The following is a 57,319-nucleotide window of genomic DNA, read 5'->3' on the forward strand; positions in this document are numbered from 1 at the left end:
CTCACCCGTCCGCCGCTAACTTGAACTGGAGCAAGCTCCAGTCAAGTCCGCTCGACTTGCATGTATTAGGCACGCCGCCAGCGTTCGTCCTGAGCCAGGATCAAACTCTCCAAAAAGATGTTTGCATAGCTCATGTTTTAAAAATTAGAATTAACTTACTGGCATGTATTTTGTTCAGTTTTCAAAGATCAATTTCTCTTCGTCGCTCTATTGGCGACTTTCTTAATTTACCACAACTCGATTTGCTTGTCAAATATTTTTGGATTTTTTCAAGCTGTTGTTCGCCGTCATTAGCGACATTTATTACTATACCAACATTCTATAAAAAGGTCAACACTTTTTCGAAATTAATTCAATTCTTTTTTCGGCTTGTTTTCCTAAGCCTTCTTTCCCTCAAACAAACATCAAAAAAAGCTGCCTTCTACACTATAGAAGAAACAGCCTTTTGTTTAATATCAATTTTATTCTTTAAGCTAAGAATACAAAATAAAGCACGAAAATAATAAACAACAAATACATGATCGGGTGAATCTCTCTTCCTCTCCCTTTTACAATCATCGTAATTGGATAGAAGATAAAGCCAACGGCAATTCCTGTCGCAATACTGTAAGTAAGCGGCATCGCGATAATTGTTAAGAAAGCAGGAACGGCTACTTCAAACTTCGACCAGTCAATTTGACCGAGAGAAGAAACCATCAGAACACCGACGATGATTAGAGCAGGTGCTGTCACTGGCGCTGTAATGACTTCCAACAGCGGGAAAAAAAATATTGATAACAGGAAAAATCCTGCCGTAACGACGGAAGCAAATCCTGTTCTTGCACCGGCGGCCACTCCCGCAGATGATTCAATGTAAGAAGTAGTCGTTGAAGTTCCAAGCAGTGCACCAACAACAGTCGCACAAGAATCTGCGAAAAGCGCTTTGCCAGCACGCGGCAGTTTATTTCCTTTCATTAATCCAGCTTGGTTAGCAACTGCTACGAGCGTTCCTGCTGTATCAAAGAAGTCAACAAACAGAAATGTTAAGACAATAACAAGCATTTGAATCGTAAATATCTCAGATGGCGATTGGAAGATCGTTTCAAACGCCACTCCAAAAGTCGGTTCCAGACTTGGCACTGCTCCGACTACGCTTTTCGGCAAGTCAATCAATCCGGCAGCCATTCCGACTATAGCTGTAATAAGCATTCCGATAAATATGCCGCCGTTTACACCCTTCGTCATTAAAATGACAGTGATGAAAAGACCAAAGATGGCGAGCAGTGTATTGCCAGCTGTTAAATCACCCAGACCAACAAGGACAGCATCATTATTAATAATAACCCCTGCGTTTTGGAAGCCGATAAATGTTATAAACAATCCAATCCCGGCTCCGACTGCAAATTTCAACTCCGAAGGTATGGAATTGATTATTTTCTCTCTTAAGCCCGATAACGTCAATAAAATAAAAATAAGACCCGAAAACAAAACACCCGACAAAGCAGTCTGCCAAGGAACCCCGTAAGTTAAAACGACTGTATAGGCGAAAAAGGCATTCAGCCCCATCCCCGGCGCTAATGCTACCGGATACTTTGCCAGCAGACCCATTATTAATGATCCAACGGCAGCGGCGATGGCTGTAGCCACAAATACAGCGCCGTAATCCATACGCATAGCGTCGGGCAAATCAGGCACGCTCGTTAAAGACAATGTAATCGGATTAACAACAAGAATATATGCCATCGACAAAAATGTCGTTAGCCCCCCTATAAACTCGCGGCGGTAATTCGTGCCGAGTTCTTCAAACTGGAAAAACTTTTTCATGATAAACTCCTTCCTATTTTGGCAGCCAAAATAAAAACGCTTCGAACGAGAGTGTCCGAAGCGTGACAAAGGTGACAAAAAGATAAAAAGAGATCTATCTGTTCTGTCACCTCGTAGTCAAGCTATTTACGGCAGCTCGGTAGAAACTTTCGGGCCATATTCCCGATATTATACGAAGAAAACATTAAGATTTAATTCTTTTTCATTTTATCTAGGTTCGTGTTATCCGTCAAGCTAAACACGAACATTTTTTATTTATTTTATTCTTTTGTTCGTCTTTATTCCCATTCAATGGTAGCAGGCGGCTTGCTTGTAATATCATATACTACACGGTTGACATGAGGCACTTCGTTGACGATGCGTGTCGAGATCTTCTCAAGTACATCCCAAGGAATACGCGCCCAGTCAGATGTCATTCCATCAATCGATGTGACCGCGCGGATCCCAATCGTATAATCATACGTACGGGCATCCCCCATCACACCGACACTGCGAATGTCCGGCAGCACAGTGAAGTATTGCCAAATCTCACGTTCTAAACCGTTCAATCGTACTTCTTCCCGCAAAATAGCATCGGACTCGCGCACGATTTCTAGCTTGTCTTCGCTGATTTCTCCAAGAACACGAATGCCAAGCCCCGGTCCCGGGAATGGCTGGCGCCAAACAATATGATCTGGAATACCAAGCTCTGTTCCGAGCGCCCGGACTTCATCTTTAAACAATGTATTTAACGGTTCAATCAATTTAAACTGCATATCTTCCGGCAGCCCACCTACGTTATGATGAGATTTAATTGTTTGGGCTGTCGCCGTTCCACTTTCAATAATATCTGTGTAAAGTGTGCCTTGTGCTAAAAACTCGATACCTTCCAGCTTTGTAGCCTCATCATCAAAAACATAAATGAATTCATTACCGATGATTTTTCGTTTCTGTTCCGGGTCAGATACGCCTTTTAATTTATTTAAGAAACGGTCTTGCGCATCTACTTTGATAACGTTCATATGAAAACCTTGTGCAAATGTTTCCATTACATCATCCGCTTCGCCTTTGCGCAGCAGACCGTGATCAACAAAGATACATGTCAGCTGATCACCGATCGCTTTATGAATCAATACCGCTACAACAGAAGAGTCCACGCCTCCGCTCAGTGCGCAAAGTACTTTTTTGTCACCAACAATTTGGCGGATTTTTTCCATTTCCACTTCAACGAAATTCCCCATGGACCAGTCGCCGCTGCAGCCGCAAGCTTCGAAAACAAAGTTTTTTAACAGCTCAATGCCATAGACGGAATGCTTGACTTCAGGATGGAATTGCACCGCATAAAGCTTCTTTTCTTCGTTGCTGATGGAAGCGATCGGACAAGATGGATTAACTGCATCGACAGAAAAACCTTCCGGAGCGGCTGTTACTAAATCACCATGGCTCATCCAAACAACTTGATCATTCGGCAGACCTTTAAAAAGTGCCGTTTCGTTTTGGACTTGAATAGCCGCTTTTCCGTATTCACGGTGTGAAGCGGCTTCCACTTTCCCGCCAAAATGTTTTGTCATCAACTGCATACCGTAGCAAATGCCAAGAATCGGAATATTCAATTCAAAAATCTCTTCGTCGCAATGAAAAGCACCTTCTGAATATACGCTGTTCGGTCCACCAGAGAAAATGATCCCTGTTGGATTGATTTCTTTTATCTCTTCCGCCGTAATCGTATGCGGATGAAGCTCACTGTACACACCAAACTCACGAATCCGGCGAGTAATTAACTGATTATATTGACTGCCAAAATCCAGAACAAGAATCATTTCCTGGTTATGTAATTCTGCTTTTCCTGCCACTCTTTCCACTCCTCTGTTGTGCATTAAGATAGCGCTCGACGCGTATAAAAAAACAAAAACTAGAATCCCTTCGATGCTGAAAGCAGAATTCTAGTTGTTTTCAAAAAGAATCTGCCTTCATAGTCCAATCATTTACGGTGACTTGGTAGAAACTTTCGACCCATATTATCGAAAATATATGAAGGGCCGACTGATTATTCGAGCTAATTTGACCTCATTTTATATCTATCCTAAAGAGCGGTCAAGGTGTTACTCTGTTAATTAAATTTTCAGTCAAAAAGGTAATCTATTGAGATGCCAGCTTCTTTCAGCGCCCTTCTATATAGATTTGCACGAAAAAGGATTGATTATACAAAGAGAGATGCTGGCTCTTCCTCGTTTGATTGGAGCAACTTGGATATATAAAAGTATCGCCATATAACAAATTAAATTTAAAAATGGTATAATTCACCAGACCTCAACCCCTAAGTTACCGGACTACACTTTGGAACAATCTGTAATTTTCCCCGCAACACGATGAGACCGCGGGTGATAAACCCGCGGCCTCATCACTAGCTTATTTTACCATCAAACAGTTCAACAGGCTGATCGTTACTTCCCTGATTAATCCGGGCAGCACACCAAATGAGTACGGTTTGTAGACGCGTTCTGTCCATTTGTGGCCATCTTTCCCGTACACACCTATGTTGATCGATGGAATATTCAGTCGGCGTATTTCTTCTATTGGCAACGTATACAGGCGGCCAAGATCCGGCAAATTATTCAACAGACTCTGCAGTTCTTCATTCGTTTCATGAATAGATAAATAGCTGCCGTCTGCCAAGTATGGGAAGAACTTTTTTACTGCAAACTTTTCGCCGGATTGTTTTTCCGCTTTCTGAAGCACCAATTGGATCGTCGATAAAATGGCCTGATCTGCTTCATTATCTTCTCTGAGAAAGTTATGCGGCAAATACGGAGGGGCGAAAAATAAAACAATACGCGGCTTCTTAAATGGATCCAGTTCGTTGAGCACTTCCACAATTTTAAAAGAAATCATCCGCAGATCAAGCATGCTGTATTCTTCCGCCACTTGCGCGCAAACAGCAGCGACGTTAATCCCTCTTTCCACCAGTTTTTTGCTGTACTCTTCAAAGGAAACCACCTCAATGTCCCAATTCAGCTGTTTGCGCGGCTGGCCGGAGCGCTGCACGAATTTCTTATATTGTCCCTCCAAGTACCCTGAAACCTCTTCGCACGCTGCCCTTGCAATGCCGAGCAGTTTATTCATGACGTCAGCCGCTAAGTTGCGGTAAAGAAAATAGTTAAAATATAAATAACTGCTTGCCGCTGTCTGGACGTTGTACGTAAATTTGTTATCGCGCTGCAACAGGCATGCCGGCGGCAGCACTAGCTCACCTTCAATATTTTCGCACAAATCCACATTATTATGAATTCGTTTTGTCAACTCCGCGGCGATAAAGTTCGGATCCACCCCTTGGAGCGTATCACCAACGTGGGCTTCTCTTCCGTGAATATAAAAGCTCGGCAAGATTTTGCCAACGGCTCCCGTATAAATGTACCTTGTGTGATCCCCGTCATATTGCGGAGTAATAAAGTCATTATTAATCGCTGCCACATACTCTAAATCCCATTCTTTTTTTAACCGCTCCAATTCAAACAGCGCGCTTTTTATGCCGGCATGTTGGCTTTCTTCGTCAGGGTTAAACATAACGAGCAAATTGCCGGACAGTTTTTCGGGGTGATCGGAAAAATAAAGAAGATTGGCAAGGTGTATTGCAGCCCCGCTTTGCATATCCACCGAACCGCGGCCGAACATCCACTCTCCGGACTGCGCATCTGCTTGAACGTCTGCATCATAGCTGTATTCAAGAAAATAGTTTAGTAAAAAGTCGGGATCGAACGCATATTTACGCAAGACACCGAAATCTTCTATTCCCACCGTATCAATATGAGCGTGATAAATAATCGTCTGCTTCGCTTGAACGCCTCCTTTTACAAAAGCAAATATATTTTTGCGATTTAAGGCATCATCCACAATGGTCTGTTCCCACACAAGAGTCGGCTTTTTTTGAAAGTAAGGAAAAGACCTTAAAATAGCTGTAATCGCATCAGCGACAACGACTTCTCCTTTTTCCGATCCGTTAATGCTCGGAATAGCAACCAATTCTCTCGTCAACTTTTCTACTTGTTCGTAAAGGGCTAGTTGTTTTAACTCCCTGTACATGTCTCCCGTTCCTCTCTGTTTATTAAATCCCATTCTTTACTTGCCATCAGCAAACTGGCTTATCTTTATACTATGAAAGCATTCAAATATTTGTAATCGCCTACAGTAAAAGTGAAACGAAGGCTGATTTCGTTTCACTTGCAACATCGGAAAACGGACCCGCCAAACGCCTTTATAGATGAATACCATATGAAATAAATGCACAAAAGGGCTGCCCTAAAAGTCTGTTATTCACTGACTTTTAGGGCAGCCCCTTCTGCTTATTTCCAAAAATCATCAAAGATTGTGACTGGCAAGTGCCGCTTATGTCTGGAAGTTAAATAAAGGTGCTCAATTCGTTCTCTGGCAGCTTCTGGCACTTCTTTCCCTTCCAAGTAGTCGTCTATATACTCATAAGAAACACCTAGAGCTGTTTCATCAGGGAGCATCGGGCGGTTGTCTTCTAAATCAGCTGTTGGCACTTTATTGTATAGATGTTCCGGACAGTTCAGCTCCTTTAACAGCTGGCGGCCCTGCCGCTTATTCAAGCGAAACAATGGAACGATGTCGGCCCCGCCATCTCCATACTTTGTGAAAAAGCCAGTGATCGCTTCAGCCGCTTGATCGGTACCGAGAACAATGCTATTTTTCATTGCAGCAATGCTGTACTGGGCTTTCATCCGCTCGCGTGCTTTCTCATTTCCTTTCGCAAAATCCGTCAGCTCAATGCCAACCGCTTTTAGTGCCTGTTCGCTTGCATCCACAGCGGCTTTAATATTGATCGTGTATATTTCATCCGGCTGGATAAAGTTAAGTGCATCCTGGCAGTCATCTTCATCTTTTTGAACGCCGCTCGGAAGCCGAACAGCGTGGAATTTATATTCATCTGAGCCTGTTTCTTCTTTCAGTTCATTTGCTGCCATTTGCGCCAGCTTTCCGGCCAGCGTGGAATCTTGCCCTCCGGAAATACCGAGGACAAACCCTTTTAAAAAGGAATGCTTTCGTACGTACTCTTTCATAAAGTCAATGCTTTTGCGTATTTCTTCCTGCGGGTCAATTTCCGGCTTTACTTTTAATTCTTCGATAATTTGCTTTTGCAAGTCTGTCATTCTTTGTTCTCCTCCTTAAGATGATGCCCACCCAGCCTCTTCTCCGTTTTTTCTTTTATTTCTTGAATAAGTTCCATTTTATTATTCCAGCATTTTTCACTTAAGTCGACCGGATAAGCTTCCGGATTCAAAATTCGCTTATATTCATCCCACAAAAGATCAAGACTTCCCCTCAGCTGACGGCGCATTTCAGAAAGTTCCGGAAGCTGATAAACGAGTTCTCCATTTACAAAAATATCCTCGTGCAAATCCCTTGCTTCAAAATTAGTAACGAACTTAGAGATGTACGTATGCACAGGATGAAACATTTTAATTTTCTTCTGCGCATACGGCTTTTCACCTTCAAGTACAATATAATCTCCTTCTGATTTGCCGCTCGTTCGGTTAACAATCCGGTACACTCTCTTTTTCCCAGGCGTGGATACTTTTTCAGGATTACCGGAAATCTTTATTGTGTCTTCCATTTCCCCGCGTTCATTTTCAATTGACACTAATTTGTAAACGGCTCCGAGTGCTGGTTGATCAAAGGCGGTGATGACTTTTGTGCCGACTCCCCACATGTCGATTTGTGCTCCTTGTGCTTTCAGATTTAAAATCGTATATTCATCAAGGTCGTTGGAAGCGATAATCTTTGTTTCGTGGAATCCAGCTTTGTCCAGCTGCTTTCTCGCTTCCTTCGATAAATAAGCAAGGTCGCCGCTGTCGAGCCTTATGCCTGCGAACCGAATGCGGCTGCCCATTTCCTTTGCTACTTGAATAGCGATAGGCACGCCTGACTTTAACGTATCGTACGTATCAACTAAAAACACACAGTTTTTATGGGCTTCAGCATATTTCCGAAAAGCGGTATATTCATCTTTATAAGCTTGAACCATGGAATGAGCGTGCGTGCCTGCCGTCGGGATGCCGAATAGTTTGCCGGCGCGCGCGTTGCTTGTTGCGTCAAAGCCGGCAATGTACGCAGCGCGTGTCCCCCAAATCGCAGCATCCAATTCCTGCGCCCGGCGCGTGCCAAATTCCATGACGACATTGTCGCCGCTCACGGTTTTAATTCGGGCTGCTTTCGTGGCAATAAGCGTTTGAAAGTTAATCATATTCAGCAAAGCCGTTTCAAGCAGCTGGGCTTCAATGAGCGGCGCTTCTACCCGGACGAGTGGTTCATTCGCAAAGACGCATTCTCCTTCTTTCATGGAACGAAGACTTCCTGAGAACTTCAAGCTTTTTAAATACTGCAAAAAGCCCTCGTCATACTCGCCGATTGTATGTAAATAATCAGTATCACTATCTGTAAATTGAAGGCTTTTAATATAATCAATTACCCGTTCTAAACCGGCAAAAACGGCATATCCATTTTCAAACGGCATTTTTCTAAAATACAAATCGAACACTGCATTCCTTTCATGAATGCCATCTTTCCAATACGTGTAGGCCATATTAATTTGATATAAATCCGTGTGTAAAGATAAGCTGTCGTCTTCAACTTGATAATTCATCCATATCGCCCCTTTATCGATTATGTTACCACGTTTCCCGTTCCTTCAATCCTTATGCGGCTGTTTTCGCTTTTCCATTGTCAGCTTTACGAAACATTGTTATTCTTTAAAGCAGAACTTCATACTTTTTTATTCAAAATAAAGTGGATAAGTCTCTCCCAAGTGAAAAGTGGGTATAAGACTAGTACAAAAATAGAGGGAGAAGAGATTCAACATGAATGAAAAGCTATTGATATGCTGGGATAGCCTGAATAAAGGATCTGGAGAAGAAATGAACATCGAGCAGTTAAAACAGTTGTTTCAAGACAAGAAAATAAAACAGTTAATCAAACACGCCAGAAGCCTCTATAAAATGGACATACCTGGACAGCAGTCGCCAGCTTATTCTTTTTCCGTCATGCATGATGTGCCGATGGATGAAGAAACTGAAATAAACCCTGTTACCGAAAGTAGCACAGTCATATACGAAGGGAAAGGCAATGACTATAAAGAATTTTTGATCGCTTTAAATGTTATGCTGTCCCTCATCCAGTCATCAGCCGAAAAGTGTATTTTTATTATTAAAATTGCAGCGGAGCTTAAATATGTAAATAGAGAAGTAGGAACAAGGTTTATCGATGACCTCGCCAAAGAAGTGTTTATATATGCGAAGAAAAAGAAATAGTTAATATAACAATAACAATGAAAAAAGCTGTTGAGAAGGATTTTTTCTCAACAGCTTTTTATATTACATAATACTTATGAATCTTTTCTATCTGACTTCGTTCTATCTGGATGATGGGTATAATCATAGTCAGAAGGATTTACTTTTTCAAAGCCTTTCGGTGTATAAAAACGTAATAAGTCTTCGTTTACTACTTTGTCTGAAAGTCGGAGTTTCTTTTGGACGATTTCGGCATCTCGTTTGATCTGCTCTGTTTCCTCTATTTGTTCTCCGGTCGTCGTATTATAATACTTATCGTTGATTGCTGTTACTTCCTTGCTGATAAAGTCCCCATTTCGGAATGGAACAACGGGGTTATGATCAGGAGAAAGTAAATCTGTCCCCATGTGCACATACTCTTTCGTATCTTTGCCTAATAGGTGAAGAACTGTTGGCAGCAAGTCAATCTGACCGCCATATTGATGCTGCACTCCACCTTTGACACCTGGAACATGAATAAATAAAGGTACCCGCTGCAACTGAGCATTTTCAAACTTGCCTACTTCTTTTCCCGTAACAACGGACATCGCTTTATTATGGTTATCTGAAATTCCGTAATGATCTCCATACATAATAATCATCGAGTTATCATATAACCCGGATTTCTTCAAATGACCGAAGAATTCCTGCACCGATTCATCCAAGTATCTGGCCGTTTGGAAATAACCATCAACAGACTTGTCCCCTGTATGATGCTGTTCAATGGTTGCTTCTTCCGGATTCAGCGGAAATGGGAAATGGTTCGTTAGCGTGATAAATTTCGCATAAAACGGCTGCTTCACGGTTTTGAGTAATGGCATTGACTCTCTAAAGAACGGCTTATCTTTCAATCCATAATTTAAGACGTCCTCTTTATTCATATCGTAATAGCTGGAATCGAAAAACTGATCAAAACCTAATGATTTATAGATTTCATCCCTGTTCCAAAACGACTTCTTGTTGCCATGGAATACAGCGGATGTATATCCTTGCTGCCCTAAAATAGCTGGAGCTGCCTGGTACGTGTTATGTCCTTTCATTGAAAAAGCAGATCCTTGCGGTAATCCGAACAATGAATTTTCAAGCATGAATTCCGCATCGGCCGTTTTCCCTTGCCCTGTTTGATGGAAGAAGTTATCAAAGTAAAACGTATTTGGGTCATGAGATAACGAATTTAAAAACGGTGTCACTTCTTTTCCATTTAGCTTATAATCAATAATGAAATTTTGCAGAGATTCTAAATGAACATAAATAACATTCATTCCTTTTGCCTTTCCAAAATATTGCGGGTTAGGCTCTGCATACATAGACTTCGTAAAGTTAGTAACTTCTGTAATATCATTGCTGTCTGCCAAAGCACGCTGCGTAGAAGCCTTCGAGCTTTGGATCGCATCATAAATAGTGTAATTGTACATACCTAAATACTTCACAAGATAGTTCCGATCAAACGTTCTTGTTAATAACTGAGGACGGTCTATTTCTGCCAGTCCTAGATTGGCTGAGAAAAAAATCGCTGCTGTTATAAAGACCGCCGTTACTTTACGGCGCTTTAATTTAGCCGGTTCAGGTTTAATGTATTTGGAAAATAAAAGAACTGTTAAAATCATAGTATCAAGAAAATATAAGAAATCATATGGATGCAGCAAAGCACCAATACTTTTACCTAAATCGCCAGCGTTATCTGTTTGAGTAAGCGTTGGCAAAGTAATAAAGTCGGTAAAAAAACGATAGTATACGATATTCGCATATAACAAGACTGATAAAAGGAAATCAATCACAATGATCCATACAAAAGATCTTCTTCCCCTTGCAAAAAGAGCAAAACCCATAAAGAAAATAGCAGAGCTAATTGGATTGATAAACAGTAAAAACTGCTGCATTAAATTATCTATGCCTAAATCAAATTCTACCCGATAAGCTGTATACGTTTTGATCCAAAGAAGAACCACTGCCAGCGAAAAAAAGATAATAGGTTTGCTAAGAGAAAACGAACTCCTATTTGCTGTGTTCTTCATTACATTTTCACCTCTACTCATATAAATACAATTGTATACTCCATTGTATACAACTTTATTTGGTTAAAACTTCAAGAACTTCGGGGCACGAAACAAAAAACTAACATACTAAATGATAAGTACTGTAGATAAAAAAGTCAACACCATTGCTCTTGGTAACATCCCCCTTACTTTCCTCCTTCATTACGCATACGCACATCAGCACATCACTTAAACATAGAAATTATTATTTGTTTCACCGCTTACATTGTAACGAAGGGGATTTTTTCGCAGACAAAAAAGGCCGTCCGAAAATCAGTTATTCACTGACTTATAGGACAGCCCTTCTTACGATTAGTCAATACCTTTTTCTCTTTAATCTAACTCAAAATAACTGCAGACGACCTGGCCAACTGATTTGGCGGCAACAAGAAGCGCCTCTTCATCAATATCGAATTTTGGGTGATGATTAAAATAAGCTTTTTCCACGCCTTTCGGTTTACAGCCAATGTAGAAGAAACAGCCTGGGATTTTTTTTGCGTAGTACGAAAAGTCTTCGGATCCAGAAAACATTGGGAATTCAACGATTTTCTTAACATCTGGATCATTCATACTTTCAAGGCTTGCGACCACATCTGTCGTTATTTTCGGATCATTATATAACGGCGGATAATCAGGTGCATATGTCAGCTCGCATTTGACGCCGAATTCTGCTTCAACTCCGCCGACGATGCGGTGAATTTCTTTTTCGATCAACTGCTGTGTTTCACCTGTCATATAACGTACATCACCTTCAAGCTCCACACTGTCTTTAATGACATTGAATGCACCTTTCCCGTCAAAAGAACCGATGGTTACCACGCCGACATCGAACGGATTCAACCGGCGGCTGATAATCGTTTGAACAGCTGTCACAAAGTGAGAACCGGCGACAATCGCGTCGTTTGCTAAATGCGGGGAAGAACCGTGGCCGCCGGTGCCTTGGATCACGAGTTTAAAATACGTTCTTCCCGCCATCGCATAACCGCTGCGGTAGCCTACGTCACCTGTCGGATTTGTTGGGAACAAGTGGATGCCGAAGACCGCATCTAAGTCATCAAGCACACCTGATTCCACAATGCTTTTCGCTCCGCCAGGCGGGGTTTCCTCCGCGTGCTGGTGAATAATTTTAATCGTTCCAGCAATGAACGATTTTAATTGAATAAGGCAATCCGCCAGAATTAATAAGTAGGCGGTATGCCCGTCATGCCCGCATGCATGCATGACACCCTCATTTTTTGATTTAAATGGCACGTCTGTTTCTTCCAAAATCGGCAGCGCATCAAAGTCTGCCCGGAGGCCGATCGTTTTCCCTGGTTTCTCTCCCTTGATTGTAACAATGATTCCATAACCATTCCCTACATTTGTTTCTACTTCTACATCTTTCCCTTTATAAAAGTTTGCAATGTATTGAGCTGTTTTTTCTTCTTTAAAGGACAACTCAGGATTTTCGTGTAAATAACGACGGATTTGAATCATTTCATCTTTACGCGCTTCCAACATTTCCATCAATTTGCTTCTCATGTTCATTGCCTCCCTTTATTTATTATAAGTGAATGGTCGGAAAGCCCTTCTCTCAGTGACGGTTTACTCGATTTTCCCCCGGTGCTTTTTGGAATGGTAAACATAATGGACAGTAGAGCGAGTACCGCAAACAGCACATTCGTGACCAGTCCTGCAGATGCCGCTGCTTCAACATTCCCAGCTGCGGCAATTGTACTATAAACAGTAGCGGATATTGCCACACCAAATGACCCGCCAAGTGAACTCGCCATTTTGTAAATCCCTGACGCCTCACCGATTTTTTCCGCGGGCGCATTGGAAACGGCTGTGTCTGTAGATGGAGTAGCATACATTCCGAGTCCGATACCAAATAACATAAAGCCGATAAAGACTACTACTGTATAAATTGTACCCGGAAAGAATGTAAGAGCCATCACGCCAACACCGACCGCTGTAATAATTGGACCCAGGATCATCGGTTTTCGAGCGCCGGCCCGCTGCAATATTTTTTCGCCGACACGGATCATCAATAATACAGCCACTAAGTAACCGAGTGATAACATGCCGGATTGAAAAGCAGTGAATCCTCTGCCAACTTGGACATATGTATTCGCAACAACGAGCGTTCCGGCCACAGCATTCAGCAAAAAGTTTGAAATAACCGCGCCTGTGTAAGGCTTGTTTTTAAACAATGAAAAATCAATAAATCCATTTTGTTTTCCTTTTACAAACTTAAAGAAAATAAATACCCCAATGACTGTGACCGCAATTAAACTTAATGTGAGTACGCTTGTCCAGCCAAAATCAGCCCCGCGTGTAATCACTAAATTTAAAGCAATCATAACGATAACGAATACAAACAACCCGGCAAAGTCAAATTTAGAAGCAGTTGTTTGTTCCACTTTACTTTCCGGTGTATCTTTAATTAGAATCATCGCAAGCAGGGCAAAAACAATGGAGAAGATGAAAATCCATTTCCACCCCATATAAGTGGCAATGGCTCCCCCCGCAAAAGAACAAACCCCTGAACCTCCCCACGATCCAATGGACCAGTAGCTTATAGCACGCTGCCGATCGGCTCCTTCATAATAATCTTTAATTAAAGCAATTGTCGCAGGCATGATACAGGCAGCTGACAATCCTTGAATCACACGCCCGATAATCAGCAGCACGGCACCTTGTGCAAAAATGAGGCAAAGCGAACCGATAATACTCAATGTTAAACCGATATATGTCATTTTCTTTCGGCCAACTTTATCAGCCAGCCCGCCGGCAGCAACAACAAATATACCCGAAAACAAAGCTGTTAAACTAATGGCTACATTCAATATACCAAGCGAAATGCCCAAGTCCGACTGAACAGCTGGAACAACATTAACCATCGCCTGGGCAAAAAGCCAAAACGTAATAACACCAAACACAATTCCTGTAATCATTTTATTTGTTCCTTTATAACCCGCTTCCATAGTGTCCCCCTTGATGTTCTCTGTCAGTTTCTTTTCCTTTTCCACTTTTAGCAAGACAGCAGCCTTCATGTGAAATTGCTGGAGAATTCCCTTTTAATGTGTACTCATACGATCGTAATCATCCTGTAAAAAAGAGTTAAGTACAACTAAACCGCTCATTTTTGACTTTTTTGAGGATAGGTTATTTGACTTCGAGAGGCTAGGCGCTGAAGCTGGACATCGATCTAGCCCTCTCAAAGTTATCCTCTGTAAATTTATCATTTCCTAGACAATGAAAAAAGAGGCTTCTCATAAGTTCGATGAACTTATGAGAAGCCTCTTTAAACTTGTCCTACCTATTAACAACCTTCTCAGGAAGTTTGATCGAAGCAACAACAAGTGCCCCGACGAGGAACAAACCAAGATATCCGATGAGCGGATAGAAGAAAGCAACAAGCTTTGTAAAGCCTGCGAAACTTGCAACGAATGCAACAATTCCTGTAATGATGACAAATACGTTGAACTTCTTCGTATTCGATTCAATAAAACGGGCCCCAAATGCATAGAACATGCTGACTGCTGTGTTGAAGATCATACCGAATAAGATGATTGACATGAAAACCGCAAGAACCGGCGAAATATCATCGACTATTTTTAGCATTGGCATGTCGAAATTTGCTACTTTATCAATTTTCGCGAAGATCGCAAGATGGCTAAGAACGATAAGAATACCTAGACCAAGTCCACCAACGAGACCGCCGAGCGCTGCCGTTTTCTCATCTTCCTCAGCTCCACCCATGACGAGCGTCATTGCGGCACCGACCGCGATGTTAAACGACACATAGTTGACTGCTGAGATGAACCAGTGCGGCAGGGCTGATTTCTGTGCTTCTGCAATCGGATTCAGTTCTGCAAATGACAAATCCATTGTGAGCAGACTATATATACTAATAAGGATGACCGCGAGCACAAGGAATGGCGTTATACTGCCGATAACTGCGATAACCTTTTGAACGTTCAACATAACTGTCACTATGACAAGAACTGTCATAAGAACGCTTCCAACAAACGGCGCTAATCCGAACTGCTGATTAAGAATTGAACCAGATCCAGCAATCATTACGACTCCAACGCCGAACAGTGTGAAGATAATTATATAATCAACGACGACTCCAAGATAACGGCCGCTGATTTTGTAGACCACATCTTTATGAGATGTTGTCCGCATACGGCTTCCAATTCTTGTAAGTGTCATGCCAAGGTATGCGAACAGCGCTGTCGCAACGATAGCTGCCGCAGTTCCAAGGTGGCCAAAGCTCGTGAAGTATTGTAAAACTTCCTGTCCTGAAGCGAATCCTGCACCGACGATAATTCCAATGAAGGCGCTTCCCATTTTTAATATTTTTCCCATAATGCCTCCCGAGTACTCTTGTTGTTTTTAAATACTAACTTTACGAAATAGTTAAAAAAATCAGTGTAAGCGTTTTTAATCCTTTCTTAATTTATCACTATTGTCATTGTTTTTCAATAAAAAAAAGCACGATCATTGATTTGCGAAAAAACTCCACAAAAAGAAGCGTTCCCTGATGTATCTTTCAACATTGGAGGAGAACTGATCGCTAAGGGAGATTATGTAATGTGGGACGCTGGGAACATGGGGATACAATATACAGAGCTTGTTTTCAGTAACCTGCCTGTTGGTTCTCTTCCTGCGGCAAATGCGGGGTTTTCACTGCCTTAGGCATCGGCCGCTCCTCCGCTTTGAGTTTCTAATTGAAGCAGATATTGCTTCATCTCCATGCCTCCCCGGTAACCTGTTATCGCCCCACTCTTTCCAATGACACGGTGACACGGCACTGTAATCAACACCGGGTTGGCCCCGATAGCTGTTCCAACAGCGCGAACCGCCTTAGGTCTTTGAATGAGCTCGGCAATATCGGAATAAGAATACGTTTTTCCATAAGGAATCTGCTTTAACGCTTCCCAAATTTCTTCTTGAAACGGCGTTCCTTTTACGTCTACAGGCAATGAGAAAGATTGCCGTGTCCCCTCAAAATATTCATGCAGTTCATTTATATATGGCTTTAAAACTTCTTCATTTTTTACAAGAGACGCTTTCGGAAATTGTTTTTGTATCCAAGCTTCAAGCTCCTCATACGACTGCCCGGGTGAGCCTACATAGCAAAGCCCCTTTTCCGTCTTCGCTGCATATAATTGCCACTGATCGTATTCCAGAATCGCCCAGTCAATCATTTGTTCTTTATCATTAATCATGATTCTCCCGCTCCTTATTCAAGTTGTGGTGATAGTCTTTTCGATAGCTTGATGATGTGCACCCTAACTTCTGACAGAAGAAAAACCTACTAAAGAAGAGATTCTTAAATTATCTGCAGCGTGGACCAATTGGGAATCCTATGCGACTTTTTATTTATGGAGATTAATTTATTAATAGTAGTTCCAGTTTCATACATAAGAGTAACTGAACAGCGGAGTCTACTCTTCAGTTACTCTTTAAAAAACACAATTTTCAACATAAACTATTATTTAATCATCATTGTCCGTACTGTTTTCGTCGTCATCATTGAGATCATCCTCGTCGTCGTCGTCTTCAACATCATCATCCCCGCTTGGTTTTGGATCAGATTGTGGTTTTGGCTGTGGCTTTGGCTGTGCTTTTGCGTACCAGGAAATGGATGATACTTTGCCTGTATTGGCTTGAACGTACACGTGAGCACCTTCTGACGGGCCATCAACTGTCACTTTGTAATGTTTCCCATTTTGTGTGATTACTTCTGATAAGTTTGTCACTTTCCCATTAATTTGCTGTAACGCGATATTTCTTGCTTGCTGTTTTGAAATGAGCGATGTGTTTGTATTGCTCTTTTGTTCTATTCCTTTAGATAAGTGATCTTTCATTTGAGTATTTGAGGCCATTTTCTTTTCTGTATTGGCCACAATCTTTTTCTTTTTTAAATCATATTCAACGCTATAATGCTTATCGTCTTTTTTAACGGTTGCTTCTGCAAATGCTCCCTCTTTTTTATTGACTTGTTTAATTTGATCTATTCGTCCGTTTAATTCTTTCTCTATATTTTTTTTCGCTTCGTCAATAGTCAGCAGACTTTCTTTTCTCTTAATGAGCCGAACATTACTAACTTTCTTCGTGTTTCCATCGACATACATATTATAAATCCCTTTATGATTGTCGATTGATATTTGATAGTTGTTATTCTCTTTATTTACGGTTGTATTAAGGACTTTGCCTCCGTATAACTTTACAGCGATTGCTTCAGCTTCTTTTTGAGAAATATTTACAGGGTGCTCTTTTTTAAAAATTTGAAATAAAGTAAAGGACAAACCGAAAATAATAAATACAATTAGTAAAACTTTCACTTTCATGAGACTACACCTCTTATTTTGGCAATGTAACAGTAAAAGTGGACCCTTTTCCTTCAGCACTTTCCAAAGTTATATTACCATCATGCTGTTCGGCAATCCGCTTAGCGATTGATAGCCCCAACCCTGATCCCCCTGTTTTCCGGCTTCTCGTTTTATCTACACGATATAATCTGTCAAAAACATGTGGTTGAGTGTCAAGCGGTATTCCAACCCCATTGTCCTTTACACTAAGGCTCATACTGTTATTCGTTTCTTTCACTTCTACTAGAATATCATCGTCACTATATTTCTTTGCATTATCTAACAAAATAACTAGTAACTGAACAAAGCTTTGTTCATGTATTTTCATATGTATTTCGCGCTGTTCATTTTTCAAATAAATAGTATGTTTAAAGGCTTGCTGCAGCCGCTGAATCGTCGTCTCGACAATCGATATAATGTTTACCACTTCTTTTTCACTTTCAATCACTTCTTCAGATTTTGCCAATTGCAATAACTGCTCTGTTAAATATTTCATGCGGCTTGATTCAGACGCAATTGCATCAATGGCTTCTTCCAATATATCAGGACGCTCTTTCCCCCAACGTTTTAATAGTTTCACATAACTATCAATTACCGTTAAGGGCGTCTTTAATTCGTGAGAGGCATCGGCTACGAATTGTTCTTGCTTAGAATAACTTTTTTCCAGTTTTTCCATCATTCGATTAAACGTACTCGCCATTTCATTTAATTCGTCTTTCGTATGGTTTGTTATGGCAATTTGCTCATACGATTCGTTTTCTTCTATCGTTTTCATTGTTTGAGTGAGCCGCTGTATTGGCCGCGATATCACTCGGCCTAAAAAGCCGCTGGCTGCAAATAAAATAATAATAACAACCATCGTTGCGAACATTAACACCCATTTTAAATCATCGACGCTGCTAAAAAGTAAATCAACATTTTCAATCACTTGTAAATTCACAACTGCTCCATTTTCATTAATAGCAGGAATGGAGACGATCACAAACATAGAGTCCTTATATTGCACTACTCCCTCAAATTGATCATCGTCATACTTACTTCGAATATTTCGATAATCGTTATTTGTTGTCACTTCAATTACAGGATTGTTATTGCTGTCAACGATACGAATCATGCCGTCGCTTATTAAATATGCCTGCAATACTTGCACCATTGATATATTTGCATTCGTATTCATCTCTTCTGCGATATTATTCGACGTATTCGTTAAGCGATTTTGTTCAGATGTTGTAGTTGTATTTTTGAATACAAAATAAATCGATGTATTTGCTATTATGAGCAGGACGATTAACACAACGGTTGTTGATAGTTGTATACGTGTTCGTAACCTCATACGCTTAATCCTTTATCATATACCCGACTCCGCGAACGGTTTGAATAAAAGGATCTTCCTTCGAGTCAGTTAATTTTTTTCTTAAATATCGAATATACACATCTACCACATTCGTATCCCCGTAATAGTCAAATCCCCATACTTCATTTAGAATTTGCTCACGCTCAAGTGCCCTATTTTTGTTCTTTACTAAATACAGCAGGAGTTCATATTCTCGCGGAGTCAATTCTACCATTGTTTCATTTTTATAAACTTCCCTTGTATTCGTATGAATAGTAATTGAGTGAATAACGTGAACATTGGATGCCAATTCAGAGGTATCCTTAAGCTTAAAACGTAAATTTGTTCGTATTCGGGCTAGTAACTCTTCGATTTCAAACGGCTTTGTCATATAATCATTTGCCCCTAGATCTAATCCGCTCACTTTATCGTATACTGAACTGCGGGCTGTCAGCATAATGATCACAATTTCGTTGCTTATGTGACGAACCCGCCTTAAAACTTCCATTCCATTTAATTCAGGTATCATTACATCTAAAATAACTAAATCAATTTCTTTATCTTCTATCATCGATAACCCATCTCTGCCTGTATGGGCAACACTTACTTCATAACCTTCGTATTCTAATTCCAGCTGAATCACTCGTGCAATTTTCTCGTCATCTTCAACAATTAATATAGAATGACTCATCATTTCACCTCTTTTATAAGGACATTCCCGTCCACTGCCAATAAGAATAATAGAATATTATCATGGTTAGTATATAAAGAGGCATAAGGATTACACTAATTTTCACTAGATGTTTTGCATCATATGAGATTTCTCCTTCTTCATAAAAGAGAAGCAATGCCTTCGAACTAACAGGAACCGTAATGCAATAATTCATGCCTATTAAACTTAAAAAAACAACAGTTGAAGGATTAATGCCTATAGTTTCACTAAATAATAATAAACTTGGAATAAAGACGACTGCACGCGTAGTGTGAGAAGTAATGTATAAATGACTAGTAACCGCCACAATCAAGATGATGAGCACGAGCAACCACTCTGGTGCGTTCACAAATAAATGCAGGACACTAAACATTTCTTTTTCCATCCAACTTACCACACCTGTATCGACTAACACTTTTCCAAGTGCAGTTGCTGCAGCAACAAATAAAATCAAATTCCAAGATACTGACTTAACTCCCTGTTTCCAGGTAATCACTCCGTAATTCGGCAGCATAAATAGGAGAGCACCCAGTATCGTTATAAACGCCAAATCATAGCCATGTATGCTTTCCGTCACCCAGCCAATAATCATAATCGAAATTAACGCCACCGTCTTTACTTCTTTTCCATTCATCGGCTGATTTGATACAACAGTTTCATTCGCCCGTACGTTTTCTATCCCCTTTGATACATCTTTCGGCCACAACATCCATTTTATAATAATACAAGCAAGAAGTGTAACAACTAAAGTAAAAGGTACTCCCCATATTAACCATTGAAAATAGGAAATAGATTGACCGGCCGTGCTTTCAAGCAAACCAATTCCAATTAAATGAGATCCAGCACCAATTAAAGTCGCTGATGTGCTCATTAAGATAACAACTGGCGCTATAATCGCTAGTACACTTTGTTCATTGGCAGAAAATGTTTTATTTAGCTGTTTAATAATTGGCATTGATAGTGCAGCTCGCCCTGAAGTAGATGGGATGAAAAATGCCGATACGAGTAAACCTGAAGCAATTCCAAAAAGCACACTGTTTTTATTAGTTGACCTGCTCAGTATGAAACGACTGAACCGTTCGGCTAATCCCGATTGTTTAACTGCTTCTCCAATGACAAAAGAGCCAATCATTAACCACACTACTTCTTCAGAGAGTGAATGGTATAGCAGCTCTGCCTCTTCCGCTTTCATCAAGACGATGAATACAAGGAGTCCAATTGCCACAAATCCAGCAGGAATTTTCGTAGTGATCCACAATATCATCGCCGATAAAAAAGCAAACAAAGCTATTTTGGCACGATTGTCTAGATCGTCCATCAATACAATGAACACTGAGAATAAGACGTGTACACTTACAATTACTAATGACTTTGTGGAAAGTGCATTAATCAAATGAGAGATTTGATTATGTCTATGTCTTTGTCTATGTCTTTGTCTATATTTAACCATTCTCGTTATCATTTTCAAGAAATCCTTTCTTTTAAGAAGCTCCTCTTAGCAATTTGCAAGCCGATTGTCACTTGTCTTAACACAGACTCCGTGCTTTCTTCAATCCATTGTGGTGCTTTTATCATTGCCCTTTCTAAAGTTGTAGGTTTTTGAATGATACTCAAATAGGCATCTATACCTGAACCGTAGTTTAAGTCTGCTCCTTTTCCAATTGTGCCAGTGATTGCAATCACTGGAATGTGATATGATTTTGCAATTCGCGCTACTTCGGACGGGATCTTCCCATTCGGCGTTTGAAAATCTAAACTGCCCTCGGCTGTAAGCACAACATCTGCAGCTGCGATTTTTTCTTCTATATTGATGTAGTTTAAAATAATGTCAAAACGCGGATGTAATGTGGCACCTGTAAATGCAATAAGGCCAGCGCCTAATCCGCCTGATGCACCGCTGCCCGGTAAAGACCGAACATCTATCGACATCGCTTCTTGAATGATAGCAGCATAATGTTCTAAAGCGGATGATAATTGTTCAACTTGTTCTGGTGTCGCTCCTTTTTGAGGACCAAAGACACGCGCCACTCCATTTTCCCCACATAAAACGTTCTTCCAGTTACATGCCACATCAATCGTCACATTAACCAATCGTTTATCTAGATTGGCCGTGTCTATAGAGACCACCTTAAGCAAATCTTCTCCACCATTGATTCCTACAATTTGCCCGTTCTTGTCCAAAAATTGGACCCCCAATGCTTGAGCCATTCCTGCCCCTCCATCAGATGTACCGGAATCTCCACACCCAATCAAGATATTGTCAACACCTAAATCAAGTGCAGAAAGAATCAGCTCACCCACACCATACGTAGATGTCTTTAACGGATTTCTTTGATCACGCGGCACCAGCTTTAAACCTGCTACTGCTGCCATTTCGATAACAGCTGTTCGTTTATCATTCTCAACAAAAATTCCAAAATAACTTGAAATTTTCTCTCCTACTGGACCAGTCACTTCCTTATAGATTAATTCCCCGCCTTTTATATTAACGATAGTCTTCGCAAACCCTTCCCCACCGTCAATCATTGGTACCACTTCAACATCAAGGGACTGATCGAAACGTCTCGCCCCCCGTTCCATCGCTAAAGCCACTTCCTCTGCATCAAGACATTCTTTAAATCCAGACGGCACCATTACAACTTTCATTTCATATTCCTCCTCAAAATCTTTTATTAATTAGTAGTCTACCGACTAAAGACTAAGAGTTTTTTAGAGAAACATTAAAAATTGATTAGAAGGTGATAATTAACGCTCATAATCACTTCTTGTAATTTGACACTTGCTATAACTAGACTTTTAAAACAGAATTACAGCGCAAAAAATCGCCGGAATGATGAAGTGGGATTTAAAAAAGCCCAGCAGCGATTAGGATACTTAGATATTCAAACAACGATAAGCGTCTATGCATATATGACTGACAACACGAAAAAAAGGCCTCTCAACAGTTTAGTAAACTGATGAGAGGCCTTTAACTTTAATTGTGATATCTTTTATCAGTTTCACTAATCGAATTTAAAACAAGTTCAACAAAAGCCTCTACTGCTGGAGACAGCCATTTTTTCTTTTTTATCAGCATATGGGAATAAATTGGGTCGAATTTTTCAAAATGACTTAGGATTTTTAGCTTGCCGCTATCTACTTCTTCTTTCACTGTAATATAAGGCAAAACAGAAAATCCAAGTCCACTCATAACAATCTGTTTGATTGCTTCTATACTCCATAACTCCATTGTTTGAAAGTTGCAAATGTCATGCTTTAAAAGATATCTTTCAAACATTGTCCGATAACTACAGCCTTCTTCATTTGTTATAAAAAAGTGGCTGGTGTTATTTTTTTTATATTCATCAAAATGATCCGGACCGTCATTACTACTTACAAGGACGATCTTTTCCTCAACTAAAGAATAATGAATGCATTTTTCTAGATTTATTTCTGGATAGACCATTAAAGCAACGTCTACCCTTCCACTCATTAAATCAATTTGGTTTTGCCCACATGTACCATTGGTTAATATTATGTGGACATGAGGGTATTTTAAGGAATATTCCCTTATTATTGGACCTAATCTAGAGATTGTTAAAGACTCTGGTGCAGCCTATCTGCTCTATTTGGCTTGGCAAGTGGGTTTTCACCAAAGTTCAGGGAAGAACTCTAAAGATGTGCACTCCTCTTTTTTATCAGGTTTTATCTTTCAGATCATAAATGTCAAAAGCATTTTGTTCTTTTTAACAGTAATGAGTGCTTTTATTTTGCCGTTTAATCATTCTCTTAAATCCATCGTTTTTTATTTAACTTTAGCCATTTTTCTAGGATGGTTAGCGTTACTTTTGTGGTCAGGGTTCGGCTCGATTTTTAAAAAGTTTTTTGCTAAACATGACAAGTCATTTCGATTAATTATGTGTTTGTTGTTAGTCTACTCTGCAATAACTATTTTTCTTTAAAACTAAGAAGGAATAATTTTGTTTTGTCTGAAGGGGTACTCCTTTTGTCAACAGGGCTTACATTTATGTAAACGAGATAGAAATCACCAAAGAACTTCTTTTGGAAAATGGTTCATTATGGATTTCAATTGATGTGGCACTCATTATGTGACAAATTTATATGATGGAATTGCTATTTTTTGACTTCATACTCATTTTGAGATACTCTATTTCTGTAAATACAGAAATAGAGTATAGCATTTGAGAGGATGTTGTGTACAGTGACTGAGGGTTTCAAAGTCAAGCTTTACAAAGCGCTCGGTGAAACAACACGACTACAAATTGTAGAAATTCTTGCGAAACATCCAGAGTTGTCTTGTCAAGAAATTGCCGATCAATTAAATATCGCCGCCAACTCTACATTGACATATCATTTAAAACCACTACTTGATTGTGGATTGCTTTCCGTTCGCAAAGAAGGAACTTTCCGGTACTATAGTTTGGAGCGTCCAATCCTCGAGCAGTACGCCCCCGCTTTACTTTAAAAATAAAGCGGAATACTTATCTTCTCTATTTCGGGATTTACTGAAATATATAAACGCAACAAGACCTTGGAGTAGTATTTTCTAGATACATTAATAAAAATAGTTACTCAATGCCCACGTTGCTCACAAGGGGAACTTCCAATGCTATGCGTCTCTATACTTGTGTCACAAGAAAAATAAAGTGACGATTTTTATTCTCTATTTCGGTATTTAGAGAAATACTGAAATAAAAGAAAGTAAGATTACTATAAAAAGTAATGAAGGAAGAATGAGAGGTACAAAAGCGATTCTGATAAGAACAAGGCCAAGCGGTTCTTTCTATAAAGGTGAGTAATGCCCGGGTGGGGGAAAAATAGATACGGTCAGCCGAAATGGCAAACAGCTTAGATATGCATGGTAAAAGAAATTCCTACTTTTAATATACATCTTTAAATAAATTTTGATTATTGGAAGGAAAGGCTAGAAATTATATGAGTAAATTTGAAAATCATAATGGATATTCGAGAACATTTCAAGAAAATAAACTGACTTTAGGTTTGACTTTTCCCCTTGAAGCCTATCAGGGCAATGTTCCAAAAATGGACTTGGATCAGCAAATAAACCTGGCTAAAGTTGCCGAAAAGGGGAATTTTGCTTCTCTATTTGCGCGGGATGTTCCATTAAATGATCCTTCATTCGGAGATGCAGGACAAATGTATGATCCATGGATATTCCTTAGTTATATCGCAGCGCATACAAAGGAGATTGCCTTAGGAACAGCAAGCGCAATCACATCATTTCAACATCCGTTAAACCTTGCTAAATCAGCGGCTTCCATGGATAAAATTTCAGATGAAAGGCTTTTGTTTGGCCTTGCAACTGGAGATCGCCCGATTGAATTCAGCGCTTTTGATGTGAATCGGGAAAAAAGATCCGAATTTTTTCAGGAAGCTTTGTATGTAATGAGGGAAGCCTGGGCAAAATCATTTCCGGCGATTCATACAGACAGAGTAAATCTGACAGGAGTAACAGATATTCTACCCAAACCGGTTTTAGGTGATATTCCCACATTTGTAACAGGTTTTTCCGGACAATCGCTGGAATGGATTGCGGAAAATAGCGATGGATGGCTTAGTTATCCACGTAACCCAGCGCAACAGCAGAATCTCATTAGAGAGTTTCGGTCATTAACTGATCGATTTAAACCATTTGCCCAATCTCTATATGTTGATTTATCTGAAGATCCGGATGAGGGGCCAACACCTATTCACTTAGGATTCAGGAGTGGTCATAAATTCTTAATTGAATTTCTAAATGCATTACAAGAAGTCGGAGTGAACCACGTGATAATCAATACCAAATTTGTTCGTCGCCCTGTAGAAGAGGTCATACAAGAATTAGCGGAAGAAGTCGTCCCTTATTTTCCGGCACTGTAACAGTTGTAACGTCTAAAAGGTTCGTCCAAGAAAAAAACAATTATTTTACATTCTTTATTGGGAGTGATTGTTGAATTAAAAGCTCTCAACGATATAGTTTGAAAACACTCAAATTCAGGAAAATTTTTAAAAAGTGGAAAATGCAATTGAGGTTAATTTGAAGCAGATTGCTTGTCTGCTTCTCCATTTGAAAGAATTTTATATTTTAATAGGAGGATGAATGATGAAAGCTGTTGGATTACATCATAAAGACTATTTTCAAGATTTAACTATAGAGAAGCCGGTACCTCAAGGCAGGGATTTGCTTGTAGAAATTAAGGCGGTTTCTGTGAATCCGGTGGACACGAAAGTCCGGGCTTCAACAGACCCCGCCGATGGACCAAAAGTTTTTGGATATGATGCGAGTGGTATTGTTGTTGAAACCGGCGAGGAATGTAAACTGTTTAAACCGGGTGATGAGGTTTACTATGCTGGAGATATAACACGTTCAGGAACGAATAGCCAGTATCACCTTATAGATGAACGTATTGTTGGCCATAAGCCCAAAAAGTTGAGTTTCGCGGAAGCAGCGGCTATGCCGTTGACGGGCCTAACTGCTTGGGAAGGACTTTTTGAGCGACTCATGATTGACATGGGGGATCAAGGAAATACGGAGCGTTCGATTTTAATTATCGGTGGTGCAGGCGGAGTCGGATCAATTGCCATTCAGCTTGCAAAATTAGCGGGCCTTAACGTCATCGCAACTGCCTCACGAGAAAAAACGGAGCGTTGGTGTCGAGATCTGGGGGCAGACATGATTCTAAATCACCGTCACCCATTAAAACCGCAACTCGAAGAGCAAGGATTGAATGACGTTGACTATATTTTTAATTTAAGCAGTACTGAAGAACATTGGGATAATATGGTGGAATGCATTACGCCTCAAGGTAAAATCTGTGCAATTGTAGAGATGAAGGGTTCACTCCCTCTTGACGATTTACAAGCAAAAAGTGCAACCTTTGTATGGGAATTTATGTTTACCAGATCAAGTTTCCAGACAAAAGATATGGTCAGACAACATCAACTGCTAAACCGAATGGCGGATATGTTAGACGGCGGTCAACTAAGAACCACGTTAACGGAAACTTACGAGCCGATTAATGCCCAGACTATCCAGCAAGCACATGAAAAACTTGAAAGCGGCACAATGATTGGTAAACTCGTGGTAGAAAATTTTAAGTGAAGTATGCTGCAAGATCTAAATGCCAACACTTTACACTTTTCCTTGGTGACAGCTTTGCTGTTACTACCGCGATGAATACATTGTTCAGCAATCGGGCGCGATTGTTGAACATCAGCCTAATTTCTCTTGCGTAAAAGAGAAATTAGGCTTTATATATTTATTTCAAGTGCAAAATAGCACTTAAAACTAGTGCAAAATATCTCCCAAAGTGACATAGTGAACAAGAAAAGGCATTCTTTATTTACAAAAAATTATTGACGGTCCCCTAGCCATATTTCCTTGACGTAAATTTCTGAAAACTATATATTGAATATAACTTAACTATATGCACTAGGGGTGTTATTTAACTGAGATGAGTATTACCTCAAACCCTTTGAACCTGAACTAGCTGAAACTAGCGTAGGAAAGTGTAAACTCTAATACATACTTAAAGAGCGATTATGCCCTATTCTTAATATGTAGTTATTTGTTTTTACGCAACTTTCCTATGGGAAGGTTGCGTATTTTTTATTTTATCTATCATTTTATTATTTAAGTTTCATCAAAATTAAAAATATAGGAGTTGTTATGATGACTAGAACAGTATTAGTAACAGGGAGTAGTAGAGGTTTAGGAGCAACTATTGTAAAGACATTGGCACAACAAGGATTTCAAAATGTAGTTTCAGGTGGATTATTAAAAACGACTAACGCCAGTGCTGCTACAACACCAGAAGTATTCGATTTAATTGCTCAATCAACGCCATTGAAGAAGGTGACCACACCTAGCTAATATGGTCGCTTATTTATCTTCGGAAAACGCGAACGGTATTACAGGTCAAAATTTCACAGTAGATGGCGGTTTGACAATGAACTAATAGCTTAAATTACAATAGATAATCCTTCAAAAACGGAGTATATAAGACAGTTAATAATGATGTATTTTGAGGTGTAAAAAAATGACAAAAACTAAAGAAAAACAACTACACTTAGGTGTTTTGCTGTATGGTTGTGGACACCATCAAGCTGCTTGGTTAATGCCTGACTCAAGCGTTGAACGTATTGGAGACATTTCCTATTACCAATCTTTAGCGCAGTTAGCGGAAAAAGGTTACCTTGACGCAGTATTCTTTGCTGATAATCAATCATTTCAAGCTAAAGATTCTAGTGATATGCCAGCATTTTGGTTTGATCCAGTAGTCAATTTAACAGCTATTTCTCAAGTGACAAATCATGTGGGATTAGTTTCAACAATTTCAAGTACTTTTTCTAATCCTTTCACAGCTTCACGACAACTATTAAGTTTAGACCATATTACAAAAGGACGTGTTGGTTGGAATCTCGTTACGTCAATGACTGATTTAGAGGCGTTAAATCATAGTATGGAAGAACTACCTTCTCATGACAAGCGCTATGGGAAGGCGGATGAATTCGCTGCTTTAATGAATAAGTTATTTCTTTCATGGGACAGTAATGAGTTTTTACATCATCGAGAAGAAAGAAAATTGATAAATCCTTCAAACATTCAGCCTTTTAATCACGATGGTATCTATTTTAAAGTGTATGGCCCATCCACCACACCAAAAAGCCCGCAGGGCAAACCAGTATCAATGCAAGCAGGGGCATCTAAACAAGGCATTGCATTAGCCGCAAAATATGCCGATGCAGTCTATTCAGTGTCGTGGAACTTAAAGCAAGCAAAAAATTTTCGTAAAAAATTAGATGAACAAGTTAAACAAAGCGAAGACAGCAATAGACATATTAAAGTATTTCCAGGCTTAGTAACCTATGTAGGTCATACTCATGAAGAAGCTTTAGCCAAAAAAGCAGCATTAGATGAGCAATTACCTATTGAAACAGCTTTAAAACAGTTGAGTTTCTTTATTCAACAAGACTGTTCTAATTGGGAAATTGATAAAGAAGTACCTCAATTATCCCCGGTAGAAGAATTTACTGGTCCAGTTGGACGTTACGAAACGATACTGGAAATTATTAATGATACACAACCTACAGTAAGAGAATTATTAGGATATCTTAATGCAGGCGGTGGACATCACACGCTGATAGGTACACCCGACGAAATTGTGGATCAGATGGAAGTCTGGTTTGAAGCTGGTGTGGCTGACGGATTTAATCTTATGCCTCCTACATTACCGGGTAGTTTAGAAGACTTTGTTGAACTAATTGTTCCTGAAATGCAAAAAAGAGGTATTTTCAGAAAGAAATATGAAGGTCATACCTTCCGTGAACATTTAGGATTAACGTAATAAATTATTATAAAATGACTGTACTAGTTGAAGAGGTAAGATGTTGGCATTAGTATAAAAACTTGGGAACCTTCTCGTAAGAGTAATTATAATTGGACTTACATTATTATTTTGTATTTTCACCACTTATGATGGTATAAGTTAATTAACAAAGAGGATTTCATAGATACACCAAACCCCTCACTATTTCCGTTAGTGAGGGGTTTTTTGGTGCAGCTATGTCGCCTTATTATTTGTTACGATTGTTTAGCCAGAACGTGAAAATCGCAACAACGCACCCAGATATCACAGGTGCAATTATGCTAACAAAGAGAATTGTCATAGGTAATATATAAAGGCACTTGAAGAAACAAAACATAGCAAAAATAAAAGTTTAATGTAAGTCCGAAATATAAAAAAACACACCTTGCTGGTACGCTTACCTTTCTGTGAAAATTCGCTGTATGCAGTTTGGATTTTCACAAAAGAATTTTCTTGAACGGATGTGAAGATAGACGGGAAGCGAAAGAACAAGAGTATCCTTCAAAGTACGTCAATAACGGCTGTGAATTCTATGGGCAGTTTTCTGACAGGAAGGACAGTTATTGTACGGATCGTCAGACTGGGCGTAAAGATGAATATCTATGGCGGAAGAGACACAATACAAGAAAGTCCAACCTCTATAGAGGATTTGTAAATCCATGATTAAAACCTCCCGAGAGAATGATTTATTAGCATAACTACCCTCGGGAGCGATCACCAAAATTGCGGGAGAACCATTTTAGCACCGGTTCTGACAGTTTATATAGTCTTATTCTTGATTCCTCTTTCATACTCCCTAACAAGTTTATAAAATGTCGTCTTTTTTAGCCCCACTTCCTGCATGGTCTTAACAGCTGTTAACTCCCCAGATTTCCATCGATGATACACTTCTTCGAACTCTTCTGTTATCTGTACCTTTGGCCGGCCAAAAGCTACACCATTTTTCAAAGCAACATCAATTCCTTCACGCTGCCGCTTTCGAATCCGCTCCCTTTCTTCTTCTGCCATCCAAGAAAGAATCTGTAAAACAAGATCAGCGATAAACGTTCCAAGGCTATCCTTATATTGAGTCGTATCGAGTAATGGCATATCCATCACCACGATGTCCGCCTCAATATTTTTCGTAAGATCGTTCCATTCATGAAGAATCTCTTCCTTGTTCCTTCCAAAACGATCAAGTGAATGAATGTAAAGGACATCCCCTTTGCGAATAATGCGTTTTAACAATTGATACTGAACGCGGTCAAAGTTTAATATACAGATTCAAAGTAAATGCTATTTAGTTAATTTCTTTCCTCTATCCATCATTTACTTTTATTAATACAAGTGATTAGCCCACCCCTAATTAGGTTCACCATCATCTTTTCCCCCACATAAATTAATATAAAAATACTTTCTTATAGAGAATTTATCTATTGAAAAATATTGATTATACAATTACAATCCCCGGTATGACTATATGATTTAAAGGTGTTGAGAAAGGGGAGTAAGGGATGAATTTTTTAAAACGCCTTTTTATTGATAAATGTCCTACTTGCAATAAAGTTTTAAATACAAACAAGTCTAGTTTTTTGAAGGCAAAGGTAATTAAAACCTGTCCAGAAAATCATTATCAAAAAGAATTTCATCCCGCTTTAGAAACGTATATTGAAAGTGATAAGGTTTCTTAAATTTTTAGTAAAAATAGAAGGCAGCTAGGAAATGCTACCTTCAATAACTTATCCGTTAAGCCGCCTACTAATATAAGCAGCTTGCTTTAAATGATGAGTCAACCGCTTATCATCTAAAGCTTATAAAATTTCAATCCATGTTTTCACTGCTGTAGCTAAAATTAATAAAGCTAAAATAACCTGTAACATTTTTGTGTTGACCTTTTTCCCAGCCGCGGCCCCTAATGGTGATGCGATCAGACTTGCCACGATCATGATAAACGCCGGGCCATATTCAACTTGCCCTGTTGAGATTTTCCCAATAGTTGAACCAATAGATGAAATAAATGTAATCGCTAGTGAAGAGGCAATGGTCATTCGGGTTGGGATTTTTAACACGACCAACATGATGGGCACCAGTAAGAAGGCACCCGCCGCGCCAACGATCCCCGCCCCAATCCCAACGATAAAGGATAGTAAAGCCGCAAGCCATTTATTAAATTTCACTTGATCCAGTGGAATGTCATCGATTCCTTTTTTCGGGATAAACATCATGATCGCCGCTATCAATGCCAGAATTCCGTAAACTAAATTAATTCCATTCTCTGGCATCAAATTTGAACCGTATCCGCCAATGAAACTCCCAATTAAAATACTTACCCCCATATATCCAATCAGTGTCTTGTTTAAGTACCCGCCTTTACGGTAAGCCCAGACACCTCCGATAGTTGCGAAGAATACCTGGACTGCACTGATTCCGGACACTTCATGGGCGCTGAATGCCGCCACGCCAAGCAAAGGCGGGATATATAACAGCATCGGGTATTTGATAATAGAGCCTCCAATGCCCACCATTCCTGAAATAAAAGATCCTATAAAACCAATTAAGAAAATAGTGATAATAAAGGCAAAGTCCATCCTGTTTCCTCCTTTAGAGAAAAGGGAACCAAGTATCGGTTCCCTTGATATTAGCCTTTTTTAATCCAGAATTTGAACACATCATTCTCTTCTTCGTGTTTGATCAATTCATGGCCGCCTGACTTCGCCCAGGCAGTTAAATCGTTCTTTGCCCCTTTGTCGGTGGCATGAACTTCTAACACTTGACCTGATTCCAATTCATTCATCGCTTTCTTTGTTTTCACAATCGGCATCGGGCACGCTAAGCCTTTTGCGTCTAATACTTTGTTTGCTTCCATTTTTGCAGCCTCCTAAATTTCCAAATTTATTTTAATTAGCGGACCGCACAGCGGTTTGGTCCAATTTCCATTTCTCGCTGCTTTTCTGTGTCCGGGTTGATTTTACCCATATTGGTTTCACGAATTTCTTGATAAGCATTTGGCTGCGGCGGAAGGTTTTCCGTCACAAGCTTTCTAAATTCGTTTTCATCCTCAATATTTAACCCGTGGTTTTTCTCAAATAATGTGCCCAATTTTTCAGCTACGCTTCCGTCATCGTTCAACTCGTCGATGATCATGAAGTGAGCCGGAAGAACGACTAGCTCTTCAGATAATTCTCTGTATCGTGTATAAAGGCTTTCCCTTAAGTCTCCTACCCAGTCTTCCGCCTTGCCTGCCAAGTCCGGTCTTCCGATTGAATCAATGAACAGGATATCACCTGAAAGCAGGAACTTCTCATCCACAACAAAGGATGTGGAGCCAATGGTATGCCCTGGAGAATATAAAGAATGAATATTAATCTTGGTTTCCCCAATTGTTACATCAATACCACCCTCAAGTGGCTCATAGTCAAACGTTACTTCTGTCGCATCCTTTGGAGGGAGCCAGTATGTCGCATTTGTTTGTTCAGCAATTGCCCGTCCCCCTGAGATGTGATCGGCATGCAGGTGTGTATCAAATACATGGGTAATCGTTGCTCCAATACCTTCAGCAAATTCAAGATAGAGGTCCGTCATCCTTGTCGCATCAATGATAGCCGCCTCTCCATTAGAGATCACCATATAGGATAAGCAGCCTTTTCCAATACGGACGAACTGATAAACCTCGCCGCCATCCTTTAAATCCCCAACTTTTACAGGCTCTAAATGTTCACTCCAGGCTTTCATTCCACCTTGCAGATAGGAAACATCAAGTCCCGCATCAGACAGCATTTCCGCAACCATCACGGATGAACCTTCTTTTGCGCAGACAACGAGAATTTCTTGATCTGCTGGGATTTTGTCCATGATTTCTTCTATCCCATCAAGAAGTTCAAAATACGGGATATTTAAATATCGAAAGTTCCTCCCTTCAATTTTCCAATCTTGGAAATCACTTTCATTACGGACATCTAATACAAACAGGTTTTCTTTATTGAAGACTTTCTTCGTTACTTCTTTTGAAGTCATTGCTTTAAAAGCCATTCCTTTTTACCTCCCTAGGTATATTGTAGATTAAAAAAATTTTAGAATGTTAATGTCACATCAGCATCTTTGGCGAACTCCAAGAAAGTCACCGCTCCGCCAACTTCAATCCCTTCAACAAATGAATCTTTTTCAAGACCCATAACATCCATTGTCATTTGGCAGCCAATAAATTTAACACCCATTTCTTGCGCCATTGCAACCAATTCTGGGATAGCTGGAACATTAGCATTAGCAAACCCTTCTGCGAAATGTTCTTTTCCTTCTGGCATTGGCAGTTGTTTGTATGCATCTTTATGAATTAAGTTTAACCCTTCAAAAGTAAAGAAAATGGCTACTTCTTGATCTGTTGCTGCCGCTGCATTCGCGATATTGAATACTTTATAGGCATCAAACATTCCACCATTGCTTGCGATAATTGCTACTTTTTTACTCATTTCAAATTCCTCCTAGTTTTTTAATGCTAACATAATATTATTTGGATCATATCCTACAACCCATTTACCCTTAACCTCTGTTTGAGGTACTCCCATTTGACCTGTTTTGTTTACGAGATGGTTCATTAGCTCTGGGTTAGTTTCAACATTTACCTCTTTAAAAGGAATATTTTGTGACTCTAAAAAGTTCTTTAGCATGACACAATATGGGCAGCGTGTTGTTGTATACACTGTTACTGTGTTCATCTTCATCATTCTCCTTATTTATTTAAAGTATTTGTTTTTCCTGTCCAAGCACTCATACCTGGAACAACATTAATCACATTCGAAAATCCGTTTTCTGCAAGCTTTTGGGCAGCCAAATCACTGCGGCTTCCTGTACGGCATACTACATAGGTTTCATCATCTTTGTTTAATTCACTTAGACGCTCTTCTATTTCTCCCAACGGAATCGAAACAGCATTAGGAATATGATTAAATGCATATTCGGCTGCCTCTCTTACATCAAGAACCACAATGTTTTCATTAGCATCTAGCTTCTTTTCAAGTTCATCATTACTAGTTACATTGGGATGTTTTCTTTCAATTGAACTATCATTTGATGATTTTCTAAGGTAATGCTTTAGTACATCTCCTTCTTCAATTGTTCCAAGATACTGGTGACCAGCACTATTTGCCCAAGCTTGAATATCTGCTTTCGATCCCTTATCTGTCGCTTGAACTTCTAAGACCTGACCGGCTTCTAACGTATTCATGGCCTTTTTTGTTTTGACAATTGGCATCGGACAAGCTAATCCTTTTGCGTCCAATGTTACGTTCACTTTAATGTTTTCCATATTGAAACCTCCTGTTTTATACAGCATGGGGTATTTGTGAAGCTAAAAAAATTTATTCAACTTTTCCTTCCCATGAAAGCATGCCGCCTGCCATATTAATGACTTTATACCCGTGACTTTCAAGTGTTTGAGACGCACGGCCGCTTCTTCCCCCTGAACGGCAAATCATGATATATTCTTTCGATTTATCCAGCTCATGCATGCGAAACTCAACTAATCCCAATGGGATGTTGATCGCTCCTGGAATTTTTCCGTCCGCTACCTCCTCTGTCTCACGAACATCGATGAGGTTCAGCTGCTCTCCTTTGTTAAGCAGTACTTCCACTTCTTTGGCAGTCATTTCCTTCATTATCTTCATCTCCTCTTATTCGGTTCAAACCCAGGCACTCATCCCGCCTTTTACATTTGTCACTTGCTTAAAGCCTTTTTTCTTCAGTAGTTTGCTGGCCTTACTGCTTCTCATGCCGCTTTGGCAAATCAGGACTACCTCTTTTTCTTTTGAGAGTTGGCCGGCCTTATTGGCCAGTTGATGCAGTGGGATATTTTTAAAGCCCCTGATGTTTTTTGTTCCAAACTCTCCAGGCGTCCTTACATCAATGTACTGCTTGTTTTTATCATTCAATTCTTTTCTCAACTCTGCAGTGGTTATTTGCCTGACTCCCCTTGCTGGTACAAGGCGCTGGACGAAAAAGAAAGCAACAAGTACAAGAAGAAGATAATTTAGATACTCCATCCTTTTCCCTCCCTGATTTTTATATAAGGGTAATCGCCCCTTAAAAATACTTAGATAAATAAATTGACATTTCCATCCTCAGCGTCAGCTAAATAGGCTGCAACGCCGGCGTATTCAATGTTATCCAGCAGCTCTTCTTTTTGAAGACCCAACAAATCCATTGTCATTGTGCATGCCACTAGCTTTATATCTTGTTCTTGTGCCATTTCAATTAGCTGAGGCAGAGGCATGACGTTATGTTTCTTCATCACACCTTTGATCATCTTGGGACCGAAACCCGCAAAGTTCATGCTGGAGAGCCCCATTTTATCTGATCCCCTCGGCATCATTTTGCCGAACATTTTTTCCATAAATCCTTTTTTCACTGGGATATGTTCATCTTTACGCAAAGCGTTCAGCCCCCAAAACGTGTGAAAAATGGTGACTTCATGATCGTAAGCCGCTGCCCCGTTCGCAATGATATACGCTGCCATGGCCTTATCATAATCCCCGCTAAACAGGATAATATTTGTTGTTTTCTTCTCTGTCATAGCTTCCTCCCTATTAAATCACCCATACACGTACGGGTATATTATTTTCTAAAAAAAATTATCCTTTTTTAATCCAGAACTTTAATACATCATTTTCTTCTTCAGATTTTAATAGTTCATGCCCGCCTGATTTCGCCCAAGCAGCAAGATCATTTTTAGCCCCTTTATCCGTTGCATGGATTTCTAATACTTGACCAGACTCAAGACCATCCATGGCTTTTTTCGTTTTTACAATCGGTATTGGACATGCTAAACCTTTTGCATCTAACATTTTATCTGCATTCATTTTTAAAAACCTCCAAATTATTTTTTCTAATTACCTATGAGGGTATATTAATAAAAATAAGAAAGAATGTCAACCCAAGATTTTTTATCTGCTTCTCACCAGTAAATCGACAGCTTGTTTGATTAACTCATCTGTTTTTTCTTCTTTTTTATCAGCTTCCTGAACACATTCAACTAAATTTGAACTTACAACTACACCTATTGTTCTATCCACTGCCGAACGGACGGCTGACAACTGTGTAATAACATCTTTACAATCTTTATTCTCTTCCATCATTTTCAAGATTCCTCTAAGCTGACCTTCCATTCGCTTTACTCTATTTTTCATTTGATCATTGTATTCCATAGGAATGCTCCTTTCCAGTATGCCGTCTTTTAAATTTATTTATTTTACAGCCACAGTCAGTTAAAGTATACCCCATTACCTTGAATCCTTTTCTCCTAAGGAAATGGATACCTATATTTTTTATTTTTTTCAAGATGGCTTGAAGCGATAATATGAATCTCCTGGCTGGTTATTTCGCGATAATTCCTTTTAAACTAGGCTAGTGGGATAGTAATGGATCCTTGAATTGGATCCTTATATGACTGATTATAATCCCTTACATCGACTAGTTTTGCCGACTCTTTGTCTATATCGAGTAAACTCACACATTTAACTCCCGGAACAGGAAAGTGCCTTATATAGATAAAAACAGAAATTACCGCAAGTAATGCAGCAATCAGAACTAGCATGTGTAAACCTCCTTAATAATGATTAAGGAATATCACTGAACAATATTTATATTATACCCCTAACGGTATAATGTCAACCCCTGTATTAAATTTAAACTGCAAACAATTAAAAGGCTGATCTTCTTTACCTAACTACTAGGCAAGGCTTGTTGAAGAATGGTCTATGATAAAGCAGAAAAAGGAATACTCTTGATAAGGATATACTGAGGCTCTTCTTGCCGCCCTTTTTAAAACTATATATTTAAAAGAAAGGGAGTATGATTCGTTAATAACCATACTCCCTTTCCATCATTTAAGCTTAATTGACGGATCTAAAAAGGATTTTATTAATAATGTAAACGCAAAACAATTCTCTCTAACCTTAAAAGGTAAGGCGAAAAAGCCATTTCCTGCCCCTAAATCGGCAATCGTATCATGTGGCTGGATGTCTAAAATCTCAGCCATTTGAGACGGTGAAATTAATTTCTCCCTTTTTGGATCAATCAATAGATCCGCTTTTTCCGGATTAAAACGATGTCCAGTCATTTTTCTGCCTCCCAATTTATAAAATGGAAGAAGGAGTTCATGAGTGGAAACAAGCTGAATATATTCATTAAATTTAAGGAGGATTTTAAAAATATTATTTCGTCAATATTTACACACAAATCCAGTAGCAGCATCATATTTCTTTGGCTGTGGAAGTCCATCACAAGGAGTAGTGGTAGACCCACTAGAAGACCAAGTTAATTTTTACGTAGAGGAAGCTGAAAAGTTAGGCATGAATATTGTTTATGCTATTGATACACATCTTCACGCTGACCACGTATCAGGAGCAAGAAAATTAGCTGAAAAAACAGGGGCAAAAGATTTGTATCAAAGCTTACAAAAGATTACTCAATTAGAAGACCATATTGAAGTTTATCCTGGAGCGTTCTCAGGTTCAGTATGCGGACGTGGTTTAAGTGGTAAACCTTCTTCAACTATCGGATTTGAAAAACGTCACAATGAAGCAATGAAATTCGATAATGAGAAGGAATTTGTTGAGTTTATGACATCGAACGTGCCACCACAGCCTGAAGGTTTTAAAGAGATGAGAAAAACGAATCAAGGAAAATAAAACAACGGAGAACCTCTATTTGGTTCTCCATTTTTGGAGGTGAATGGTTTGAACAAAATACAAATTGGAATTAAGGAGAACTTATTAAATTTCATACTTTTAGTTGTGACAAACTTCTTTGTCGGTTCAATGGTTGGTTTAGAAAGAACCATTCTCCCTATTATTGGTGAAGAAGACTTTGGTTTAGCATCAGCAAGTACGGCATTATCTTTTATTATTAGCTTTGGATTTTCAGAGGTTGTGGAAGACAATGATCGCTTTTTTTATTAGATATTAATCTTCAGCACCCTCCCCATCTTACTTAATTCAGACTCAATATACTCTTTGCTATAGTCATAGCCGATCAATGCAATGACTTTGCCTGTATCGTCTATCACTGGTGCAAGGCTTGTTTTCCATTCTCCGTAAATGTCTTTATATATCGGGGTTACTTCAACTCTTCCTTTAACTGCATTGGCAGCTACTTTAGCGAATTCTGGTGATCCTTCATATAATTCTCCGGGTTCCATGGCAAAATCTTTGTCTGCAGCTAGAGTCCTAAACTTTTTATCCTCAAGGATATCAAAGATAAAGGCCCACTTGATACCCCCTTCCTGTTTTCTGATCATCGTAAGCTGGTTTTGCATCTTTTGAAAGGTCGGATTTGAAAGCGTAGGTTCTCTTTTTAATTCACTAACCTCTTCTGGCTGTATGATTGCTGCTGTAGCTATAACTACAGAACGTAATCGGCTATTTAGCTGGCTTTCAAGTATGTTTCTTTTAGCGGAAGGTAATATATTCTGTTCCGATAGTTTCGTCAAAATCTTCTTATACTTCCTGCTCATCGTAGGCTGACTGACATTTAGCACCTTGGATGCTAGTTTAATAGATTTATATTTTTCCATAGCCATAGTAATTAATTGCTCTTCTACAAGATCGATGGCTTCCTGAAGGGGCATAAGATGATTAAACACGGGCGGAGATTTAATAACTTCTTGTTCAAATGGGACAATTTCTTGAACGACGGAAGCATCTACTATTGTATCCCTGCTTGTAACAACAATTCTCTCAATCGTATTTTCAAGCTGTCTAATGTTACCCGGCCATTCATAGATCGACATTAAATCGATGGCATCTTGGTTAATTTGAATGTTCCGATCATACATATTATTATACTTATGCAAAAAGAAATTAATTAAGTAAGGAAGTTCTTCAATCCTTTCCCTTAATGAAGGAATGTTTATAGGAATAACATTTAAACGATAATAAAGATCTTCCCTGAATTTCCCTTTATTAACTAAGCTTTTAATATCTTTATTCGTAGCTGCAATGATTTGGATATCAAGTTTGACAGTAGCCGAACTTCCCAAACGGGTAACTTCCCTTTCTTGCAGAACTCTAAGTAATTTCACCTGAAGATTGAGTGGCATCTCGCCGATTTCATCGAGAAAAATTATTCCCCCATTTGCAAGTTCAAATTTGCCAGGTGCACCATCCTTCTTTGCACCGCTAAAGGCCCCTTCCTCATATCCAAATAGTTCGCTTTCCAATAGATTTTCAGGAATGGCCCCACAGTTCACTGCAATAAATGGTTTACTTTTTCTAGTACCTAGATCATGAATTGCCCTCGCTATTACCTCCTTACCTACTCCAGATTCCCCCAATAAAAGAACAGATGACGGAACCTTTGCAGCCATTTCAACAGTACTCAAAACGTCCATCATCTTTTGACCCTTCACAATAAATAACCTAGAAATGTCTTTTGTAAGCGCTTTAGAAAAATCAATTTCATCTTCCATGGTGTTTTCCATCAAAATGTTATCGCTTCTTGAAAGAACCTTGAGCCCCCATGTGTAATATTCTTTATCGTCCAGCTTATGATTTGGGTAATAAGTGATAAGGATTCTTTGGTTATTCCAGGCCGTTTGAATAACAGATCTTTTATCTCCGTTCAGTAAATCCTCTAGAGATGATCCATCATAAAAGACTTTTTTTTCAATCTCAAATAAATTCATGCCGATCAAATCGGGTGTATCTCTCCACAGTTTTTCTAAATTTCCGAAATTTCCAATTACCCCCCCATGAGTATCTGTAATAATTAGTTCATCATATATACTCAAAAGAGTTGACTGTAACACACCAGTAAGGACGTTATGCGTTTTAATCAAAGCCTTTCCCCCTCTTCCCCAGATGTATTTCAATTTTAAATGAAAATTTCATAAATGGAAATCGATTCTTTCTAAAACCTAGGTTTGTAAGGGTTTTCAACATGGCACGCCAATTGCATTATTAAAGTGAGTCTAAATATTTAAGTATTTAAAATGTGGGGGGATATTTTGAAAAGAGAAAGCATGATTGAAAAAAATAGGATGTCTACAGATGCATTTGTCAGGAACTTGTATACCGATCTTCATGACAGGATTCAAAATTATGAGAAGGAAGAATCTGATGCTGAAAAAATAGGGATAGTTGATGCCGTTCCTGAACTAGCTATAATAGGAGTCATTTCCGTATTTTTGTTATTTGTTATTTTTTAAATGAAATTTTATTCAAACGCTTTCAATGCTTTATAGCCAGGTTAGGTACCTGCAACCTGCTAAATAAAAACATGTGGAGGTTAAAATGAGTAAAGAGAATTCCGCTATTTCAAAAGATGTGGCTTTTGGATTCCTGCCTGCACAAAAAAGTGATCGTGTGTTTGGTTTTTGGGATTTAGTTCTCATTCAAGTGGGAATCGGTATTTCTTGTATCTGCATACTTGTAGGTGGCTATACCGGGATGCTGCTTAGTGCAAAAGAAGCTATTGCGTCGATTTTATTTGGGAATGCCTTGCCTTTCCTATTAATTGCACCTATCATCCTTCTTTTTGCCAGGTACGGGGTGGATACATTTATTGGTTTTCGCAGCGCGTTAGGCTACTTAGGCTCAAATATATTTTATTTTATCTTTATGTTCCTTACGATCGGTTACATGTCAATTGCCTTCTTTATGGCAGGACAGGCATTGGTTAAGATTGCTTCTGTAGCTGGTCTCCCAGAATTTTTTACAACTAGAACAACTGGAGCACCTTTCTTTGCAATTATCATCTTTGCGATTGTATTTTTGATCACTTTTCAGGGGCCGCTGGTGATGCGTAAGTTTAACTTAATAGGCGTTCCAGCCATTTTACTAATGACTTTAGGAATTATAGCTCTTTTAATGTTTGGACAAGGATTGGATAAAATATTCTCTTTATCCCCAGCTGAACCCTATGCTGATAATACACGTTCACTTATTACAGCTTTAGAAATAAACATTGGTCTTGGATTTTCTTGGCTTCCTTATCTAGGCCAATACAGCCGACTTGCCAAAAGTGAAAAATCTGCATTTAAAGCTGGCTTTTTCAGCTATGGCATTATTGTCAATGTCGCTGTAATATTAGGAGCCCTTGCAGCCTTGGTGGTTGCATCATTAGATCCAACCGATTGGATGTTCGCGATTGGAGGCTCGTGGGTCGGGATCATTGGTCTTTTATTACTCACACTCGGAAATATCACTGCAGGAACTTTTCTCATGTATTCACAAGCCATTAGTTTTAAAACAGTTTTTCCAAAGAAGTCCTGGACCATTGCCATGGCAACAGCTATACCAACTGTCTTGTTATTGTTAAGTGCATCTTTTTACGATGCTTTCGGCTCTTTTATTACAGTGATTTCATATATCATGGCGGTATTTGGAGGGATTGTGATTTCTGACTTCTTCTTTGTGAAAAAGCAGAAAGTTTCCATTCGAGACCTTTATGATACAAACGGAAGTTATTATTACTGGCGGGGAGTGAATCCTTCTGCAATTGTAAGCTTTATAGTTGGTACAATTGCGTACTGGAGCTTGTACAATCCTGTATTGGATACGTCTAGCAGCTTGTTCTATTATATTTCCGCAGGTATCCCGGCATACTTTGCAGCAGGGATATGCTACTATATTTCAGCCAAACACGTCTTTTCTTATAGTGCAGATCGAGGCATTAGTAAAAGTGCTTTACCACCTAAAAGCAATGATGCTGTTTAATCCCAAAATTTTATTTTTGAAATAAAATTTACTAATTGAAATTAAATATGCAAATAAAATCCAAATCAACTATTAAAAGATACGGGAAGTTAATAACAATTAAGTTGCTTTTAATTAAAAGGAGGAGAATTAGATGTTTAAATCAACTAATCTTGATATGTTTACATTTCCATTTACAAATTTTAAGAACAAGACATATCGTTATTCCAATGACTTAGTGGCATTAGGTGAGGATAATGTTAATTTCATGAAAATCACTCCCGAATACAAAGTTCAAATAAAACATAAAAGGGAAAAGTTAGACAAACAACCTGATGTTCGCTACCAATCATTCCCCCACACGATGGAAATGCAGTGGGAGTTCGTGGAATTATTAATTGATTTGGCGGTAGATAAATATCCTGAACACTTTAGCATTGAAAAAAATGGCGATCAATGGACTTTCTCTAATCATATCCTTGAAGAAACAGAAACCTTTATTTTTGGCGATGAATCGAGTATTTCACTGGAGCCTTATGATATGATTGGCCGCCATTTTCATCATGACTTTATGTTAATGGTCAACAGGGATGATAACTTCTACCTAGAAGTTGCCCAAGAATCCTTTGCAGCATTATTTTCACCAAACTGGAATCTTGGAATGTCATTTAATGAAATACACGGACCAGTACCATTTGTCAGTCGAGATGGTGTGGAACTCGCTGATAGAATCAGAAAATTTTTGTTAACGATTGAACCGGGAGCACCAAGAACAAGGGTAAACTGGAACCTTATGGCGGATCGTTGGGATGTTAACTATGAAACAATGGATATTTGGGGACCTGAAAGACATAAGGTGACAAAAGAAAATGCAGGAAAGCTTGTTCACCTTCGAGTAGAGGAGCAATGGTTCATTCGCATGCCGCGCAGCAATGCAATTTTATTTGTCCTTGACACTCAGTTTCTCCCATTGGAGGACTTAGTAAAAAGGCCGGAATGGCTCGAGATCACCCATTTTAACCTTGCAGATATTCCAGATTATATGGCCGAATATAAAGGGATGGCACCTTTTTTACCCCAGTCCGTTGAGTATCTTAAAAACTTGATTGATACGATTAAAGTGAAATAAAAAACCAAGAAGAAAGGGAGGAACACTTTGTATAATAGCCCAGTATTATATGATCAATCAGAAACAATTAAAGAAGAACTTACTTTTAATGATAAAAGAAGAAAGCATCTTATTATTTATGATCAAAAAGCTGTCAGCGATATCAAACAAGTTTTAGCTAAGGATTCACAAGAAGAGCTTGAATACGAGCACTTTGAAATAGAAAAGTCCGTCAACCTCCAGGATCTACGTACCTTGCTTTATAGTCAAAAAATAGGTACTCATCTGTACATTGCTTCGGACTGGGATCACGCTGTCACTGTTTTTACTGAAGCTGTAGAAGCAGGTTTTACAGAAGATGAAATTCAGACAATTATATATGGACCTAAAAGACGTTATATCTATTGTATGAAATGTTATAACACGAGTGAAATCAACTACGATGATGAGGTTCAGTGTACACACTGCGATGCGCACATGGAGGTTGGCCCATTTTTCTCTAAAGTTCGCAAAGGTTATATAGGATATCCATTCATCCCCAATTAACATAATTTAATTCATAATGAAGAAAGGACTGAGGTGAAGGTTATGAGAGTGATAGGAAATATAGAAATGCATGTAGAAAAGATCGAGCAAATAACCGAAAGTGTTAAACGCTTTTATCTTTACCCTTCTGATCAGAAACTGTTACCGGCATTTACTGGCGGTGCGCATATCACTACGTATATAGATCAGGGAGATAAAATCCTCGAAAGGGACTATTCTCTTGTAAGTGATCCAACCGATCGCATCCACTACTCTATCTCTATTAATCGAGACACAAATTCAAGAGGAGGATCTGTTTATTGGCATGATCATGTGAAAGTCGGCGATACAATTAAAACTAGTTTTCCAAAAAATCACTTTACATTAGGATTTCATGCTAAACATCATGTGTTTTATGCCGCTGGAATCGGGATTACTCCATTCTTAACAATGATGACTGAACTGGAGGCTCAAGGGAAAACATTTGAACTTCATTATGCAGCACGAACAAAGGAACTATGTGCTTATTATGATTACTTGAATGAAAAGTATCCGGGCAAATGTACTTTCTACTTCTCAAGAAGTGATGAGCCAGTAAGCATGACACCCGAAACTATGAAGAATCAGAGAATTGGCAGCCATGTTTACTTCTGTGGTCCCGTTTCTATGGTTACTGAATACAAAGAGGCAGCCCTATCCTACGGGTACCCGGAAAAATCCATTCATTTTGAATTGTTTGCTGCTGCAACAGGATCAAAGAATCCATTTTTAGTAGAGGTGGTTAATCATAATAAAGTGATAGAAGTAAATTCCGAACAAACTCTGCTAGAGGCACTGCTCGATGCAGGCATCGAAGCCCCCTATTCCTGCAAGGCCGGCGGGTGCGGACAGTGTGAAGTTGATGTAATTGAGGGAGCAGTCGATCATCAGGACATCTTTTTCAGCGATGAAGAAAGAAAGCAAAAAAATATGATATTGACATGTTGTTCAAGAGCCAAGGAAGAGAAATTAGTTTTAAAAATATAATTTACGAGGTGGATAAAAAATGACAGTACAAACACAAGCAATCGAATTAAAAATGTATATCAATGGTGAGTGGAGAGACTCTACAAATTCTGATTTAAATAAAGTTATCAATCCTGCCAATCAAGAGATCATCGCCACAGCCCCAAGAGCAACAAAAGAAGAAACAGAAGAAGCGATCGCTGTTGCAAAGGCTGCATTTGAAAGCGGTGTCTGGTCTGAATTAACTACTCACGAGCGCGCTAAATATCTAAATAAAATTGCAGACAAGATTGAAGAGAATTTTGATGAGCTAGTTAAGTTAGAAGTAATGGACAATGGTAAATTGAAAGCTGAAGCTGAATTCGATATCAGTGATGCTGCTACATGCTTCCGTTATTACGCTGGTTTGATTCTGACACCTGATGGTGAGACATACCAAGTGCCTGAAGATGTACAAGCAATGGTTGTTAGAGAGCCGGTTGGAGTCACTGGCCTAATCGTTCCTTGGAATTTCCCATTATTAATGAGTGTATGGAAAATAGCTCCGGCATTGGCTGCAGGAAATACAATCGTTTATAAACCGGCGGAGTCCACTCCAATTACTGCAATGAAATTAGTAGAAATCATCGAAGAAGTTGGTGTTCCAAAAGGTGTTGTAAACCTTGTAATGGGAAAAGGCTCAGTTGTTGGCCAAACTATAGCAGAAAGCAATGACGTTGATCTTGTATCTTTTACAGGAAGCACAGGTGTTGGACGCGAAATCATGAAAGCAGCTGCAGGAAACTTAAAGAAAATTTCTCTAGAACTGGGTGGAAAATCTCCAAACGTTATTTTTGCTGATGCAGATTTTGAAACAGCCGTCGATTATGCATTATTCGGGATTTTCTTTGGTGCTGGCCAAGTATGCTCATCTGGAAGCCGCATTTTAGTAGAAGAAAGCATCTACGATAAATTCGTGGAACGCTACGTTGAACGTGCTAAACAAATTAAAGTCGGTCCTGGTCTGGATGAGGCTTCCCAAGTGGGCGCAATTAACAGTGAACATCAAATGAATACAATTTTAAATTACATCGAAATTGGTAAAGAAGAAGGTGCTACACTGGCATGCGGCGGTCGTCGTTTAACAGAAAACGGATTAGATAAAGGATTCTTCATCGAGCCAACAGTTTTTACAAATATTACATCTGACATGCGCATCGTTCAAGAAGAGATTTTTGGGCCAGTCGTTACAATCCAAAAATTTAAAGATGAAGCAGAGGCAATTAAGTTAGCAAATGACACGGTTTATGGACTTGCCGGCGCTGTTTTCTCAGGTGACGGAGCAAAAGCTATGCGCGTTATTAAAAAGGTTCGGGCTGGGATTACTTGGGTGAACTCATACCATCCTACTTATGTAGAAGCTCCATGGGGCGGATACAAACAAAGCGGGATTGGCCGCAGCCTTGGAACTTATGGTTTGGATGACTTCCAGGAGATCAAGCAGATCAATATTAATCTTGCAGTAGAACCTGTAGGCTGGTTTCCAAACGAATAAATTTTATGAAGAGAAGTGAGTATCTCACTTCTCTTTTTCCAACTAAGTAATTATTATTTCAGAATCCAATAGTCGCGAATTTCTCAATTCACCAACCGTGTTTCATAATTGCCGAACCTTTAAGCTTAATAAAAGAAAGGAGAAAATGAATGGAAAGTTCGAGAGTAACAAGTCAGGCAGAAAAACACTCGGTTCATTTTCCATATACGTCCAAAATGAAAGGAGAAGATATCAATCCTTTAACAGTAAATATAAAAGATGCACTGACAGGTTTACTAGGTGGTTTTTTAACCATTTCTATTTTAGCAATATTAACTAGTATCAGTTCAACTGAATGGCTAATAGCTCCATTTGGCGCTAGTTGTGTTCTTGCATTTGGTGCTTGGAACGCACCATTATCACAGCCAAGAAATATTATTGGCGGTCATCTAATATCAACCTTCGTCGGCTTGGCAGTATACTACATATTCGGGAATGGCCCCTGGGCGATTGGTTTAGCTGTTGGACTGGCTATTGCTGCGTTGATGTTAACCAAAACGACACATCCGCCAGCAGGTGCAAATCCTCTTGTTGTTATGATGGGAGATTATAGTTGGAGCTTTTTGTTTTCACCTGTTTTAGCCGGCTCAGTGTTGATAGTTTTATTTGCATTGCTCATAAATAATTTACGCAGTGATCGAGATTATCCAACATTTTGGATATAGAGGGAATCGAGCCTTACCACACCGGTAGCTCTGTGAGTACCTTAAGCAATGAATATGGTGTATCTGAAGGGATTCGGTTCATCTATACAGAGCGCCTAAGATTCATTTCCTTCTGTATAAAGTTACCGTTTTCGAATTCGATCCCATTCCCCTTCCGCCATCCAGGAAAGAATCTGCAAAACCAAATCTGCGATGAAAGCCCCTAAGCTACCCTTAAATTGAGTAGTATCTAGCAAGGGCATATACATAATCACGATATCTTCCTGGATATTTTTCGTTATATCATTCCATTCTTGAATAATCTCTCCTTTGTTCTGGCCAAAACGATCTAAGGAATGTATGTATAATACATCTTCTTTTCCCAAAATCTGTTTAAGTAATTGATATTGCATTCGATTGAAGTCTCTTCCACTTTAAAATGTCCCGTTCGTATATCCCCCCTTTTCTTTCATAGCTTAAAGCTGTCGTCCTTCATTTTGATCTTTGCTGCTGACCCGTATGTATCCAAATTCCAGAATGAGAATTACATCATTCCTCATTTATATAAACATAGAATTTCCCCTTCTAAACTGAAATGATATTAATTCAAAATTTCGTCAATTGATTGACGGACAATCTCTAATACCTGATCAATCTCTTGTTTAGAAACGCTTGTGGGAGGAATAAAAAGAATTACATTCTTGTCAGTACCGCAAGTTAAAAGAAGTAATCCTTTTTCTAATGATTTGTCTTTTGTTTGATTGTCAAATGATTAAATAAATTGCAGTTACATATTGCATATATAGTCATTTTGGTGCATATTTATTATATGTTGTTATAAGGAGATATGATATGAAGATTTTTAATGCGACTACTGCAGATGTTGCATCCATGCATCAATTAATTAAAGTATATGCTAATAAAGAAATAGTTCTACCTCGGTCCATGTTATCAATTTATCAACATTTACAATGTATGTATGTTGTAAAAGATAAAGAACAGATAGTAGGAGTAGCAGGATTACATGTATTAGGAAAAGATTTAGCAGAGGTACGTTCCTTGGTAGTAGATCCTGAATACCAGCACAAAGGTATAGGACGTATGTTAGTTGATCATATTATTATAGAAAGCTCTAAGCTAGGAGTTGAAAGATTAATATCTTTAACTTATCAAGTAAATTTTTTTATAAAATGTGGATTCAAAATTGTGGAGAAAGAAGCTCTACCAGAAAAAGTTTGGATTGATTGCATGAATTGTCCCAAATTTAATCGATGTGATGAAGTTGCTATGATTAAATACCTTACAGAGAAGTAGAACACAAAATTATGGGTATGCAAATGAATATAAACAAGTATATTACTCCTCATAGCTTTAGACACACGCATACGTCCCTTCTTATTGCTGGAGCAGGTGTAAAAGAGATCCAAGAAAGACTGGGCCATTCCGATATAGACACAACGATGAACATTTACGCTCATTGACCAAAAACATTGAAGAGAAGACCTCCCATAAGTTCAGTCCACTTACGAGAGGTCTTCTCTGATTGGTCACATTAAATTTTTTCGGAATCCGAAGGTTAGCAAAAAGTTAGCAATTCACTAATCTTCGTCTTACAAACCCTTATATATCAAGGCTTGTAGGGGCTTATTACATCATGCCGCCCATTCCACCCATGCCGCCCATGTCAGGCATGCCCATGCCGCCGCCTTCTTCAGGCTTGTCAGCAACAACTGCTTCAGTTGTTAAGAACATAGCCGCAACAGATGCTGCGTTTTGGAGCGCATAACGAGTTACTTTTGTTGGATCCACGATACCTGTTTCGATCATGTTAACCCACTCGCCAGTTGCTGCGTTGAAACCGATGCCGATTTCTTCGCGCTTTAAGCGGTCAACAACGACAGATCCTTCAAGACCTGCGTTAAGAGCGATTTGGCGGATTGGCTCTTCAAGAGCACGAAGAACAATCTTAATTCCTGTTGCTACGTCGCCTTCTGCTTCTAATGCAGATACTTTGTTATATACATTTACAAGTGCAGTACCGCCGCCGGAAACGATTCCTTCTTCAACAGCTGCACGAGTCGCGTTCAATGCATCTTCAATGCGAAGTTTGCGTTCTTTCAATTCTGTTTCAGTAGCCGCTCCAACTTTAATAACAGCTACGCCGCCTGCTAATTTAGCTAAGCGCTCTTGTAATTTTTCACGGTCAAACTCAGAAGTTGTTTCTTCTAATTGAACACGGATTTGGTTTACGCGAGCTTCGATTTGAGCGGATTCACCTGCTCCTTCAACAATTGTTGTGTTTTCTTTAGATACAACAACTTTCGCTGCGCGTCCAAGTTGTGTGATGTCAGCAGATTTAAGGTCTAATCCTAAATCTTCTGTGATCACTTCGCCGCCAGTCAATACAGCGATATCTTCAAGCATTGCTTTACGGCGGTCACCGAATCCAGGTGCTTTAACCGCTACTGCATTAAATGTGCCGCGCAGTTTGTTCACTACAAGAGTAGCCAGCGCTTCGCCTTCTACATCTTCAGAGATGATTAAAAGCGGCTTGCTTTGTTGAACTACTTGCTCAAGCACAGGAAGTACTTCCTGGATGCTCGCAATTTTCTTATCTGTAATTAAGATATATGGGTTTTCAAGGACCGCTTCCATTTTGTCAGAGTCTGTGATCATGTAAGGAGAAGCATAGCCGCGGTCAAATTGCATACCTTCAACAACATCAAGCTCTGTCGTGAAGCCTTTTGATTCTTCAATTGTGATAACACCGTCGTTGCCTACGCGCTCCATCGCTTCAGCAATCAACTGGCCAACTTCTTCATCAGCTGATGAAATCGCTGCTACTTGTGCAATGGATTCTTTGCTTTCGATTGGCTTAGAAATTTCTTTTAAACTCTCTACAGCTGTTTGAACAGCAAGATCCATTCCTTTACGTACGCCAACAGGGTTAGCGCCCGCAGTTACGTTTTTCAAGCCTTCGCTGATCATTGCTTGCGCAAGAACAGTCGCAGTCGTTGTACCGTCACCAGCTACATCGTTTGTTTTGCTTGCTACTTCTGCTACAAGCTTCGCACCCATGTTTTCAAACGCATCTTCAAGTTCGATTTCCTTCGCGATTGTTACACCATCATTCGTGATTAACGGTGAACCAAACTTTTTCTCAAGAACCACGTTGCGTCCTTTAGGTCCAAGAGTTACTTTTACAGCATCAGCAAGCTGATCTACCCCGCTGAGCATTGCACGGCGTGCTTCTTCGCTAAATTTAATCTCTTTAGCCATATAAAAAACCTCCCTGATTATTTAAATTATTTTTAAAGTAGTATAAGTAGTCGTCTATTATTCGCCTGTTACAGCAAGGATGTCGCTTTCACGAAGGATTAACAATTCTTTTCCTTCGTATTTCACCTCTGTACCAGCGTATTTAGAGAAGATAATACGGTCGCCGACAGCAACTTCAAGAGCCACTCTTTCGCCGCTTTCAAGCACACGGCCTGTACCAGCCGCTACGATCTTGCCTTCTTGTGGTTTTTCCTTCGCTGAATCTGGCAATACAATGCCGCTGGCCGTTTTTTCTTCGGATTCGACCAACTCAATAACTACGCGATCACCTAGTGGTTTTAACAAGTGAAACAACCTCCTCGGAATATATGTAATATTTTTATTCATTAGCACTCTCACATACAGAGTGCTAACACAATTAATATAATAAATAAAATAGATTTCTTTTGCAAGCGTGAAGTGTATTTTTTTTTACAAATGATTCCCTTATTGAAAGAAATTGCCCTGCAATCCTTCCATTTGAACGTTAGCTGCTTTATTAGTAAAATATTCTTAAGACCTCTAGCTGCTTAAAGTCATATGCTTGTCGCGGCTGGACAGGCGCTTCCACTTTTAAGTTAAAGGAGTTTTATTTATTTGAAAAAAGAATATGGCTATATTTTAATCGTTTATATTTTAATGCAGCTATCGGGACTGGCTGCTTATCCGCTTTTATTCAAAGCCGGACTCTCATTCGGTGCAGATCCGCAAACGCTGAGAAATCTTCTTCCCGGCTATTGGTTAGTTTTCAGTTTTACATTAACCTTGCTTATTGTGCTGCTCATCCTGCGAAAAGAAAAAAGAAACAGCCGGCTTGAACGAACGGCTCCACTGCCGGCAGGACAATCCGTCTTCTGGGCAGTAGCGGGTGTCTTTCTCGCCTTGCTTGGCCAGCGGATTGCAATCGCTATCGAAATGGCTTTAGGTATTGACATGGGCTCTGAAAATACAGAAACGATTATCCAAATCATTGAACTAGTGCCGGCTATGATGATTGCCACCGCTGTTTTTGGCCCTGTTCTCGAAGAAATCGTCTTCAGGAAAATTATTTTTGGCAGCTTGTACGAAAAGTTTCCGTTTTGGGTATCCGCTCTGATCAGTTCGTCTATTTTCTCAATTGTACATATGGAGCCCGAACACTTTTTACTATATTCAACAATGGGCTTTACATTCGCTTTTCTCTATGTAAAAACAAAAAGGCTGCTCGTTCCTATATTCGCTCATGTGGCCATGAATTCCTTGGTCGTAATCGTCCAATATTTTTATGCGGATGAACTGGAGCGAATGATGAAAGAAGCTGAACAGATGCAAAGTTTCGCTGCATGGCTTCTTTAATGCCCGCAGCTTTTAATTTGGAGGAGTTTCATGAGACAATCACCTTTGACGACCGGGATCTTCTATTTGATTCTCGGCGCATTCTTTACTTACTTAGCCATTGAAGACGTTAATGCCGGAGGGTTCGGTTTTTTTACTTATTTGTTGATTTTACTAGCGACAATGGATATTGGTTCTGGCATTCGTTTAGTTTTTATGCATTTCCGCTTAAAAAGCAGCGAAAAAAAATAAGGCTAGTCCATGAAAGGCTGGCTTCCGCTCAACACGGGAGTCCGGCTCTTTTGTTGGACAGCCTTATTTTATTCTTTATTTTCCGCTTTCAGTTCCGCCTGCAACGCTTTTTTATAGCTGATTTTAGAAATCCAAATGCTGATTTCATACAGAATCACTAAAGGAATCATCACTATTATCTGTGATACTACATCCGGCGGGGTAATTAATCCCGCAACCACAAGCAGGATAAAATAAGCATAGCGGCGAATTTGAGCAAGAAACATCGGCGTAATGATGCCAAGTCTCGTCAAGAACATCGTCACAACCGGCAGTTGAAAAAGGATGCCGAATGGAAGAGTAATTTGAAACAAAAATTGAAAATATTCGTTAATGCCAATGACTTGCTCAATATTCAAGTTTCCAGATAACTTCATCATAAAGTGTATGATGTATGGAAATAAAACTAAGTAAGAAAAAGAAAGACCGGCTAAAAACAAAAGCACGGAAATTGGGATATAGCTAAGAGTCACTTTCTTTTCGCTTTCAAGCAATCCCGGATTAACGAAAGCCCACAACTGATAAAGAATCATCGGACTGGTCAATATAAAAGCTATGACAAAAGCCATTTGAAAATAAATCTTTAACGGGTCTGTTACCCGGAAGGCATTCATCGTTAATTCCTTCGCTTCATCTGCATGCTGTAAATAACGGATAATCGGCTCCGCCAAAAACAGACCGGCAATCATAGCCAGGAACAAGAAAACGACTACTATAATGAGCCGTTTTCGCAATTCGCCGATGTGTTCATATATTGTCATGTCTTGTCGACTCATTGTCATTCATCCTAACCTTACTGAGGATCTTTTTTATCCTCTGGTTTATCGTCATCGTCCGCCAGCCCTTTTGTCGCATTCTTGAACTCTTTTAACGTATCTCCTGCTGCGCGTCCAAGTTCGGGAAGTTTTTTCGGTCCAAAAATTAATAATGCTGCCCCGGCGATTAATATGATACTGCCTATGCTTAATCCCATTTATGCAACACCTCCTTTTCTTCATCATAACTGATTTTTCGTCATAATTCTATTCTGACTTTTCATCCACAGCTTCCGGATAATGTTTCAAAAAGTACACTAACGACTGCAGCTCGACGGCCAAATCAATGTGGTGCACCCGTATCGATGTGGGGACATTCAGCCTCGCTGGAGTAAAATTTAAAACCCCTTTAATGCTGCATGAGGCCAGCCTGTCTGTTATTCTTTGGGCGGCCGCCGAAGGAACCGTTAAGATGGCAACCGGCACATCTTTCACTTTTAATATTTTTTCGAGATCATCTAAATGATAGATCGGGACATCGCCAATGACCGTGCCCACTTTTTCTTGGTCCACATCAAACGCCACTTGTATCTTCGTATTATTGTTCTTCATAAAATTATAATTTAAAAACGCGGTTCCTAAGTTGCCTACGCCGATTAAAGCAACATTCGTTACTTCATCTTGATCCAATGTTTTGCGAAAAAACGACAGCAAATAACTGACGTTGTAGCCGTACCCTTTTTTGCCAAGCGCGCCAAAGTACGAAAAATCACGGCGGATTGTTGCCGAATCAACTTTCACCGCTTCACTCAATTCCGCCGAGGACACCCGCTGCTTGCCCGAAGAATGCAGGTTTTGAATAAAACGGTAATATAGCGGCAGACGCTTGGCAGTCGCCTGCGGAATTTTTAACGAATCATGGTTCATGTTTATACCCCCACCACTTACTGCTTCCATTCTAAAAACGGCCCAATTTAAGCACTTCCTTCATCATACAATATTTTGTACAGCTTGTCTTTTAACTTTTCCTTCCTTACTGCAACTATTATAAGAAAGAAAATTGCCCGTACTTGTAGAATCAGCTACACTTATAATAGAAGATTGAGGTGAGAACAATGATTTTACTGCAAGTACAACAGCTTACTAAACATTTTGGTGCGGAACTGATTTTGTCAAACATTAAACTCGAAATACAAACACGAGACCGGATTGCCCTCGTCGGCAGAAATGGAGCAGGAAAATCCACACTTTTAAAAATAATTGCCGGCATTCTTTCACATGATTCAGGAAACATCTTAAAACCGAAAGATGTGACTATTGGCTATCTCGCTCAAAATACCGGCCTTGAATCTGATTTGTCAATCATGGATGAAATGCTTTCGGTCTTTTCACATTTGCGCAATATGGAAGAAAACCTCCGACGCCTGGAAGTACAAATGGCCGATCCGGATGTATACGAAGACGCTGTTCAATATGAAAGAATCACAAAGGAATATGATGTCTTGCAAAATGACTTTAAGGAGTCCGGCGGATATCAGTTTGAGGCAGACATCCGTTCTATTTTGCACGGCTTGAACTTCCATGACTTTGACTATGAAACGAAAATTTCAGCCTTAAGCGGCGGACAAAAAACCCGGCTTGCTTTAGGAAAGCTGCTGTTAACAAAACCGGATATTCTAATTTTAGACGAGCCGACAAACCACTTGGATATTCATACACTCTCCTGGCTTGAACAATATTTACAAAGTTACAACGGAGCGATATTGATTGTTTCCCATGACCGTTATTTCCTCGATAAGGTCGTTAATCAAGTGTACGAAATCTCCCGGCAAAACATTAAAAAGTTCCCCGGAAATTACAGCAGCTATTTAAAGCAAAAAGCTGAACAATTTGAAAAAGAGATGAAGCAGTTTGAAAAGCAGCAGGAACAAGTAGCTAAGCTGGAAGATTTTATTCAGCGCAATATTGCCCGCGCTTCCACAACGAAACGAGCACAGAGCCGCCGCAAACAGCTGCAGCGCATGGAACTGTTGGAACGGCCTGATGGAGACGAAAAATCGGCGAATATGTTATTTAACATTGAAAAGCAAAGCGGGAATGAAGTATTAAAAGTGAACGACCTTGCTATCGGCTATAAAGAAGGAGTCGTTGCCAGCCATCTTCATTTACATTTAACAAGAGAAGAAAGCACAGCTTTAGTCGGGCCGAACGGAGCAGGAAAGTCCACTTTTCTTAAAACAATTGTGGACAAGCTCCCTTCGTTATCTGGAGAGTTTTTTCTCGGTGCCAACGTATCTATCGGCTACTATGACCAGGAACAAGCGAACTTAACCTCTAATAAAACAGTGTTAAATGAACTGTGGGATGATTATCCTTCCAGTGATGAAAAAGAAATCCGAACAGCCCTCGGTAACTTCCTTTTTTCAGGCGATGACGTATTAAAGCCCGTCTATGCCTTGAGCGGTGGAGAAAAAGCGCGGCTTGCTCTTGCAAAGTTAATGATGCAGAAAGCAAACTTTCTTATTCTGGATGAACCGACAAATCACCTTGATTTAGACAGCAAAGAAGTGCTGGAAAATGCCCTTATCGATTATCCGGGTACGCTTTTATTCGTCTCACATGACCGCTACTTTATTAACCGTATCGCTTCAAAAGTAGTAGAAATGACAAATAGCAGTATGGTTGAATATCTTGGCGATTACGATTACTACGTAACAAAAAAGCAGGAGCAAAAAGAGCTGGCTGAACTGGAAAAGGCAGCTGTGCCATCTACTAAAGAAACCGCCGCTCCTGATTCTTCCGCCTATTACAACGATAAGGAACAGAAGAAGAAAGAACGCCAGAAGCGTCGCCGCATAGAGGAAATTGAAGAAAAAATCGAAAATTTAGAGCTAGAAATTGAAGAAGCTGAAGATCTTCTTTGCCAGCCTGAAGTCTTTCAGGATCATGAAAAGTCTTTAGAACTGCAAGAGAGAATCGAAGCTTGTCAGTCCGAAGTTGAACAACTTATACAAGAATGGGAAAATCTCCATAGTTAGACAATAACCGCCAGGAAACTTTGTTTTTCTGGCTTTTTATACACAATGTTATCCACATACAAACATACCTGTTTAGCTTAACTGAAAGAACTTATGCACATTATCCACAAAATTATGCACAACTGTCCACAAAACACACAAATATCTTTTAGGATTTAAAATTTGTTTTTCCACAAAAATATTTTATTATTCACATTTTATCCACAGGTTGTGAACAACAAAAGAGGCTGCCTCAAAATCAGTGAATAACTGACTTTGAGGACAGCCTCTTTTTCTTAATTTTGTTCAATATCCAGCCCCGGATAACCGTTCATCGCTAAATTCTCAAATTTTCCTTGCTCATATAAAACTGTTCCTGCAGCTGCGATCATCGCCGCATTATCTGTGCACAAACTTAATGGCGGAATGAGCAAGTCTACGTTTTTTAATTCAGCAAACTGCTTTTCCAGTGCTTTTCGGAGTCCTTTGTTGGCAGCTACTCCCCCGGCAAGCAGCACTTGCTTTACTTCAAATTCTTTGGCTGCTTTAACCGTTTTAGCCGTCAATACTTCAATGACACTTCCCTGAAAACTTGCAGCCAGGTCTTCCGGTTTAATATACTCGCCCCGCTGTTCTGCATTATGAAGCGTATTAATGACCGCTGACTTTAACCCGCTGAAGCTGAAATCATACGATCCTTCTTCCAGCCACGCTCTCGGCAAGTCGATCGTTGCTTCCCCTTCTACAGCCATTCGGTCAATATGAGGGCCTCCTGGATAAGGTAAGCCCAATGTGCGAGCTACTTTATCGTACGCTTCTCCTGCTGCATCATCACGTGTTTCACCGATGACTTGAAAATCTCCATGTTCTTTCATTAAAATAAGCTCTGTATGGCCGCCCGACACAACAAGTGAAAGCAGCGGAAAGGTTAACTCTTCTACTAGACGGTTGGCATATATATGGCCGGCAATGTGGTGAACCCCTATGAGTGGAAGCTGATGAGCAAAAGCCAAAGCTTTCGCGGCGTTCACTCCAATCAGTAAAGAGCCAACCAAGCCCGGTCCCTTAGTAACAGCAATGGCATGCAGATCATTAAAAGTCATCCCTGCTTGTTTTAGCGTTTCTTCAAGTACTACTGTAATTTGTTCCACATGATGGCGCGAAGCAATTTCGGGAACAACACCGCCAAATCGCTTGTGGCTTTCAATTTGAGATGAAACAACGTTCGCAATAATTTCCCTGCCATTTTTAATAATTGCCGCCGCTGTTTCATCGCAGCTTGTTTCTAATCCTAGTACATAAATGTCTTTTTCCATTATAACCTCACCCACATCACTAATGCGTCTTCTTGATTGTCCGAGTAATAATTTTTTCTAATGCCACCCGGCTGAAATCCTAATTTTTTATATAAATTTTGAGCAGATTCATTACTTACACGCACCTCTAGAGTCATCAAAGAGGCTCCTCTCTTCTTTGCAGCATTCATCACACAGACAAATAATCTTTCACCAAACCCTTTTCCGCGATATTCCGGCAGGATGGCGATATTAGTAATTTGCGACTCATCCAGCACAAGCCACATTCCACAATAACCGACTAATTGTCCTTGCCATTCTGCTACATGATAAATGGCAAAATGGTTTTTGTTCACTTCATTAAAAAAAGATTCTTTCGTCCACGGCACAGTAAAACTGTTTGCTTCGATTTCATATACTTTTTCTACATCAGCTACAGTCATAAGACGGACATTCAGTTCATCCATTTCTCTTCTCTGCCTCTTGTTGCTCCAGCCATTTCGCTTCCGCTTCTGCCAATCGGATATAGTTAGGAACAAATGAATGCAAGTCTACCGCAGGTTCAGTCAGGCCGAGACGACCGAGCTCAGATGGGCGGGGATAAAAAATATTTGCTCCCCCCAGCAAAGCTCGTCTCCCTATTACTTCCCGGATCAAGTTTTCATGCAAATGAATATCCTTACCGGCAAAGAGCACGTCTTCGTTCAATTCTTTTAACTCTTCACACCAGTCTGTAAGCAATACATTCCTGTCTTCTTTCACTAAGTTCAGCTTGCCCTCTTCAAAACGATATAATCCCGTATATACCCTCCCACGTCTCGCATCAATAATGGGAGAAATATAAGAGGGATAGTACCGGGCAGAAGCAGC

At 39.6% G+C, this 57,319-nt stretch carries 57 protein-coding genes, 1 rRNA gene, 6 pseudogenes and 3 riboswitches (1 of these 67 cut by a window edge); of the genes and pseudogenes, 23 read left to right on the forward strand and 41 right to left on the reverse strand.

From position 1 onward, the window contains the following. The 6 genes from F9802_RS17200 to F9802_RS17225 form a co-directional block, all read right to left on the reverse strand. Window positions 1-116 (reverse strand): 16S ribosomal RNA (locus tag F9802_RS17200); the annotation flags it as partial. A gap of 352 nt (window positions 117-468) precedes the next feature. Next, window positions 469-1,803: an NCS2 family permease gene (locus F9802_RS17205; RefSeq protein ID WP_152154178.1), complete on the reverse strand. Its 1,335-nt coding sequence runs from the start codon at window positions 1,801-1,803 to the stop codon at window positions 469-471. 94 nt (window positions 1,804-1,897) lie between these two features. Continuing rightward, a riboswitch (purine riboswitch) is annotated at window positions 1,898-1,999 on the reverse strand. An 82-nt stretch (window positions 2,000-2,081) separates the two neighbouring features. Continuing rightward, window positions 2,082-3,602: a glutamine-hydrolyzing GMP synthase gene (gene guaA, locus F9802_RS17210; RefSeq protein ID WP_225435390.1), complete on the reverse strand. Its 1,521-nt coding sequence runs from the start codon at window positions 3,600-3,602 to the stop codon at window positions 2,082-2,084. 133 nt (window positions 3,603-3,735) lie between these two features. Next, window positions 3,736-3,837, reverse strand: a riboswitch (purine riboswitch). A 354-nt stretch (window positions 3,838-4,191) separates the two neighbouring features. After that, a complete protein-coding gene (locus F9802_RS17215; RefSeq protein ID WP_152154183.1) occupies window positions 4,192-5,862 on the reverse strand; it encodes a M20/M25/M40 family metallo-hydrolase in 1,671 nt (556 codons plus the stop codon). Window positions 5,863-6,122: 260 nt separating this feature from the next. Continuing rightward, window positions 6,123-6,950 (reverse strand): ammonia-dependent NAD(+) synthetase, encoded by an 828-nt coding sequence (gene nadE, locus F9802_RS17220; RefSeq protein ID WP_152154185.1) that lies wholly within the window; start codon window positions 6,948-6,950, stop codon window positions 6,123-6,125. Next, complete coding sequence (locus F9802_RS17225; protein WP_152154187.1) at window positions 6,947-8,443, reverse strand: nicotinate phosphoribosyltransferase; 1,497 nt, start codon at window positions 8,441-8,443, stop codon at window positions 6,947-6,949. Before F9802_RS17225 ends, nadE begins: the two co-directional genes overlap by 4 nt. A 214-nt stretch (window positions 8,444-8,657) precedes the next feature. Here F9802_RS17225 and F9802_RS17230 point away from each other — a divergent pair, with 214 nt between their 5' ends. Then, a complete protein-coding gene (locus F9802_RS17230) occupies window positions 8,658-9,107 on the forward strand; it encodes a hypothetical protein (RefSeq protein ID WP_152154189.1) in 450 nt (149 codons plus the stop codon). 74 nt (window positions 9,108-9,181) lie between these two features. Here the strand turns inward: F9802_RS17230 and F9802_RS17235 are convergent, their stop codons facing one another. From F9802_RS17235 to F9802_RS17255, 5 genes are all read right to left on the reverse strand, one after another. After that, entirely contained in the window at window positions 9,182-11,140 is a 1,959-nt protein-coding gene (locus F9802_RS17235) for an LTA synthase family protein (RefSeq protein WP_152154191.1), read from the reverse strand. Between the two features lie 354 nt (window positions 11,141-11,494). Continuing rightward, the gene (locus F9802_RS17240; protein ID WP_152154193.1) at window positions 11,495-12,682 is read right to left on the reverse strand and encodes a M20 family metallopeptidase; all 1,188 of its coding nucleotides are present in this window, start codon (window positions 12,680-12,682) and stop codon (window positions 11,495-11,497) included. 2 nt (window positions 12,683-12,684) lie between these two features. Then, window positions 12,685-14,127, reverse strand: coding sequence for an MFS transporter (locus F9802_RS17245; protein WP_152154195.1), 1,443 nt, complete (start codon window positions 14,125-14,127; stop codon window positions 12,685-12,687). Between the two features lie 331 nt (window positions 14,128-14,458). After that, window positions 14,459-15,517, reverse strand: a complete 1,059-nt coding sequence (locus tag F9802_RS17250) for a YkvI family membrane protein (protein WP_152154197.1) — start codon at window positions 15,515-15,517, stop codon at window positions 14,459-14,461. A gap of 326 nt (window positions 15,518-15,843) precedes the next feature. Further along, the gene (locus F9802_RS17255; protein ID WP_152154199.1) at window positions 15,844-16,380 is read right to left on the reverse strand and encodes a methylated-DNA--[protein]-cysteine S-methyltransferase; all 537 of its coding nucleotides are present in this window, start codon (window positions 16,378-16,380) and stop codon (window positions 15,844-15,846) included. Window positions 16,381-16,456: 76 nt separating this feature from the next. Here F9802_RS17255 and F9802_RS20010 point away from each other — a divergent pair. Next, a pseudogene (locus tag F9802_RS20010) lies at window positions 16,457-16,555 on the forward strand (DNA-3-methyladenine glycosylase); the annotation flags it as partial. 95 nt (window positions 16,556-16,650) lie between these two features. Here F9802_RS20010 and F9802_RS17260 read toward each other — a convergent pair. The 6 genes and pseudogenes from F9802_RS17260 to F9802_RS17285 all read right to left on the reverse strand — a co-directional run. Continuing rightward, window positions 16,651-17,505: a PepSY domain-containing protein gene (locus F9802_RS17260; RefSeq protein ID WP_152154201.1), complete on the reverse strand. Its 855-nt coding sequence runs from the start codon at window positions 17,503-17,505 to the stop codon at window positions 16,651-16,653. 13 nt (window positions 17,506-17,518) lie between these two features. After that, the gene (locus F9802_RS17265; RefSeq protein WP_152154203.1) at window positions 17,519-18,859 is read right to left on the reverse strand and encodes a sensor histidine kinase; all 1,341 of its coding nucleotides are present in this window, start codon (window positions 18,857-18,859) and stop codon (window positions 17,519-17,521) included. Between the two features lie 4 nt (window positions 18,860-18,863). Continuing rightward, entirely contained in the window at window positions 18,864-19,550 is a 687-nt protein-coding gene (locus tag F9802_RS17270; RefSeq protein ID WP_152154205.1) for a response regulator transcription factor, read from the reverse strand. Window positions 19,551-19,563: 13 nt separating this feature from the next. Continuing rightward, complete coding sequence (locus tag F9802_RS17275) at window positions 19,564-21,033, reverse strand: SLC13 family permease (protein ID WP_152154208.1); 1,470 nt, start codon at window positions 21,031-21,033, stop codon at window positions 19,564-19,566. 2 nt (window positions 21,034-21,035) lie between these two features. Beyond that, window positions 21,036-22,217, reverse strand: coding sequence for a glycerate kinase family protein (locus F9802_RS17280; protein ID WP_152154210.1), 1,182 nt, complete (start codon window positions 22,215-22,217; stop codon window positions 21,036-21,038). A gap of 328 nt (window positions 22,218-22,545) precedes the next feature. Next, window positions 22,546-23,166, reverse strand: a pseudogene (locus tag F9802_RS17285) (LysR family transcriptional regulator substrate-binding protein); the annotation flags it as partial. Window positions 23,167-23,191: 25 nt separating this feature from the next. Here F9802_RS17285 and F9802_RS17290 point away from each other — a divergent pair. The 6 genes and pseudogenes from F9802_RS17290 (at window position 23,192) to F9802_RS17315 (ending at window position 28,918) form a co-directional block, all read left to right on the forward strand. Next, on the forward strand, window positions 23,192-23,512 hold the full coding sequence (locus tag F9802_RS17290; RefSeq protein ID WP_263862325.1) for a LysE family translocator: 321 nt from the start codon (window positions 23,192-23,194) through the stop codon (window positions 23,510-23,512). A 260-nt stretch (window positions 23,513-23,772) separates the two neighbouring features. Further along, the gene (locus tag F9802_RS17295) at window positions 23,773-24,036 is read left to right on the forward strand and encodes an ArsR/SmtB family transcription factor (protein WP_152154212.1); all 264 of its coding nucleotides are present in this window, start codon (window positions 23,773-23,775) and stop codon (window positions 24,034-24,036) included. A gap of 470 nt (window positions 24,037-24,506) precedes the next feature. Next, window positions 24,507-25,451 (forward strand): LLM class oxidoreductase, encoded by a 945-nt coding sequence (locus tag F9802_RS17300; RefSeq protein WP_152154214.1) that lies wholly within the window; start codon window positions 24,507-24,509, stop codon window positions 25,449-25,451. A 223-nt stretch (window positions 25,452-25,674) separates the two neighbouring features. Beyond that, window positions 25,675-26,673, forward strand: a complete 999-nt coding sequence (locus F9802_RS17305) for a zinc-binding alcohol dehydrogenase family protein (RefSeq protein WP_152154290.1) — start codon at window positions 25,675-25,677, stop codon at window positions 26,671-26,673. A 322-nt stretch (window positions 26,674-26,995) separates the two neighbouring features. Continuing rightward, window positions 26,996-27,096: riboswitch (TPP riboswitch) on the forward strand. Window positions 27,097-27,318: 222 nt separating this feature from the next. Further along, window positions 27,319-27,529: pseudogene (locus F9802_RS17310) on the forward strand (SDR family oxidoreductase); the annotation flags it as partial. 81 nt (window positions 27,530-27,610) lie between these two features. After that, window positions 27,611-28,918 (forward strand): LLM class flavin-dependent oxidoreductase, encoded by a 1,308-nt coding sequence (locus F9802_RS17315; protein ID WP_152154216.1) that lies wholly within the window; start codon window positions 27,611-27,613, stop codon window positions 28,916-28,918. Window positions 28,919-29,147: 229 nt separating this feature from the next. Here the strand turns inward: F9802_RS17315 and F9802_RS17320 are convergent, their stop codons facing one another. Together F9802_RS17320 and F9802_RS17325 are read right to left on the reverse strand one after the other, a co-directional pair. Further along, on the reverse strand, window positions 29,148-29,240 hold the full coding sequence (locus tag F9802_RS17320; protein ID WP_152154218.1) for a type I toxin-antitoxin system Fst family toxin: 93 nt from the start codon (window positions 29,238-29,240) through the stop codon (window positions 29,148-29,150). Window positions 29,241-29,698: 458 nt separating this feature from the next. Next, complete coding sequence (locus F9802_RS17325; protein ID WP_152154220.1) at window positions 29,699-30,202, reverse strand: recombinase family protein; 504 nt, start codon at window positions 30,200-30,202, stop codon at window positions 29,699-29,701. A 230-nt stretch (window positions 30,203-30,432) separates the two neighbouring features. On the opposite strand from F9802_RS17325, the gene F9802_RS19810 reads away from it, so the two are divergent. Further along, window positions 30,433-30,609: a hypothetical protein gene (locus F9802_RS19810; RefSeq protein WP_191992033.1), complete on the forward strand. Its 177-nt coding sequence runs from the start codon at window positions 30,433-30,435 to the stop codon at window positions 30,607-30,609. Window positions 30,610-30,729: 120 nt separating this feature from the next. Here F9802_RS19810 and F9802_RS17330 read toward each other — a convergent pair whose 3' ends face one another. The 12 genes from F9802_RS17330 to F9802_RS17390 form a co-directional block, all read right to left on the reverse strand. Beyond that, window positions 30,730-31,506 (reverse strand): sulfite exporter TauE/SafE family protein, encoded by a 777-nt coding sequence (locus F9802_RS17330; RefSeq protein WP_152154222.1) that lies wholly within the window; start codon window positions 31,504-31,506, stop codon window positions 30,730-30,732. A 50-nt stretch (window positions 31,507-31,556) separates the two neighbouring features. Beyond that, window positions 31,557-31,784 (reverse strand): sulfurtransferase TusA family protein, encoded by a 228-nt coding sequence (locus F9802_RS17335; RefSeq protein WP_152154224.1) that lies wholly within the window; start codon window positions 31,782-31,784, stop codon window positions 31,557-31,559. A 35-nt stretch (window positions 31,785-31,819) separates the two neighbouring features. Next, complete coding sequence (locus tag F9802_RS17340; protein ID WP_152154226.1) at window positions 31,820-32,947, reverse strand: MBL fold metallo-hydrolase; 1,128 nt, start codon at window positions 32,945-32,947, stop codon at window positions 31,820-31,822. Window positions 32,948-32,988: 41 nt separating this feature from the next. Beyond that, a complete protein-coding gene (locus F9802_RS17345) occupies window positions 32,989-33,384 on the reverse strand; it encodes a DsrE/DsrF/DrsH-like family protein (protein WP_152154228.1) in 396 nt (131 codons plus the stop codon). A 12-nt stretch (window positions 33,385-33,396) separates the two neighbouring features. After that, complete coding sequence (locus F9802_RS17350) at window positions 33,397-33,630, reverse strand: glutaredoxin family protein (protein WP_152154230.1); 234 nt, start codon at window positions 33,628-33,630, stop codon at window positions 33,397-33,399. A 14-nt stretch (window positions 33,631-33,644) separates the two neighbouring features. Next, a complete protein-coding gene (locus tag F9802_RS17355) occupies window positions 33,645-34,220 on the reverse strand; it encodes a sulfurtransferase TusA family protein (RefSeq protein ID WP_152154232.1) in 576 nt (191 codons plus the stop codon). 52 nt (window positions 34,221-34,272) lie between these two features. Beyond that, window positions 34,273-34,569 (reverse strand): rhodanese-like domain-containing protein, encoded by a 297-nt coding sequence (locus tag F9802_RS17360; protein WP_152154234.1) that lies wholly within the window; start codon window positions 34,567-34,569, stop codon window positions 34,273-34,275. A 24-nt stretch (window positions 34,570-34,593) separates the two neighbouring features. Then, window positions 34,594-34,953, reverse strand: a complete 360-nt coding sequence (locus F9802_RS17365; protein WP_152154236.1) for a rhodanese-like domain-containing protein — start codon at window positions 34,951-34,953, stop codon at window positions 34,594-34,596. 50 nt (window positions 34,954-35,003) lie between these two features. Beyond that, window positions 35,004-35,483 carry a DsrE/DsrF/DrsH-like family protein gene (locus tag F9802_RS17370; protein ID WP_152154238.1) on the reverse strand — a complete coding sequence of 160 codons (480 nt, stop codon included), beginning with the start codon at window positions 35,481-35,483 and terminating at the stop codon, window positions 35,004-35,006. Window positions 35,484-35,541: 58 nt separating this feature from the next. Beyond that, a complete protein-coding gene (locus tag F9802_RS17375) occupies window positions 35,542-35,769 on the reverse strand; it encodes a sulfurtransferase TusA family protein (protein ID WP_152154239.1) in 228 nt (75 codons plus the stop codon). Window positions 35,770-35,853: 84 nt separating this feature from the next. Continuing rightward, window positions 35,854-36,114 carry a metal-sensitive transcriptional regulator gene (locus F9802_RS17380; RefSeq protein ID WP_152154241.1) on the reverse strand — a complete coding sequence of 87 codons (261 nt, stop codon included), beginning with the start codon at window positions 36,112-36,114 and terminating at the stop codon, window positions 35,854-35,856. 677 nt (window positions 36,115-36,791) lie between these two features. After that, window positions 36,792-37,028 (reverse strand): hypothetical protein, encoded by a 237-nt coding sequence (locus tag F9802_RS17390; RefSeq protein WP_152154243.1) that lies wholly within the window; start codon window positions 37,026-37,028, stop codon window positions 36,792-36,794. A gap of 172 nt (window positions 37,029-37,200) precedes the next feature. On the opposite strand from F9802_RS17390, the gene F9802_RS17395 reads away from it, so the two are divergent. Both F9802_RS17395 and F9802_RS17400 read left to right on the forward strand, forming a co-directional pair. Beyond that, window positions 37,201-37,599: an MBL fold metallo-hydrolase gene (locus F9802_RS17395; RefSeq protein ID WP_263862324.1), complete on the forward strand. Its 399-nt coding sequence runs from the start codon at window positions 37,201-37,203 to the stop codon at window positions 37,597-37,599. A 48-nt stretch (window positions 37,600-37,647) separates the two neighbouring features. Continuing rightward, window positions 37,648-37,842: pseudogene (locus F9802_RS17400) on the forward strand (MFS transporter); the annotation flags it as partial. 23 nt (window positions 37,843-37,865) lie between these two features. Here the strand turns inward: F9802_RS17400 and F9802_RS17405 are convergent. Further along, window positions 37,866-39,746: a sigma 54-interacting transcriptional regulator gene (locus tag F9802_RS17405; RefSeq protein WP_225435388.1), complete on the reverse strand. Its 1,881-nt coding sequence runs from the start codon at window positions 39,744-39,746 to the stop codon at window positions 37,866-37,868. A gap of 168 nt (window positions 39,747-39,914) precedes the next feature. Here F9802_RS17405 and F9802_RS17410 point away from each other — a divergent pair, with 168 nt between their 5' ends. From F9802_RS17410 to F9802_RS17440, 7 genes are all read left to right on the forward strand, one after another. Continuing rightward, a complete protein-coding gene (locus F9802_RS17410; RefSeq protein WP_152154249.1) occupies window positions 39,915-40,115 on the forward strand; it encodes a hypothetical protein in 201 nt (66 codons plus the stop codon). Between the two features lie 85 nt (window positions 40,116-40,200). Continuing rightward, a complete protein-coding gene (locus tag F9802_RS17415; RefSeq protein WP_152154251.1) occupies window positions 40,201-41,625 on the forward strand; it encodes a purine-cytosine permease family protein in 1,425 nt (474 codons plus the stop codon). Window positions 41,626-41,758: 133 nt separating this feature from the next. Then, on the forward strand, window positions 41,759-42,733 hold the full coding sequence (locus F9802_RS17420) for a heme-dependent oxidative N-demethylase family protein (protein WP_152154253.1): 975 nt from the start codon (window positions 41,759-41,761) through the stop codon (window positions 42,731-42,733). Window positions 42,734-42,760: 27 nt separating this feature from the next. Continuing rightward, entirely contained in the window at window positions 42,761-43,258 is a 498-nt protein-coding gene (locus F9802_RS17425; protein WP_152154255.1) for a dimethylamine monooxygenase subunit DmmA family protein, read from the forward strand. 42 nt (window positions 43,259-43,300) lie between these two features. Continuing rightward, a complete protein-coding gene (locus F9802_RS17430; protein ID WP_225435389.1) occupies window positions 43,301-44,263 on the forward strand; it encodes a PDR/VanB family oxidoreductase in 963 nt (320 codons plus the stop codon). A gap of 19 nt (window positions 44,264-44,282) precedes the next feature. Then, a complete protein-coding gene (locus F9802_RS17435) occupies window positions 44,283-45,776 on the forward strand; it encodes an aldehyde dehydrogenase family protein (protein WP_152154257.1) in 1,494 nt (497 codons plus the stop codon). Between the two features lie 149 nt (window positions 45,777-45,925). Then, on the forward strand, window positions 45,926-46,480 hold the full coding sequence (locus tag F9802_RS17440) for an HPP family protein (RefSeq protein ID WP_152154258.1): 555 nt from the start codon (window positions 45,926-45,928) through the stop codon (window positions 46,478-46,480). Between the two features lie 125 nt (window positions 46,481-46,605). Here the strand turns inward: F9802_RS17440 and F9802_RS17445 are convergent. Then, window positions 46,606-47,019 (reverse strand): annotated as a pseudogene (locus tag F9802_RS17445) (recombinase family protein); the annotation flags it as partial. Window positions 47,020-47,311: 292 nt separating this feature from the next. Here F9802_RS17445 and F9802_RS17455 point away from each other — a divergent pair. Both F9802_RS17455 and F9802_RS17460 read left to right on the forward strand, forming a co-directional pair. Then, a complete protein-coding gene (locus F9802_RS17455; protein ID WP_152154260.1) occupies window positions 47,312-47,773 on the forward strand; it encodes an N-acetyltransferase in 462 nt (153 codons plus the stop codon). Between the two features lie 26 nt (window positions 47,774-47,799). Beyond that, window positions 47,800-48,002: pseudogene (locus tag F9802_RS17460) on the forward strand (tyrosine-type recombinase/integrase); the annotation flags it as partial. A gap of 104 nt (window positions 48,003-48,106) precedes the next feature. Here the strand turns inward: F9802_RS17460 and groL are convergent. Together groL and groES are read right to left on the reverse strand one after the other, a co-directional pair. After that, window positions 48,107-49,738 carry a chaperonin GroEL gene (groL, locus tag F9802_RS17465; protein ID WP_152154264.1) on the reverse strand — a complete coding sequence of 544 codons (1,632 nt, stop codon included), beginning with the start codon at window positions 49,736-49,738 and terminating at the stop codon, window positions 48,107-48,109. A gap of 57 nt (window positions 49,739-49,795) precedes the next feature. Further along, window positions 49,796-50,083, reverse strand: coding sequence for a co-chaperone GroES (gene groES, locus F9802_RS17470; protein WP_152154265.1), 288 nt, complete (start codon window positions 50,081-50,083; stop codon window positions 49,796-49,798). A 291-nt stretch (window positions 50,084-50,374) separates the two neighbouring features. Here groES and F9802_RS17475 point away from each other — a divergent pair, with 291 nt between their 5' ends. Next, complete coding sequence (locus F9802_RS17475; RefSeq protein ID WP_152154267.1) at window positions 50,375-51,112, forward strand: CPBP family intramembrane glutamic endopeptidase; 738 nt, start codon at window positions 50,375-50,377, stop codon at window positions 51,110-51,112. Window positions 51,113-51,142: 30 nt separating this feature from the next. After that, a complete protein-coding gene (locus tag F9802_RS17480) occupies window positions 51,143-51,343 on the forward strand; it encodes a YdiK family protein (RefSeq protein WP_152154269.1) in 201 nt (66 codons plus the stop codon). Window positions 51,344-51,411: 68 nt separating this feature from the next. On the opposite strand, the gene tatC is transcribed toward F9802_RS17480, so the two are convergent. Genes tatC through F9802_RS17495 form a run of 3 tightly spaced genes read right to left on the reverse strand, consistent with a single transcriptional unit; the run spans window position 51,412 to window position 53,064 of the window. Then, the gene (gene tatC / locus F9802_RS17485; RefSeq protein ID WP_152154271.1) at window positions 51,412-52,158 is read right to left on the reverse strand and encodes a twin-arginine translocase subunit TatC; all 747 of its coding nucleotides are present in this window, start codon (window positions 52,156-52,158) and stop codon (window positions 51,412-51,414) included. Between the two features lie 17 nt (window positions 52,159-52,175). Next, on the reverse strand, window positions 52,176-52,355 hold the full coding sequence (locus F9802_RS17490) for a twin-arginine translocase TatA/TatE family subunit (RefSeq protein WP_152154273.1): 180 nt from the start codon (window positions 52,353-52,355) through the stop codon (window positions 52,176-52,178). A gap of 49 nt (window positions 52,356-52,404) precedes the next feature. Further along, window positions 52,405-53,064: a redox-sensing transcriptional repressor Rex gene (locus F9802_RS17495; protein WP_152154275.1), complete on the reverse strand. Its 660-nt coding sequence runs from the start codon at window positions 53,062-53,064 to the stop codon at window positions 52,405-52,407. A 188-nt stretch (window positions 53,065-53,252) separates the two neighbouring features. Here F9802_RS17495 and F9802_RS17500 point away from each other — a divergent pair, with 188 nt between their 5' ends. Beyond that, window positions 53,253-55,175 carry an ABC-F family ATP-binding cassette domain-containing protein gene (locus tag F9802_RS17500; protein ID WP_152154278.1) on the forward strand — a complete coding sequence of 641 codons (1,923 nt, stop codon included), beginning with the start codon at window positions 53,253-53,255 and terminating at the stop codon, window positions 55,173-55,175. Between the two features lie 275 nt (window positions 55,176-55,450). Here F9802_RS17500 and tsaD read toward each other — a convergent pair whose 3' ends face one another. The 3 genes in view from tsaD to tsaB are tightly spaced (each overlapping or abutting the next) and all read right to left on the reverse strand, a layout consistent with a single transcriptional unit that may run on beyond the window. Beyond that, window positions 55,451-56,470, reverse strand: a complete 1,020-nt coding sequence (tsaD, locus tag F9802_RS17505; RefSeq protein ID WP_152154280.1) for a tRNA (adenosine(37)-N6)-threonylcarbamoyltransferase complex transferase subunit TsaD — start codon at window positions 56,468-56,470, stop codon at window positions 55,451-55,453. Further along, entirely contained in the window at window positions 56,470-56,916 is a 447-nt protein-coding gene (gene rimI / locus F9802_RS17510; RefSeq protein ID WP_152154282.1) for a ribosomal protein S18-alanine N-acetyltransferase, read from the reverse strand. The genes tsaD and rimI overlap by 1 nt, the downstream gene beginning before the upstream one ends. Further along, window positions 56,909-57,319 carry the 3' portion of a tRNA (adenosine(37)-N6)-threonylcarbamoyltransferase complex dimerization subunit type 1 TsaB gene (gene tsaB, locus F9802_RS17515; protein ID WP_152154283.1) on the reverse strand. The gene runs 297 nt beyond the window's last position, so only the last 411 of its 708 coding nucleotides appear in the window; the start codon falls outside the window, past its right edge; the stop codon is at window positions 56,909-56,911. The genes rimI and tsaB overlap by 8 nt, the downstream gene beginning before the upstream one ends.

The sequence above is a fragment of the Bacillus aerolatus genome (genome assembly GCF_009183655.1).
Taxonomy (GTDB): Bacteria; Bacillota; Bacilli; order Bacillales; family Domibacillaceae; genus Pseudobacillus; species Pseudobacillus aerolatus.

Coding starts and splice junctions, on each gene's coding strand:
- F9802_RS17265 (WP_152154203.1), bottom strand. CDS start 18,859: ATGAGGTTACGAACACGTATACAACTATCAACAACCGTTGTGTTAATC.
- F9802_RS17350 (WP_152154230.1), bottom strand. CDS start 33,630: ATGAACACAGTAACAGTGTATACAACAACACGCTGCCCATATTGTGTC.
- nadE (WP_152154185.1), bottom strand. CDS start 6,950: ATGACAGACTTGCAAAAGCAAATTATCGAAGAATTAAAAGTAAAGCCG.
- F9802_RS17215 (WP_152154183.1), bottom strand. CDS start 5,862: ATGTACAGGGAGTTAAAACAACTAGCCCTTTACGAACAAGTAGAAAAG.
- F9802_RS17455 (WP_152154260.1), top strand. CDS start 47,312: ATGAAGATTTTTAATGCGACTACTGCAGATGTTGCATCCATGCATCAA.
- F9802_RS17235 (WP_152154191.1), bottom strand. CDS start 11,140: ATGAAGAACACAGCAAATAGGAGTTCGTTTTCTCTTAGCAAACCTATT.
- F9802_RS17415 (WP_152154251.1), top strand. CDS start 40,201: ATGAGTAAAGAGAATTCCGCTATTTCAAAAGATGTGGCTTTTGGATTC.
- tatC (WP_152154271.1), bottom strand. CDS start 52,158: ATGAGTCGACAAGACATGACAATATATGAACACATCGGCGAATTGCGA.
- tsaD (WP_152154280.1), bottom strand. CDS start 56,470: ATGGAAAAAGACATTTATGTACTAGGATTAGAAACAAGCTGCGATGAA.
- F9802_RS19810 (WP_191992033.1), top strand. CDS start 30,433: ATGAATTTTTTAAAACGCCTTTTTATTGATAAATGTCCTACTTGCAAT.
- F9802_RS17355 (WP_152154232.1), bottom strand. CDS start 34,220: ATGGAAAACATTAAAGTGAACGTAACATTGGACGCAAAAGGATTAGCT.
- F9802_RS17250 (WP_152154197.1), bottom strand. CDS start 15,517: ATGGGAAAAATATTAAAAATGGGAAGCGCCTTCATTGGAATTATCGTC.
- F9802_RS17240 (WP_152154193.1), bottom strand. CDS start 12,682: ATGAGAAGCAAATTGATGGAAATGTTGGAAGCGCGTAAAGATGAAATG.
- F9802_RS17360 (WP_152154234.1), bottom strand. CDS start 34,569: ATGAAGGAAATGACTGCCAAAGAAGTGGAAGTACTGCTTAACAAAGGA.
- F9802_RS17420 (WP_152154253.1), top strand. CDS start 41,759: ATGTTTAAATCAACTAATCTTGATATGTTTACATTTCCATTTACAAAT.
- F9802_RS17305 (WP_152154290.1), top strand. CDS start 25,675: ATGAAAGCTGTTGGATTACATCATAAAGACTATTTTCAAGATTTAACT.
- F9802_RS17300 (WP_152154214.1), top strand. CDS start 24,507: ATGAGTAAATTTGAAAATCATAATGGATATTCGAGAACATTTCAAGAA.
- F9802_RS17205 (WP_152154178.1), bottom strand. CDS start 1,803: ATGAAAAAGTTTTTCCAGTTTGAAGAACTCGGCACGAATTACCGCCGC.
- F9802_RS17260 (WP_152154201.1), bottom strand. CDS start 17,505: ATGAAAGTGAAAGTTTTACTAATTGTATTTATTATTTTCGGTTTGTCC.
- F9802_RS17345 (WP_152154228.1), bottom strand. CDS start 33,384: ATGAGTAAAAAAGTAGCAATTATCGCAAGCAATGGTGGAATGTTTGAT.
- F9802_RS17330 (WP_152154222.1), bottom strand. CDS start 31,506: ATGGACTTTGCCTTTATTATCACTATTTTCTTAATTGGTTTTATAGGA.
- F9802_RS17365 (WP_152154236.1), bottom strand. CDS start 34,953: ATGGAGTATCTAAATTATCTTCTTCTTGTACTTGTTGCTTTCTTTTTC.
- F9802_RS17500 (WP_152154278.1), top strand. CDS start 53,253: ATGATTTTACTGCAAGTACAACAGCTTACTAAACATTTTGGTGCGGAA.
- F9802_RS17335 (WP_152154224.1), bottom strand. CDS start 31,784: ATGGAAGCAAACAAAGTATTAGACGCAAAAGGCTTAGCGTGCCCGATG.
- F9802_RS17280 (WP_152154210.1), bottom strand. CDS start 22,217: ATGAAAGTTGTAATGGTGCCGTCTGGATTTAAAGAATGTCTTGATGCA.
- F9802_RS17270 (WP_152154205.1), bottom strand. CDS start 19,550: ATGAGTCATTCTATATTAATTGTTGAAGATGACGAGAAAATTGCACGA.
- F9802_RS17430 (WP_225435389.1), top strand. CDS start 43,301: ATGAGAGTGATAGGAAATATAGAAATGCATGTAGAAAAGATCGAGCAA.
- F9802_RS17440 (WP_152154258.1), top strand. CDS start 45,926: ATGGAAAGTTCGAGAGTAACAAGTCAGGCAGAAAAACACTCGGTTCAT.
- F9802_RS17380 (WP_152154241.1), bottom strand. CDS start 36,114: ATGGAATACAATGATCAAATGAAAAATAGAGTAAAGCGAATGGAAGGT.
- F9802_RS17320 (WP_152154218.1), bottom strand. CDS start 29,240: ATGACAATTCTCTTTGTTAGCATAATTGCACCTGTGATATCTGGGTGC.
- F9802_RS17275 (WP_152154208.1), bottom strand. CDS start 21,033: ATGATAACGAGAATGGTTAAATATAGACAAAGACATAGACAAAGACAT.
- F9802_RS17255 (WP_152154199.1), bottom strand. CDS start 16,380: ATGATTAATGATAAAGAACAAATGATTGACTGGGCGATTCTGGAATAC.
- F9802_RS17230 (WP_152154189.1), top strand. CDS start 8,658: ATGAATGAAAAGCTATTGATATGCTGGGATAGCCTGAATAAAGGATCT.
- F9802_RS17370 (WP_152154238.1), bottom strand. CDS start 35,483: ATGACAGAGAAGAAAACAACAAATATTATCCTGTTTAGCGGGGATTAT.
- F9802_RS17435 (WP_152154257.1), top strand. CDS start 44,283: ATGACAGTACAAACACAAGCAATCGAATTAAAAATGTATATCAATGGT.
- F9802_RS17390 (WP_152154243.1), bottom strand. CDS start 37,028: ATGACTGGACATCGTTTTAATCCGGAAAAAGCGGATCTATTGATTGAT.
- F9802_RS17315 (WP_152154216.1), top strand. CDS start 27,611: ATGACAAAAACTAAAGAAAAACAACTACACTTAGGTGTTTTGCTGTAT.
- F9802_RS17225 (WP_152154187.1), bottom strand. CDS start 8,443: ATGAATTATCAAGTTGAAGACGACAGCTTATCTTTACACACGGATTTA.
- rimI (WP_152154282.1), bottom strand. CDS start 56,916: ATGGATGAACTGAATGTCCGTCTTATGACTGTAGCTGATGTAGAAAAA.
- F9802_RS17495 (WP_152154275.1), bottom strand. CDS start 53,064: ATGAACCATGATTCGTTAAAAATTCCGCAGGCGACTGCCAAGCGTCTG.
- F9802_RS17480 (WP_152154269.1), top strand. CDS start 51,143: ATGAGACAATCACCTTTGACGACCGGGATCTTCTATTTGATTCTCGGC.
- F9802_RS17375 (WP_152154239.1), bottom strand. CDS start 35,769: ATGAATGCAGATAAAATGTTAGATGCAAAAGGTTTAGCATGTCCAATA.
- guaA (WP_225435390.1), bottom strand. CDS start 3,602: ATGATTCTTGTTCTGGATTTTGGCAGTCAATATAATCAGTTAATTACT.
- F9802_RS17245 (WP_152154195.1), bottom strand. CDS start 14,127: ATGGAAGCGGGTTATAAAGGAACAAATAAAATGATTACAGGAATTGTG.
- groL (WP_152154264.1), bottom strand. CDS start 49,738: ATGGCTAAAGAGATTAAATTTAGCGAAGAAGCACGCCGTGCAATGCTC.
- F9802_RS17490 (WP_152154273.1), bottom strand. CDS start 52,355: ATGGGATTAAGCATAGGCAGTATCATATTAATCGCCGGGGCAGCATTA.
- F9802_RS17340 (WP_152154226.1), bottom strand. CDS start 32,947: ATGGCTTTTAAAGCAATGACTTCAAAAGAAGTAACGAAGAAAGTCTTC.